This window comes from Kiloniellales bacterium (genome assembly GCA_030064845.1).
Classification (GTDB): Bacteria; Pseudomonadota; Alphaproteobacteria; order Kiloniellales; family JAKSDN01; genus JASJEC01.
The window spans coordinates 1-56,267 of record JASJEC010000011.1 but is presented as its reverse complement, the minus strand read 5'-3'; the positions used below and the strand labels follow the sequence as shown (position 1 = coordinate 56,267).

Sequence of the window (56,267 nt, the reverse complement as noted above, 5' to 3'; positions counted from 1 at the left end):
CGCTCCTAACCGAAAGTCTTGATAGCTCGTCATACGACACACCTGACCCTGATAGTGGGTACTAGTAACGGAACAGCTTCCAGCTCAAGAGCTTTGAGCCGGCGAGGATGATCTTGACGATGACGTAGTAGATGACGCCCGCGATCAGGAAGAACTCGAAGATGCGGAAGGTGCGCGAGGCCTGGAACTGGGTCTCGCCGGTCAGCTCGCGGAAGCCGACCAGCATGCCGAGCGAGCTCATCAGCACCGCCCATACCATCTGGTTGGTCATGGGGTGATAGACGATGCGGAAGACCTGCGGGATGATGATCCTGAGATAGGCCTGCGTCGCGGTCATGCCGAGCGAGCGGGCGGCCTTGAGCTGGGTCTCCGGGATCGCGTTGAAGCCGCCGCGGAAGTTTTCCGCCAGGTAGCCGGCGTTGTTGAACGACAGGCCGCAGAGCACGATCAGGAAGGGGCTCAGGTGGATGCCGAAGGCGCCGAGCCCGAAGCCGAAGAAGAAGAGCTGCAGGAGCGCCGGCGTGTTGCGCGCGATCTCGATCCAGCCGACCGCGAACCAGGCGATGGACCGCTTCCCCGACATGCGGATCAGGGCCAGCGCGAGGCCGACCGCGATCCCGATCAGCATCGAGAGCACGGCGACCTCGAGGGTCACCAGCCCGGCTTCCAGGAGTTCCGGAAGCCTTCGGAAGACCGGCCGCCAGTGAAAGGTGTAGTCCACGCGTCAGCCCCCGGCAGCGGCGGCGAGCGATGCCGCCGCTGCCGGCCCGTGTGGGATCAGTACATGACGCCGGGAATGCGCAGTTCGGGCGCCTCGCCGCCGACGAACTGGCCCCAGAGCTCCTGGTAGCGGCCGGAGCGCACCTGGTGGGTGATGAAGAGGTTGAGGTAGTTCAGCCAGCCGAAGTCCTTCCGCGGCCCGACCACAGAGGTGTAGTCCGTGGTCCAGGGCATGCGGGGACCGGCGATCACGCTGTCGTACTTCTCGGCGATCGGCTTGACCGCGGTGTTGGTCGTGATCCCGGCGTCGGCCTTGCCCTGGGCGACCGCGAGAAAGACCTCGTTCTCGCTCTGATAGCCCTGGTAGAGATTCTCCGTGCCCCACTTCTCGGCGTACTTCAGGAACTCCTGCTCGGGCACGGTGCCGACCGCCGCGGCGACCCGCTTGCCCTTCATGTCCTCGAAGGTCTCGATTCCCGAGTCCTTGCCGACCACCGCCTGGGCGTAATAGATCGCGTAGGGGATCGAGAAGCCGACGGTCTTGGCCCGCTCGAGCGAGTCCGACGTGCCGCCGAACACCACGTCGGCCCGGTTGGTGACGATCGAGGGCAGCCGCTCGGCCCAGGTCACCGGCAGGATCTCGTGGTCGACTTCGAGCGCTTTCGCGAGGTCCTTGCAGTACTCGACGTCGAAGCCGGCGGGCTCGTTGTTCGCGTCGCGGAATCCGATCGGCGGGAAGTCGAGCACCACGGCGCAGCGCAAGGTGCCGTTGTTGATCACGTCGTCCAGCTTATCGGCTCGCGCGTCGCCTGCGTTCGTGAAGGCAAAAGCGCCCAAGAGGGCGGCCGCCAGGACCGCCGTTTCGATTCTCATTGTCCTATCTCCCTGCTTCGAGTGCGCTTTATCGTGACTCCGTTTGACGTTTCGCCCCGCGGAGTTGGCGAAAAAACCTTATCCAACATGCAATCCGCCGACAACGGGCGAGTGCGGGAACGAGGCTCTGCGCCGAGCCTTAAAGGCCGCTAATCCGACTTCGCGTGATCGGTCAGCAGGCGGTCGTGGACGGCCTGGCACGCGTCCCGCCAGGGCTCGAAGGCCTCGGCGTCGATCAGGCGGTCGAGGCCGTGCTTGGTGATGCTGCCCTCGGTCGCCAGGCCGGCGATGATCTCGGCCAGGGGCTCCTCTGGCCGGGCCAGCGCCATGGCCGCGGCGCCCTTGACGGTCTGGGCGACGAGGTCGCGGGCCAGCGCCGGGTCGAGGCCCGCCTCGGCGGCCCAGCCGGCCGAGCTCTCGACCAGGGCGAAGACCCAGCCGTAGTAGGCGCCGAACACGCTGGCCGTGGTGAAGCGCGCCTCGTCCGGCACGGCGAGCACCCTGCCGAGCCCCTCGAAGAGCTGCCGCGTCACCCCGTCCTCCGGGTACATGACGGTCGGGCTCTCGCCGATGGCGCAACAGGTGATCGGCATGGTGCGGACCAGCCTGGCCGGCGCGACGGCCGGGGCCAGGTCGGCGGTCTCGAGCCCGGCGACCACCGAGACGACGGTCTGGCCGGCGCGCCACGGCAGGCCCGTCGCCGCGGGGACCGCGTGGGCCGGGCGGGTGGCGAGCACCAGGATGTCGCTCCTCGCGACCAGTGTCTCGTTGTCCGGGGCCACGGCGCAATCCTGTTCGGCCGCCAGCTTCGCCGCCATCGCGGCGCCCCGCGGCGAGAGCAGGATCTCGTGGGGGATGCCGGCCCGGCGCCAGCCCAGCACCAGATACTCCGCCAGATGACCCACGCCCAGAATGCCCAACACGCTCATCGTCCGTCCCCCACTCTCGCCAGTTTCAAGAGCCGCGGCAGCAGGTCCTCGACCCGGCGGCATACCGCGGCGCCGGCCTGCGCCAGCTCCGCGTCGACCTCGACCGGCAGGCTGCTGTTCGAACTGTCCGGGATCTGGTTCAGACGGCCGCCGATCAGGACCGGGATCTCGAGGCCATGCTCTCTCATGGCGTCCTCGAGCGCCCGATAGAAGGAGAGCGCGACGCCGTTGTAGGTGCTGAGCGCGATCAGGTCCGCGCCGCCGTCCCGCGCCGCGCGCGCCAGGTCTTCGGGATCGGTCGAGACCCCGCCCTCGATCGGGGCGACGCCGAGGCCGCGCAGCACACGCTCGACCAGCAGCTTGCCGTGCTCGTGCACGTCGGTCGTCGCGACCACGGCCTTCAGTCCGGCGCCGGCCACGGCCGCCCTCTCGGCGGGCTCCATGGCGTCCAGGCAGTCGGTCGCCGCCCGGTCCAGCTCGGCGATGTAAGTGGCCTCGACCACGGCCCGCCGGCCATGCGGCGCGTCCGGTTCCTCCCGGCCCGGCCCGAACAGCGCCTCGAGGCGCCGCGGGCCGATGCGGCGCAGCGCCAGGAGCAGCTCGGCGGGATCCTGCGTATCGAAGCCGGCCTCGGCGAGGCCTGAGAGCACCGCGTCGCGAAACCGCCCGCCGGCCGCAAGCAATCGCTCGGCGCAGGCGTCGACCGCCGTCAGTTCGAGCAGGGCTTCGTGCGCCGCCGCCTGCTCGATCAGGCGGGCGGCGAAGACCTGGGCCTCGACGATCTCCGTGATGTCGGGAATGCGGCGGTTCTCGCTGACCGGCACGGCGTTGACGGCGTGGCCGCTCGGCAGCCGGCGCTGGGCGGCGATATCGACCTGGAGATAGCCGGCGAGGCTGGCGAAGTTGGCGGCCGGCGAACCGCGATAGCTCACGGTGTTGCCGTAGACCATGGTGCCCGGCGTCGGGTTGGCCCGAGCGAGCGCCCTCTGGAAGGCGAGGCGCGTGACCGGGTCGGAGAAGTGGTGGCCGAAGCAGTGACTCACCTTGGCGCCGATCAGGTCCTCGACGATGTGCCGCTCGATCAGCGTCGCCCCCAGGCAGCAGGCGAGGTCGGTGAAGATCGCCGCGAAGCCGTCGTCAAGGTTGGAGTGAACCAGGACCTCGACGGGCTGCGCCGCGATCAGGCCGAGGGCCGTGACCGTGGCCTCGGTCGTGGCCACCTCGTCGTCCCAGTGCGGCAGTCGGAAGGTGAAGTACTGGCCCAGGTTGCCGATGGCCGTGGACCCAGCGGCCAGCGCGGCCTGGGTGTTCTCCAGCGCCGCCGGAAAGCCGAGGACGAAGTCGCCGAAGTGGGGCGCGACCGGCGCCATGGCCGTCAGCGCCGCGAAGTCCTCCGGGCCCTCGAGGATCATGCCGGTCCCCTTGGGACGGCCCTCCCGCTCGCCACGCGGATAGCCCATGGACCAGTCGAGGCAGAGGCCGTAGCGGTCGAGGCGCGCGCCCTCGCGGCGGCACGCCTCGTAGATGCGCGCGTAGGCCTCCCGGCTCTTCGCCGGGTCGCGAAAGCCGACCTGGGCATGCTGCATGACCCGGCCCCGAGCCATCTCGGCGCGCTTGTGTTCGGCCTCGCAGGGGACGCGGAACTCGGCGAGAAAGGCGCAGGGACCCACGGTCCAGTCGCGCGCCAGGGCCCGTCCCGCTTCAACCAGCTCGCGGCCGGGCCTGCTGGCCCTGCCCGACAGAACGTCGGCCCGTTCGAGGCGGTCGGCAGCAGTCATGACGAAGTGTCGCGGAAGGAGTGTCTTCTCCGCAAGCCGGCGCTCCTGCAAGCACTCTGGCCTCAAGGATCGCCCGGCACGCCGTAGCTGGGGGCGGCGGTGGGATCGAGGGCGCGGGTGACGTAGTCGTCGACCTGGGGGCGGAAGACCTCCCAGGCCTGGCGCAGGGCCGGGATCACGTCCTCGTCGCGCCAGTCCTGGCGCAGCTCGACCAGGGGCCAGTCCAGCGCGTGGACCACCAGCAGGCCGGCAGACTTGACCGGCCCCTCCTCGCCCCCGGCGGCGAGGCCCGCTTCCAGGCCGCGCAGCAGGCGCTCCGCCAGAGATTCGCCGGCGCAGGCCTCAAAGGCGGCCACCATGGCGGCCGGCACGCCGGTGTCGGCCAGCAGGTTTCCGGCGGCGACGCAGTCGCGCCCCTCGGCGACCGCGTGGGTGCCCAAGGTGTTCTCGCCGGAGTGATGGGCCGTGCGGCCCTGGCGGTCGATCAACGCGAGCTGGCGGTAGGCCAGGTGCGGCGCCGTGTCGCGGATCTGGCGCAGCGCGGCGGCCGCGTCCAGGCCGTCTTCCATCAGCGCCAGGCCCCGCGCGCCCAGGCTCGGATCGGTGATGTTCTGGGTCGCCACCGCGCCGACGCCCGCCTTGGCCCAGGCGCAGCGGCTGGCCACCGAGGGGCTGGAGCTGGTGACCGAGAGGCCGAACATCCCTGTCTCTGCGCAGCGCCCCGTGATCGAAAAAGTCATGGCCGCGTCCTTCGCCAACAAAAAAGGATTCACCACAGAGGCACAGAGAACACAGAGGAAAAACACCTGATTGGTACGCGCGCTTCGCGCGCATAAAACAGACTTCTGTTTCTCTGTGACCTCTGTGTCTCTGTGGTGATTCTTCGGTTAGTTCACGCCGGCCTGGCCCTGGACGCCGAAGAAGGAGTCGTCCTCGTAGCGCGGCGGCAGCTCGATCGTGCCGGCCTTGAGCCGCGCGAAGCGGGCCGGCTCGCCGCGGATCACCCGGCCGCTGTAGATCGAGGGCACCATGGGTGGCGTGATCCAGAAGGCGTCGGCCGCCGTGTAGTCGCAGATCAAGAGGCGCCGCGGCCAATCGGTCAGGTTGGGCGAGGAGCCGTGCATGACCCAGGTGTGGATCAAGCAGACGTCCCCCGCCCTGCCCTCGACCGGCACCGAGCGGCGCTGGAAGTCCTCGGCTTCCCGGTCCGAGACCTTGCCGACGAAACGGCCGTCGCGATAGAGGCTGACAGGCTCCTTGTGGCTGCCCGGCACGACGCGGATGCAGCCGTTGGCCTCGCTCGTGTCGTCGAGCATGACCAGGGCGGCCAGCATGTCGTCGTTGGTATGGGGGTCGTAGGGGTGGTCCTGGTGCCAGTCGACCCGGGTCGCCATGCCCGGCAGCTTGATGTTGAGCTTGCAGTGATGGAACTTGACGTCGGGCCCGATCAGTTGCGCGACGACGTCGGCGACCTTGCCGTCCATGAGAAAGCGGCGATAGGTCTCGGAGATGTCGGCGGGATTGGCGACCCGGCGCAGCTTGGGCCGCTCGGCCGTGTGGCCGGCCTCGAGGTCGAAACGCGCCTTGCCGTCGGGCGTCTCGCCGTAGTTTACCCGGTGCGCCCGGCTCTCCTCGATCCAGCCGTCCAGCTCGCGGCGCAGCGCCTCGAGCTCCTCGGCCGAGGCGAGGCCGGACACGAAGAGATAGCCGTTCTCCTCGAAGAAGGCCCGGTCGGCGCCCGGCGTCACGGTTGCTTCTCCTCGGGGATCACCGCGATCACGTCGATCTCCATGACCCACTCGGGGCGCGCGAGGCTGTCGATCACGAGGCCGGTGGACACGGGAAAGACTCCTTTGAGCCAGCGGCCGATCACGCCATAGACCGCCTCGCGATACCGAATATCAGTAAGATAGATCGTGATCTTGCAGATATGGCTGAGCTCTGCGCCGGCCTCCTGCAGCAGCATGGCGACGTTCTTCATGGCCTGCTCGGTCTGGGCGGCGGCGTCGCCGATGCCGACCGACTCCCGGGTGTCCAGGTCCTGACCGACCTGGCCGCGCAGGAAAACCATGTTGCCGGCCCGCACCGCCTGGCACAGGTCGTTGTCCAGGTTCTGCTCCGGATAGGTGTCGCGCGTGTTGAACGTCCGGATGCGGGTATGGATCATGGTCTTGCCCCCCTCGCTTGTCCTCGCTTGTCAGCCTTTCCCCTGCTCGCCCATGACCCGATCCGACAGGCCGGCGGAGTTGCGCACGAAGTCGAGCGGTCCGGAGAAGTCGAAGTTGTTGTAGACCGCGTTGAGGTGCGCGAAGGGCGGCGACTGGGCGAAGAGCTCGAAGGTCAGCCGGTGACCGGCGTAGTCGGAGTTGAGCAGGTCGCGCGCGAAGGCCAGCAGCTTGCGCCGGTCGTCGGCGACCCAGTCCTCGTTGACCGAGTAGTACTTCTGCAGGAAGGGCTTGGTCTCGGGCGACTCGAAGGCGGCGTGGTCCGGCGTCACGCAGATCTGCCCGCCGCAGAGCTCGCGGGTCAGATGCATCATCTCGGGCAGCTTGGTGCAGGCGTGCACCCGGCCGGTGTAGAGCAGCGAAGGATTGGGCATCAAGAGGCCGGCCGGGCTCTCTTCGGCCATGGCGATCGCCGCGGTCAGGTGGGCGTGGATCGTCTCCCGGTAGCAGGCCAGCTGCGCCAGCTTCTCGCGCACCGCCTGCTGCTTGTCGAGCCCGGTCTGGCGCACGTTGAACAGCGCGGCGCCGATCAGCATGTCGGCGATGTAGAGGATGCGCTGCACGAAGGGGAAGGCCGAGTAGCGGTGCAGGGTCGAGCGGATGAAGGTCGCCGCGTTGGTGTGGCGGTAGAACAGCACGTTCTCCCAGGGCACCAGGACGTCGTCGAAGATGATCAGGGTGTCGACCTCGTCGAAGCGGTTCGCCAGGGGATAGTCATCCATCGGCTTCTTGCCGGCGAAGCCGGTGCGGCAGATGTGCTTCATGCCCGGCGCGCCCATGTCGGCGATGAAGCCGAGCGCGTAGTCGGAGAGCTTCTGGTCGCCCCAGTTGGCGATGGTCGGCTTGACGAAGGCCTGGTTCGAGTAGGCCGCAGCGGTCTCGTACTTGGCGCCGCGCACCACGATGCCCTTGTCGGTCTCCTTGACCAGATGGAGCAGCATGTCCGGGTCCTGGTCCTGGGGCCGCTTCGAGCGATCGCCCTTGGGATCGGTATTGGCCGAGACGTGGAAGGTGTCGGACTGCAGCGCGCGCAGTACGTGGTTCTCGACGTTTGCGCTCCACTGGGAATCGATCTCGTTCAGGACTTCCTTGCCGTCCCAGAGCGACCAGACCTCGCCGATGGTCTCATCGCCGACCCGGACGACCACGCCGCCGATGTCCCTCAGGACCGTGTCGACGAAGCGCCGCTTGTCCTCCCAGTCCTCCCGGGTCTTCGGCGGCTTGTAGGCAATGTTGTTGGCCTCGTTGGTGCCCTCGTCCTGATAGGACATGACCTCGCGGGTCTCGTCCTCGTGCGCCATGTCGTAGATCCGGGCCCGGATATCGACGATCGGCTTGAAGGCGGGATGGGTGGTGACGTCCTCGACCTTCTCCCCGCCGATCCACACCTGGCGGCCGTCGCGCAGCGACTCGCGGTAGTCCTCACCGGTTCTCAACATGGCTGGCTCCCTGTTTCACGCTCTTTGCCCCGAGGCTAAGTCACCCTTGCGCGCTTGGCAAAAGCTGATTGCCGGCAGAGGAGGCCGCGCCGCGAAGTTAGCGAAGAGCGTCCGCCCGGCCCGGCCCCTGAACGTCTTCCGGCGCATCGGGATCGGAAGCGGCGGGCTGGTTGAGCCAGGCAATGAAGAGCGTATAGCCCAGCGTCAGGATCACGGCGCCGGTGAAGAGCCCGATGATGCCCGAGGTGATGAAGCCGCCGATGGCGCCGAGAAAGATGACCAGCATCGGCACCCGCGCCCCGCGGCCAAGCAGGACCGGCTTCAGCACGCTGTCGGACAGGGTGACCAGAACCGCCCAAACCGCGAAGAGCAGACCCACGCCGGTGCCCGAGGCGTAGAACACATAGATCGCGGCGGGGATCATGACGGGGGCGACACCGATCTGGACGGTCGCCAGGATCAGGCAGACGAGCGCCAGCAAACCGGCGGCGGGCACGCCCACGACCAGCATGCCCAAACCGGCCAACAGGGCCTGGATCACCGCGACACCGAGAATGCCGCGAGTCACGTTGCGGATCGTCTCTTCAGCCAGGTCGGCGAACTCGGGCCCGCGCGGCCCTGCCAGGCGCCGGGCGATCGTGTCGGCGGTCTGCCCGCCTCTGTCCGCGTGCACCATCAGGATCGGCGCGATGATAATGGCGACGATGAACTGCAGCATCGCCAGGCCAAAGTTCGCGGCGCCGGCCACCAGGACACTGCCAAAAGCCTTCAGCTGAGGCGTGAAGCGTTCGAGCACAACGTCGAGATTGCTCGAGGCCTGCTCCCAGGTGGCGTAGAGGGGCCCGCCAATGAAAGACCATTCCTTGATGCTCTCCGGCGGTGGCGGCAGGCTGACCGGTCCGCTTTCCAGCACCTCGGCGAGCGCGAGGCCGCCGCTCGCCAGTGTGTCGCCGAGCAGGACCACCGGCAGGATGATCACCAGCAGGCCGAGCAGCGCGACGACGCTTGCCGTCAGGCGGCGCCGGCCACCGAACAGACCGCGTAGGCGCAGATAGCCGGGATAGGCAGCGACGGCGATGATAATCCCCCAGATCGCCGGCAGGATGAAGGGGCGCACGGTGTAGAAGCACCAGCCGATCAGCAGCATGACCAGACCGAGGCGGATGGTCAGCTCGACGGCCCGGTCCAGAAACGCGGTCTGCCCCTTTGGATCAGCTGTCATCCGCTGAACTCCCGGCCGTTGTGGGTGCGCCGAATGTGACCGGTTTGGCTTTACTGCACAAGAAAACGGAAACAGGGCCGGTCCGGGCACCAGCCTCCGGCGCCCGGACATTCACACTCAACCGCCGCGAAGAATTACGACAATGATCGACGCGTCTTGGCTAGCTGCGGTCCCGACCATGACCCAGCATTCTCGATCATGACCAGGGAAGCGGCTGCGAGCGAGCGTTCGGCGCGCAACGGGGCGCAGACATGACCGTCGCCGAGGCGCCGCGCTCGACGGCCGGGCGGGGCATCCTCTTCATGGTGGCGAGCATGGCCTTCCTGACCATGACCGACGTCATGACCAAGTGGCTGGTCGCCTCGCTGCCAGTCGGCGAGATCATCGCCCTGCGCGCCGTGATCGGACTTCTCGGCCTCATTCTTCTCACCCTGGTCTGGCACCGGCGGGTTCCCCTTGTTCGCCATAACCTGCCGGGCCAGCTGCTCTGCGCGGCGCTCGTCGTGGCGACGCTCTTTCTCTTCACCACCTCGCTGCGCTACCTGCCCCTGGCCGAGGCGATCGTGATCGTCTACGCGGCCCCTCTCTTCGTGACGGCCCTCGCGCCGAGCCTGCTGGGCGAGAGCGTCGGATGGCGGCGCTGGGCCGCCGTCCTGGTCGGGTTCCTCGGCGTCGCCGTGGTCATGCGGCCGACCGCCGGCGCTCTGAACTTGGCCGTTCTCTTGCCCTTCGTCGGCGCCTTCACCCTGGCCTTGCGGGATATCACGACGCGGCGCCTGACGGCTTCCGTCCCGACCCTCTCGATCCTGACCGTGACGTTCCTGCTCTGCATCCTGGGCGGCGGCGCGGCGGCCCTGCCCAACTGGGTCGCACCGGACGGCGGCCAATTGCTGCTGCTGACGGCCTCCGCCCTGTTCTTCTCGCTCGGGCAGATCTCCATGATCGAGGCCTTCCGCCACGCCGAAGCGGCCTTGGTCGCGCCCTACAAGTACACCGCGATCTTCTGGGCCGTCCTCGCCGGCCTGATCGTCTGGGGCGAGCAACCGGACCGCTGGGATCTCCTGGGCAGCGCGCTGATCATTGGCAGCGGCCTCTTCATCCTCTACCGGGAACGCATTCGAAGGGACGAGCAGCCATCGTGACCGAGACCCTCTCCCAGGAAGCGATCGACAGGCTCGACCAGTCGAGGCTGGCCCGGGTCCAGGCCGGGCTCGCGGCGGCCGACTGCGCCGCGGCGCTCCTGTTCGATCCGATCAACATCCGCTACGCGACGGGGACCAGCCGCAGCAGCCTTTGGAACTTCCACGGAGCCACCCGCTATGTCTTCGTGCCGGCCGAGGGCCACGCCATCCTGTTCGACAACCCCGGCGCCCACCACCACTTTCGCGGCAAGACGGCCCTGGCCGAGTGCCGGCCCGCGGCCACCACCTGCTACTGGCTCGCCGGCCCCAGGGTCGATGCCGTCGCCAGAAAAAGCGCGGTCGAGATTGCCGATCTCCTGCAAGCGTCAGGCGGCGCGGGAGGCCGGCTTGCGGTCGACCGTTTCGACCCGGCCCTGGCGGCCGCCCTAGGCGCCGAAGGCTGCAGGCTCGTGCCCGCCGGCGAAATCATGGAGCGCGCCCGGGCGATCAAGCTGCCGGAAGAGATCGCCTTGATGCGCCGCTCCATGGCGGTCTGCGATCGGGCCCTGGCCAAGATCCGCGAGGACCTGGCACCGGGCATGACCGAACAGGCGCTCTGGTCGCGCCTCCAGGCGGTCAACGCGGCCGAGGGCGGCGAGTGGATCGAGACCCGCCTGCTCAGCTCGGGCCCGCGCACCAACCCTTGGTTCCAGGAGGCCGGTACGCGGGTGATCGAGGACGGCGACCTGGTCGCCGTCGATACCGACATGGTCGGCCCCTTCGGCTACCTCTCCGACATATCGCGCACCCAGCTCTGCGGCAACGGCCGGCCCAAGGGCGAACAGCGCGATCTCTTCGGCCTGGCCTACGAGCAGCTGCAGCACAACCTGGCGCTGATGGCGCCGGGCCGGTCCTTCCGGGACGTCACGGAGCAGAGCTGGCGGCTGCCCCAGCGTTTCATGAAGCACCGCTATCTCTGCGTCGCCCACGGCGCCGGAATGTGCAACGAATACCCCAACATCGTCTACCCGGAAGACTTCGAGACCGGCGGCTACGACGGCGTGATCGAGGAAAACATGGTGCTTTGCATCGAGAGCTATCTGGGCGCCGAGGACGGCCGGGAGGGCGTCAAGCTCGAGGAGCAGGTGCTGGTCACCGCCACGGGCGTCGAGAGCTTGTCGACGGCGCCCTTCGACGAGCGCCTGCTGTGACGGGGCGGGAACGACGTCTGGGCCGGGTCGGGGAAGGCGAAACCTTTCTCTTCCATTTCGACGGCAGAGAGATTCCGGCCAGGCCCGGCGAAACCGTCGGGGCCGCCCTGCTCGCCGCCGACATCCGCTTCCTGCGCCGCGCCGAAGACGGCGGTCCGCGCGGTCTGTTCTGCGGCATCGGCGTCTGCTGGGAGTGCCGCTGCGTCATCGACGGCCGACCCAATACCCGGGCCTGCATGATCGAGGCGAAGCCGGGCATGACCGTGCGGCGTCAGGAAGGCCTCTCCTAGTGCGCCGGCCGGCACCATGACCCGGGAGCGGGCCCATGCCTGGATCGTCGTCGTCGGCGCGGGACCGGCAGGCATGGCGGCGGCGCGCGCGGCCCTTCTGGCCGGCTGCCGGGTGACCCTGGTCGACGAAGCGCCGCGGCCCGGCGGCCAGATCTATCGCCAGGCGCCGTCGGCGCTCGGCCAAGAAACCTCAAGCAACGCTCGAGAAGAGGTGCGCAAGCAGCAGTTCTTACAGGATTTCAGTGAGATCCTGGGGCGGATCGAGTACCGGGCCGAGACGACCGCGCACAGCCTCTTCCCGGGGCCGGAACTTCACGTCTCTGACGGCAAAGCAACGGAGATCCTGCATCCCGACGCGGTCATCCTGGCGACGGGACTCTGCGAGCAGGCCATCCCCTTTCCCGGCTGGACCCTGCCGGGGGTGCTCCTGGCCGGCGGCGCCCAGGCCATGATGAAGAGCAACCTGGTGCGTCCGGGCGACCGGGCCGTCGTCGCCGGCACCGGCCCCCTGCCCCTGGTGGCCGCCGACCAGCTGGCCGCCGCCGGCGCCGAGGTTCGTGCCGTTGCTCTGTTTCATCCCCTCTCGCGCGTGGCCGGCGACCCGCTCGGCTGCTGGGCGGGACGCGGCCTGCTCGCCGAGGGGATCCGGGCGTATCGGCGCTTGCGCCGCGTCGGCACGGCGCTGCTGCAGGGCTGGATGCCGTTCAGGGCCGAGGGGGGCGAGCAGGTGGAAAACGTCACTCTGGCGCGGCACGACGGCCAGGGCCGTCCGGACAAAGGGCGGACCCGTCAGTTCGACCTGGACCTCCTGGTGCTCAGCTTCGGCTTCACCGCCAACAGCGAGCTCGCCCGAATGGCCGGGGTCACGAGCCGCTTCCTGGGGCCGCGCGGCGGCTGGCCGGCAAGGGGCGACGAAGACGGCAGGACCGAGGCCGCCGGTGTCTACCTGGCCGGCGATTGCGCCGGCCTGCGCGGAGCCTACGTCGCGGCCGCGGAGGGCGAGATCGTCGGCTCCGTAGCCGCGGCAGCGGCTCTGGGCAAACCGGCCGCGCCTTGCCGCGAAGCCCGCCGCCGGCGCGCGCAGCATCTGCGTTTCCAGCGGGCCCTCGCGCCGCTGTTCGATCTGCCGCCGGCGGTCTGGGACTGGGCCGGGGAGGAGACCACGGTCTGCCGCTGCGAGGGCGTGACCAGGGCCCGGCTCCGCGAGGCCCTGGAGGCCGGCCACCGGACGCTGGACGGGATCAAGCGGAACACCCGCGCCGGCATGGGCTGGTGCGGCGGGCGCGGCTGTCTGCACGCCGTGGCGGGCCTCGCGCAAAGCGCCGGCGGCGCGGCCGACATCGAGGCGATGCGGGCACGCCCCCTGGCCAGACCCGTTCCCCTGGGCGCTCTGGCGCCCAAGGCCGGCGGGCGGCCATGACGACCGAGACCGTCGACGTTCTGATCATAGGCGCCGGCGCCTACGGCCTCTCGGCCGCCTGGTCCATGGCCGAGCGGCAGAGCGGCGCGCGGATCCTGGTGGTCGATGCGCTCGACTTCGCCGGCGGCGGCACGGGACGCAACGGCGCCGGCTTCCGCATGCAGTGGGGCTTGGAGTGCAACATCCGGCTCTGCCGCGAGAGCATCGCCTTCTTCGAGGAGGCGGCCGGGCGCCTGGACTATCCCCGCGGCATCGACATGCGCCAGGAAGGCTACCTGATCCTGTCGCACGACAGCGCAGGGCTGCGGCGCTTCGAGGACCACATGGCGCTGCAGCACAGCTTCGGCGTTCCCAGCGAGCTGATCACGCCCGAGGACTGCCGGCGCCTGGTGCCGGGTCTGGACATCGACGGCCTGGCCGGGGGCGCGTTCTGTCCCAAGGACGGCTCGGCTTCTCCCTTTCTCTGGCTCGATGCGCTGCTGACCGCCGGCCGTCGCCTCGGCGTCGAGGTGCGGTTCCACACTCGGGTCCTGCGGCTGGAAAGCACAGGCCCGTCTTTCCGGGCCGAGACCGAGACGGGCGCGATCGAAGCCGCCAAGGTGCTGGTCTGCACCGACTGGGCCGTGCCCGAGCTACTGGCGCCCATGGGAGTCGAGCTGCCGGTCACCGGCGTGCCCAAGGAGGTCGTGGTGACCGAGGCCTGCGCGCCGACCTTCGGCACGGTCGTCGTCAGCCTTGGCAGCGACATGACCCTGCGCCAGGTCGCGCGCGGCAACTTCGTGATCACCCGCACCCTGCCCCGGCCCGAGGGCAGCGACATCGCCTCGACGCCCGAGGCCGTGGGCGCCCACGCCGAGGCGGCGCTCGCGCTCCTGCCCGGCCTGGCGGATCTCCATGTGCTGCGCAGCTGGGCCGGGGTCTACAGCAAGACCCCGGATATGCAGGCCGTGCTCGGCGAGACCGAGATCGACGGGCTGTTCATTGCCGTTTCCGCTTACAAGGGCTTCATGACCTCGCCCGCGGTCGGCCGCATCATGGGTGATCTGGTGATCGACGGCGGCTCCCAGGACCCGGCGCTGAAGATGCTCCAGCCGCGCCGCTTCGCGGAGGGCGACCTGTTGCCGGACCCCTTGACCGTTTGACTCGAGAGCAAATCCCTACCTGTACGAGCTGAAGACCTCGGCTTCGCCGTCGTTCCTCAGCATGAGAACGTCGTAAGGATCGTGCTGCCCGTTCTCCATGCCCGGAGAGCCGGAAGGCATGCCCGGCACGAAGAGCCCCGTCGCGTCGGGCCGCTCCGTGAGCAGGCGAATGACGTCCGCCGCGGGGACGTGGCCTTCGATGGTGTAGCTCCCCACCCGCGCCGTGTGGCAGGACTGAAGCTCTTCCGGAACCGATGCCATGCGCTTCACCATGGCGAGGTCTTCCGTGTCCTGGACCTCGACCTCGAATCCGGCGGCCCTCATGTGCTGTACCCAATGGCCGCAGCATCCGCACCAGGGGGTCTTCCAAACCGTCATCTTCGGAAGGTCATCGGCAAGCGCAAAGGCGGGCATCCCCAGCGAGAGAAGCACGGCCAACACGAACGGCAGTTTCTTCATCGTCCTCTTCACCACACAGTCCAGCGCCCCGGTCAGGCGATCGCCCATGATATCGGCCTTGGCCTGAAACGCCACTTTCCTTCGCGCTTCTCAAGGCGGATCAGGCGCCCGGCGAATAGATCCCGGGCGTTTGGTTCAGTCCAGCCCGCGCCCCATGGCATAGAATTCGTCGTTGGGCCGCATTGAGGTGAAGTTCGCCATGCGGTTGCTGAGGCCGAAGAAGGCGGTAATGCCGGCGATGTCCCAGATGTCGTCGTCGCTGAAACCGTGAGTGCGCAGGGTTTCGAAATCCTCGTCGCAGATCGATTTGCTGTCGTTCGATACCTTCATGGCGAAATCAAGCATGGCCATCTGTCTCGGCGTGATGTCCGCCTTGCGGTAGTTCACCGCCACCTGGTCGGCGATCAGGGAGTTCTTTGCCCGGATGCGCAGGATGGCACCGTGGGCCACCACGCAATACTGGCAGCTGTTGTCGTTGGAGGTGGCGACGACGATCATCTCCCTATCGGCCTTGGTGAGGCCGCTTTCCTTTTCCATCAGCGTGTCGTGATAGGCGAAGAAAGCGCGAAGCTCGTCGGGGCGATGGGCCAGGACGAGGAAGACGTTGGGCACGAAGCCCGCCTTCTCCTGGACCGCCAGGACCTTTTCCTTGATGTCCTCGGGCAGATCCTCGATGTCCCGCACCGGGTAACGGCTGATGTTCGCGGCACTCATTCCACTGTTCCACTTCCCGGCTCTTCGGTATCGTCTGAACGTGGAGCTGCTCTCTTCTCGGCACGCTTATGATAGGCCTTTACGGCGCTATTGAGAGTCGGGAACGTATACTCTCGCTCGGCCTGTTCTCGCTCTTGGTTCCAAGCCTGTTTGAAAAACCTGCCCAGGTTGGGCTTGGGGTAGGTGATTGCCAGGAAGATGCCCTGCCCAGCGAGTTCCTCACGGAATTCATCAAACTTCTCAACGGATGTTGCGTCCATGACGTTGATGCTGCTTTCGTCGACCACTACCCACTCGACTGGCGTCTCTGAGGCAGCGATGAGCGCACGGATACGGTTTCGGAAGATATCCGCATTGTAGAAAACGAGATTGGCGTCAAAGCGGTATAGGAGGAGCCCCGGTGTGGTCTCAGCCTCAGGGTAGAGGTCGACCTCGTGAAAGCCTCTCATTCCCGGCACGCGTCCCAAAACCGCATCATGCGGGTCGGAATCGACAGCGATCAGCCAGAGCAGTGACAGCCCGATGGCCAGCATTACTCCCGGGATTACGCCGAGAATCAGGACACCCAAGGTCGTTGTTATCGAGATGGCAAGTTCCCGGTTGCTGGTCTTGTAGAGATCGCGAACGGTGGCAAAGTCGAAGAGACCGATGCACGCCACTATGATCACAGCGGCGAGCACGGTTTCGGGCACGAAGGTCAGAGGTGCAGCAAGGAGAACCACGATCGCAAGCATCGCGACGGCGGCAACCACGCCGACCAACTGGGTCCTGCCACCCATGGCGTCGTTGACGGCGGTTCGGGAGCCTGTTCCCGCTACCGGGAAGCCTTGGACAAGCCCGGCGGCCAGATTACAGGCTCCGATGGCATAGAGTTCCTGGTTGGGTCTGATCTCGTAGCCGTTCCGCCGCGCGAAGCTCTCGGCCTTGATTAAGCCGCTGGCGAACGCGATGAGCGCGATACTCGCGGCATCGACGAGCAGCATCCCGAATTCTCCGTGACTCATGGCTGGAAACCGGAACGCCGGTAGCCCCGCAGAGAGTTCCCCGATGACCGCTACGCCCCTCTCTTCGAGGCTCAGCGCCATGACGGCGACGATACCGGCGACGACCACGATTAAGGCGCCGGGCAATAAGGGGAGCGTGCGACGAAGAAGGAGCAAGACTGCCAACGCGACAACCCCCAGCACGAGCGTTGGCACATGGCTCTCGCCTACCGTCTGAGTGAACTCCAGTAATCTCGGGAAGAAGCCGCCCACCTCGCTCTTGTAGCCCAACAACTTCGAGAGCTGGCCAGCCACAGTGTAGAGGGCGATACCGTTCAGGAAGCCGACGAGAATCGGTTTGGACAGAAAGTTGGCGATGAACCCCAACCGCGCGATGCCCGCGAGCACCAATAAAACGCCCGTGAAGAGGGTGAGCAGAGCCATGAGCGCGATGTATCGCTCTGGGTCGCCGCCTGCCAGCGGTCCCAGGGCCGCCGCCACCATGATGCAGGTGGCAGACTCGGGTCCGGTGATCAACTGACGCGAGGAACCGAAAAGCGCGTAAGCCAGGAGCGGGAAGACCGCTGAGTACACGCCGACAATAGCCGGCACATCGACGAGTTCCGAGTAGGCGACCCCCACGGGAAGGGCAACACCTGCAACCGACAGCCCTGCCGTGAGGTCGCTGCGAAGCCAGGAACGATCGTAGCGGGTCAGGGTGTCGAGGCCAGGCGCGACGCGACGGGCGACGCGCCAAATTGACCGCTCTTTGTCTTGACGAATGCTCATCAGGCGATAGCGACAGATGGATCAACCGTAGCCAGAGACTTGAGCAGAAGTTGCCCTTAGCCCGGCTACTTGTCTAGCCGGCGTGCGAGGCCGATCATCTTGCATGTCCACCGCTCTGATGTCCCGAGCTTCTGGCGTATGTGGATGACGGCCTGACGAAGCTGCGACGTCTACAGGCCCTGGGTTATAGGTGATTCAGGCTTTCCTTCAGAATCAGCTAGGGCCTGTTGACATTCACGGCGCGCTCCTGGCGGGAGCGCATTTGCGCCGGGGCCAGGAGCGGGAGGCGCCGTGGGGTAGGGCCCCACAAGGCCTTCCGCGACGCCGCCCCGGCGCAAATGCGCCCCGTCCCGAAGGGATCCGGCGAAATCGGCCCGCTGCCGCGTTGCTTGTCGTCGAATATGCTCGGCATGTCCTTCCTCCTCGCGCCCAACAGCGGGCCGATTTCACTCGGACCAGGAGCGCGCCCTGAATTTCAACAGGCCCTAGTCCAGCTCCAATTCAGCTACGATCTTCTTCAGCCGGGCATTCTCTTTCCCAAGATTGCGAAACTTCGAGAGCTTCGACCTGCCCGAGCGGTTAGCCGAGCGCGAGCAACACCATGATGATCAGGAAGGAGTTGTTGCTCCGGTACAGCATGAAGTGGCCGATTATGCCGAATCGCCTTATCAGCGAGCTTCACCGACAGCGACGCCGCGACTGACGAACGCCATCCCTTCGGGCCCCGTCATCACCGTCTCAATAATCGGGTGGTGCAAGGGGCCATCGGCCGACCACTCCACGATGAAGTAGGCGCCGACACCGCCGCTCTGATCCTGCTCAGCTATCGCGAAAGTGACCGTCTGCCGTGGCTCCAACGTAACCGGCGTATCGACCAGTGTTCGGACCTCCGACCCATCGGTGCTGCCGTAAACGACTCTCTCCACGGTCATGGTGTTCACCGAATCGATATTGTGCACACCGAGCGTGGTCTGGAGCAGCACTCGCTCGCCACCGCGCGCAGTGATGAAGGAATAAGCTGGCACATAGGTGGTTCTACCGAGCTCAACGACCTCGGCCGGGACGACCTGGCCGCTCCAGACGGTCTCAAGGGGACCAGCCTTCCCTTCTTCCCTGAGGGCCTCATCCACTTGCGCGGCGAGGTATGCCGTGACGAGGATGGCGCCGAAAGTCGTCAACGGCCACAAAAGCGACAGCCCCCCAAGCCTGGACGCGCCGCGGGATCCATCCGTCTCGGAATTGCTCATACAGGGTCTCCTTGCTCTTTCTGATGCGAAGCATTGGCCCCGGCACGCAATACCGCCATCCCAGCCGATATGGTAGCACTCCTCAAGAACCCAACAAACAACTGGGATTGCCGGTCTGGCGATCGATCGGCACTCCCGGAAGGCGTCGTTCGATCCGACATCCGTCAAAGCTCGCCGTCCAGTCCGAAGAAAGCAGACTGCAGGGCCGCCTCGCGCCCGCGATCGTCCGTCGTGGCGGTGATCTCGGTGACAGTGGTGTCTTCGTTGGTCCGGTCCGCCAAGGCAAAGTCGGGTTTAAAGGCGGCTATCCACGTCGTGCCGCGCACGAACATAGCGAGCGCTACAACCGCCAACCCGACTTCACAGCGTGTGCCGGTTGTCTTTTGCCCTCGCTAGCCCTCTGTTTGTTTGGCTTCGGGCTTGTTCTTCTTCTTCTCCTTTCCTTCCTCCTCCTTCAGATCCTCTTCAGCCTCCGATGAGAGCGGTTCGGAGGCTTCTTTTTCGAGCGCCTCGGGATTAAAGGCATCGGGTGAACCGCGCGGTGGGTAGTCGAGCGTATCTTCAAGCCGCTCCTGGAGGGCCGGCGCCATCCTCGGAAATGGCAGCCGTCCCGCAGTTCGCCAGCCTTGCACCTCCTGCATCGCCTCGGCGCTGCGCGCCTCGTCCATGCCCGGGTCGCGGGTGACATAGAGAGTCTGCGACGGGCGCGCGAAGCCGGTTCCCGATTCCTCGACGATCTCGCCGATGCGCAGGAAGACATCCTCTTGGATCGCATAGAACTCGTTCCAATCGCGTGTCAGGGCGTAAATCCGGATCTGGATCTCCTGCGCGGACGCGCCGTAGCCGACGAAGCGGATCCGCAGCGAGTCTTTGTCGATCTTTGGATGCGCCAGGCACATCTCGCGCAGCTTCGCCAGAACATGGCGAGTTTGCTCCGGCTTGGTCTCATACCGCAGGCCGATGGTCCGCAGGATCAGCATCCGGTCGCACAGAGCCCAGTTGATCAGCTGCATGTTGGAGAATTCGGCGTTCGGCACGGTAATGACCGTCCGGTCCAGCGCGCGGATCCGGGTCGAGCGCATGCCGATCGCCTCGACCGTGCCCCGCTTTTCGCCGAAGGAACAGAAGTCGCCGACCCGTATTGGCTTGTCCGCGAACAGGATGAAGCCGCCGATGATGTTCTCGAGGGTCGGCCGGACGGCTAGGGCAATGGCGAGGCCGCCGATACCGAGGCCCGCGATCAGCGGCGCGACGGGAATCCCGAAAACCTCGGCCCCGATAACGGCTATGTAGATGACGACGACTACAGCCACAAGATTGGCCACGGTTCTGATCAACTGGGCGTTGAGCCGTTCCGGGAGCAATTGTCGAGTATTGATGATACCGCGGCCGATTCGCTTGATGATGAGGACGGCCAGCCAGGCACCCGCCGCATAGCGGGCCACGTCCAAGGCGAACCGGGACACAATCCATACATTGCCGGTCAGGTTGATCCCATCATCCATCACTTTCGACGCCATCATCATCGCAAGGATGACAAAGACGCCGGTCAGCGGTCTGCCGAGTTGAAGCCAGACACTGACATCGCGAAACCTCTCGTCCCACCACGTGCCCAACCGATAGACCAGAAGCGTGGCCGCGACGACGCCGGCCAAGAGCAGGAGCCAGGCGATCCACTGCCACAGGGTCTGCTGGACAACGACGTTATGGGTCCAGGCGGGCAAGGCGTCGACCCAGGCGGTGGAGAGAAGCGGGCCGGGTCCGTAAAGAAAATCCTCGTAGGCTCCGACAGTGGTGCCCGGCTTGTAAGGCAAGTGCTTGGAAAGCTCGTAAAACCTCTCCAGCGCTTGGACCGTCCGGCTGTTGAAAACAAACTCGCCGGCGCGCGGCCCCTCCGCGATCCGATCCAGGGTGAGCTCGGTGTCGGGTAGCCTCCAGGACGTCAGCCCGGTCTGCTCGACGGCGGCGAGATCGGGGATCTCTTCGAACGGCGGCAACGCGATGCGGTCGAGGATCTCCTTTAGCAGAAGGACCTTCTCGAAGCCCGTGCCTTCTCTCGTAGCGAGCGGGAACTTCCTGAGGTCGAGGCAGAGCATGGCCCGGCGAAACGAACGCCTGATCGCGGCAAGCGGTGCCTCTGCCTGTCGGCGCTCGATCGCTTGAGTGGCGTGCCTGAGGAAGCTTTCCAGGGTGGCCCGCGGGCTGTCCAGTCGCGGCGGCCGCAACGGATAGGGCGAGAATTCCGCCACACCGGCGACGGCGCTTGGCATTTGGTCCTGCGCCCCGCCTTCGATAGCGAACGTCTGACAAGCAAGAACAACCAGGATCACCCAAATGACTCTTGGGAAAACAAGCATCTTTATCTCTCCCACCTCCATTCCCCGGCGACCTGAACTGCCGCAGTCAGCCTTGCAGTCTGCACGCCAACGGCCTGTCTGGGAAATCAGCCAGCTGGCAAGCCCCTTCAACCCGTTCAAGCGGTGGCTAGGCATGGGGCCCCTCTGAATGGTTTGGAGTCAGGGTGGGAGGCAAGGCTTCCTTCGTCGCCATCGGGCCTGGCGCCGAAGGTCACCGGCGTCGGGCTCCTGCAATTTGACGCGCCGGGAACTCCACCGGAAACGAAATACTGACTCCGAAGGTCGGCGCTCGCCATGACCCATTGCTTGATGCGGAAGAGTATGCAATCTCGGCACGGCAACAGGTGGGGGGCCACTCGAGCCGGCCCCGATGCAGTTCGGAGAAGCCGTCGGCGGCGCGCCCGTCCAGCCGGTTGCGAAGGGGAAGGGACGCAGGGTGATGCCAACCGTGCCACCTATTGTATCGGCCTTTGCGGCGCTGCTCGTGGCCGCGGGCGCGATTGCGGGCTGCGCCCGGACCGTCGACCATCGTCCCCTCAGTGCGGCGGAATATGAGCAAGTCGATCCCTCCGGCCCGGCAATGGAACGCTGGTGGGGCGATGCGGCGCCGGCGAACCTCGAGCAGCTCATAAAGAAGGGAGCGCCCGTATTCAGGGCCCGATTTCCCGAAGCGGTCGACGCAACGCTCGAGACCGCGCCGATGCTCAGCACGCTCGTGATTTCCGGAGGCGGAGCGAACGGCGCCTTCGGCGCCGGTCTGCTCGCCGGCTGGACCGAGTCCGGCGAGCGGCCCCAGTTCGAATCTGTCACCGGCGTCAGCACGGGGGCGATGATCGCCCCCTTCGCATTTCTGGGCCCAGCCTATGACCCGGTTCTGCTCGAAACCTACGCCTCCGTGACCCGCGACGACGTGTATCGCTGGGACACCGTGGCCGGCTTCCTGTTCGGATCGGCGCTCGCCGATACCACGCCGCTGAAGAAGCAGGTCGAAACCTATATCACCGCCGAGCTCGTCGAGGCGCTGGCCGAGCAGCACCGGACCGGCCGCAGCCTCTTCATCATTACGACCCATTTCGACGCCCTGCGTCCGATGGTCTGGAACATCGGCACCATCGCCAATCGAGGAGACGACCGGGCGGTCGCGCTCATTCGTCAAATCATCCTCGCGTCGGCGGCGATCCCGGTCCTCTTCCCACCCGTCGCCATAGAATGGGAGGCCGAAGGCAAGCGCTTCACCGAACTGCATGTGGACGGCGCCCTCTCCAGCCAGGTGTTCGCCTATCCCGCTCAGATGGATCTGGGCCGCTTGAACGAAATCCTGGGCCTTACGTTTCGACGGCAAATCTTTGTGATCCTGAACGGCAATGCCCACAGCGTTTACCAACCGGCGCCTGTCACGGTGAAGCCCATCGCATCGCGTGCTCTGAAAGCTCTCCTTCGAAACAAGGCCAATCGGGACGTCGAGCGAATTTACAACTTGGCCCGTCGCGACAATTTCGGCTTCAACATGATATCGATCCCGGACTCTTTCCGGGCCAACCGGTCGACCGAGTTCGATCCTGACTATATGCGGGCGTTGATAGAGTTGGGCCGCGAAATCGGCCGCGAAGGCGACTTCTGGCGGGACCGTCCGCCCAATGGCTGACGAGACCCGCCCGGGCTCGGGCGGTCCCATCAGTCTGCCGGCAGCTTCCAGACTCGATCAGAAAACGGCCCTAGACGACCAAGCAGGGAACGGCCGCCAGGTTGCTCACCTTGCGCGACACGCTGCCCATCAACATGCCCTGGACCTGGCCCAGACCGCGGCTGCCCACCACGATCAGATCGACGCCGTTTCGGCTCGCATATCCGATGATGGCGTTCGCCGGATCCCCGGTCCCGATATCGCTCGCCACCGACTTGACTCCCTTGGTCTCGGCGACCCGCTTCGCCTGGTTGACCAGACGCTCGCCGACCGTGTTGAGCACATCCTGCCTGGTCCCTCGGACCGTCTCCAATTCCTTGGCATGTATGACCTCCGCGGGAAGCTGCATCTCTCGAACGACATGGATCAAATGCAGCTTGCCATCGAACCTCTTCGACACTTCGATGGCCGCTTCCAGGGCCTTTGTGGATGACTTGGATCCATCAATCGCGACGAGAATGTTGCTGAACATTCCAGTTCCTCCCTTCTGATGGGATCCTGACTTCGACCAAGCCCGCGTAGCGGTGCCGCATCCCTCCCCACAGAGGGAGAGGGATGCGCCCTAGTCCCGGGGGAACTTCCGGCGGTTTCAAGGCCGGAGTTCCCCATAGGCTGGCGGTCTCGGTCGGGCTCAGGTCAGCCAGACGTTCTCGTGGACCCGGAAGCCGTCGCCTTCGCCGACGGGGTGCGCCGACCAGCCCATGAGCTTCTCGGTGCGGGCGTCGAGCCAGCTGTTGAAGACCGGGATCACCGAACCGCCGGTGTTGTGGACGATCTCCTGGATGTCGCAGTAGACCTGTCCCCGCTCCGGCCCGTCGATCATGCCGCGCGCCTTGATGATCAGGCCGTCCAGCTCGGCGGTGCCGTTGTGGGACTCGTTCCACTTGGCATCCGAGAGGTGCACCAGGCTGAAACGCAGGTCCGCCGTGGGACGCGGCATCCAGTTCGACATGTGGAAGGGCCGCTTCATCCAGACCGAGCTCCAGTAGCCGTCGGCCGGCTCACGCTGCACCTGGATGTTGAAGCCCACCTTCTTGGCGCTCTCGGCCAGATGCAGGGCCAGGTCCGGGGCCGCCGAGCCGCCCGCCGCCGGCGAAGTGTGGAGCGTGACCGTCTGGCCTTCCATGCCCGCCTTCTTGAGGTGGAACTTGGCCTTGTCCGGATCGAACTCGCGCTGCGGGATGTCCTTGCAGAAGTACTTGTCCTTCGGGCCGATCGGCGTGTCGTTGCCGATGGTGCCGAAGCCCTTCAGCACGTTGTCGACCATACTCTGGCGCTCGGCCATGTGCTTGATCGCCAGACGCAGGTCGTTGTTATCGAAGGGCGGCGCGTCGGACATCATCGGGAAGGTGATGTGCCGCGAACCCGGGGCGCTCGCCATGGTGACGCCCGGCGCGTTGTTGATCAGCTCGACCAGCTTGGGGTCGACGCGGGTGACGAAGTGGACCTCGCCCGAGATCAGCGCGTTCATGCGGGCCGGGGTGTCGCCGATGCCGAAGCTCTCGACCTCGTCGACGTGGGCGATGTCGTCCCGGTAGTAGTTGCCGAAGCGCTCGGACAGCATGCCAACGCCCGGCTCGAAGGTCTTGATCTTGTAAGGACCCGTGCCGATGCAGTTGTTGAAGTCGGTGAAGCCGTCGGGAACGATGCAGGCGTGCATGTCGCCGAAGTAATAGGGCAGATCGCCGTTCGGCCCGCTCAGCTCGACCACCAGCACGTCGTTGCCGTCCTTGCGGATATCGGTGATCGGATCGAGCCAGGCCTTGATGATCGAGTCGCTGTCGTCGCCGCGGTGGCGGTTGAGCGAGTAGATCACGTCCTCGATGGTGAGCGTCTTGCCGTTGTGGAACTCCACGCCCTGGCGCAGCTTGAAGCGCCACACCTTGGCGTCGTCGCTGGATTCCCATTCGGTCGCCAGATCGGGCTGCACCGAGAGATCGTTGGCGTAGCGCACCAGGGTTCCCATGGTCTGATAGGCCCGCTGGAAGTCGAGCGAGGTGGTCAGACGGTTCGGGTTCAAGGTGTCCTTGGCGCTGTGGGCGTACCAGCCCAGGATCAGCCGCCCGCCCTTCTTCGGCGTGGCCGCCAGGGCCCGGTCGGCCGAGGCCAAGAGGCTGCCCGAAGCCGCCGCCGTCAGGCCGAGGACGCCGACCCGGCCAATGAACTCGCGCCTGGAAATCCGCCCCTTCAGGAACTCGGACTTCCAGTACTCACCCCTTTTGTCTTGCATCGGTCTCTCCCTGTTCCATTGCTGCTGTTACCGCAGGTTCAATTTGCCGGCCTGAGCCTAGTGTCCCGATTCCGAATCTCGAGCAATCGAGCTTCGGAATCGAAGGGACACTAACACTAAGGTGCTAGTGTGATTCAGCTTCCGAAAGATTCGGCATGTTCATCGTGCCGAATTTCAGAACCATCACACTAGTTTAACTTCCGATTTTGGGCAAACCGCGAAGTTGGCCGGCTTGGTTTCCGGGCGGATCGAGTAAAGCCCGGCCCGGCTGTTGATCTCGCTGCCGGGATCGTGCCTTACTGACGGCAACGGCCCGATACGAACAAACAATGGGGCAAGCGTGAGGAGCCGGAACAGGGGGAGTTCATGCTCGGGTCGCTGATCCTGCGCAGGATCGCGTTGGGCGTTGTGACTTTGTTCGTCGTCTCGCTGATCGTCTTCGCCGGGACCGAGATCCTGCCGGGCGACGTCGCCCAGGCCGTGCTTGGACAGGGTGCGACCCCGGAAACCCTGGCCGCCTACCGCGAGGCGATGAATCTCGACCGCCCGGCCTACGTGCGCTACGGCGAGTGGCTGCTCGGCTTGGTCACCGGCGATCTCGGCAACTCGCTGGCAACCCAACGCCCGGTCTCCGAGATCCTGGCGCCCCGGCTGCCCAAGACGCTTCTTCTGGGCGGGCTGGCCGCGCTCTTCGCCGTGCCGCTGGCGGTCGGGCTCGGCCTCTACGCCGCGATGCGCCCGGGCGGGTTCATGGACCGGACGCTCACCACGGGCTCGATTGCGATCATCTCGGCGCCCGAGTTCCTGATCGCGACCCTGCTGGTCCTGGCCTTCGCCGTGGAGCTGCGCTGGCTGCCGGCGATCGCGCGCGTTTCCGCGGACGCGAGCTGGGGCGAGACCCTATTGGCGCTGGCCATGCCGGTCGCGACCCTGACCGCGGCGGTGCTGGCGCCCATGATGCGCATGACCCGCTCGGCCATCCTCAACGTGCTCGGCCACCCCTCGATCGAGATGGCGATCCTCAAGGGCGTGCCGCGCCGGACCATCATCCTCAAGCACGCCCTGCCCAACGCGATCGCGCCGATCATCAACGTGATCGCGGTCAACCTGGCCTACATCATCGGCGGCGTGCTGGTGGTCGAGACGATCTTCTCCTACTCCGGGGTCGCCAAGCTGATGGTCGACGGGGTGGCCTCGCGCGATATCCCGGTGGTGCAGGCCTGCGCGATGTTCTTCTGCGCGATCTACATCTTCCTCAACCTCCTGGCCGACGTGGTCTCCATCGTGGCCAATCCGCGACTGAGGCACGCCAAATGAGCGCCACGCCCGCCGTCGCGGAGGAGCCCCGCTTCCACCTGCCCGAGCTCGGGTTCCTCGGCTGGATGTCGGTCGGGATCCTGGTGTTCTGGACCTTCGTCGCCCTGGCCGCGCCCTGGCTGGCGCCCTACGAGGAAAGCAAAATCCTGACCGACCAGTCCTTCGGCGCCGGCGACGGAGAGGCGCGGATGTTGCTCGGCTCGGATTACCTGGGACGCGACGTCTTCAGCCGGCTGATCTTCGGTGCCCGCATGACCCTGGGCCTGGCGCTGGCCGCCACGGTCTTCGCCTTCGTCGCCGGCGTCACCCTGGGTTTCGTCGCCGGCATCCTTGGCGGGCGGGTCGACGACGTGATGAGCCGGATCAACGACGCCTTCGTCTCCTTTCCTTCGATCATGCTGGCGCTGATCCTGGTCTCGGCCTTCGGATCCTCGCTCTGGCTGCTGGTGCTGACCATCGGCTTCATCGAGGCAACCCGGGTCTACCGAATCGCCCGCTCGCTGGCGCAGAACATTATGGTGATGGATTTCGTCGAGGTCAGCCGGGCGCGGGGCGAGTCGCTCTGGTGGATCCTTCGCCACGAGGTTATGCCCAACGCCTTCATCCCGCTCTCGACCGACTTCGGGTTGCGCTTCACCTATTCGATCCTGCTGCTCTCGTCGCTTTCCTTCCTCGGGCTCGGTGTGCAGCCGCCCTTCTCCGACTGGGGCTCCATGGTCAAGGAGAACATGGCGGCGATGAACTACGTGCTGTTCTACGGCATCCACGTCGCCTTGGCGCCGATCCTGCCGGCGGTCTGCATCTTCTCCGTGACCCTAGCCAACAACCTGCTGATCGACTGGAACCTGGGCCGCTCTCAGAAGGACATCTCCTCGGAGCTGATCAAGTGAGCGCGCTGCTCGAGATCAGGAACCTGCAGATCGAAGGCCGGCGCAACACGCGCAGTCCTTTCACGCCGATCGTGCGCGGCGTCTCGCTGGAAGTGAAGCGGGGCGAGGTGCTGGCGCTGATCGGCGAATCCGGCGCCGGGAAGTCGACCATCGCCTTGGCGTCCATGGGCTACGCTAAGCCCGGCTGCCGGTTTTGCGGCGGCGAGGTGATCTTCGACGACATCAGCGTGCTGGACCTCTCGCTGGAAGACAAGCGGGCGATCCGCGGTGCGCGGATCTCCTACGTGGCGCAGTCCGCCGCCGCCGCGTTCAACGCCTCGCTGCGCCTCGACGATCAGATCACCGAGGTCTCGATGGTGCACGGGGTCGGCACCCGGGACGAGGCCGAGGCCCGCATGATCGATCTGGCCCGGCGCATGCAGCTGCCGGACCCCGAGAACATCATCCGCAAATACCCTCACCAGGTCTCCGGCGGACAGCTTCAACGGCTGATGGCGGTCATGGCAATGAACGCCCACCCCGATCTCCTGGTGCTCGACGAGCCGACGACCGCGCTCGACGTGACCACCCAGGTCGAGGTCCTCGCCGCCTTCAAGGACACCATCCGGGACTCCGGCGCCGCCGCCATCTACGTCACGCACGACCTCGCGGTGGTCGCGCAGATCGCGGACCGGATCAAGGTGCTGTTCGGCGGCGAGACCGTCGAGGAGGGCACCACCGAGCAGATCCTGCACGACCCGCAGCAGGACTATACGCGCAAGCTGATGGCCGCGGTCCGGCCACCGCCGAAGCGGACCGGCGAAGGCGCCGCCGAGGGGGGCCATGGCGAGGGCCTCGTGATCGAAATCAAGGGTGTCGACGCGGGCTACGGCAAGCGGCTCGACGGCAGCCCGGCGGTGAAGATCCTGCATGACGTCACGGTCGACATTCCGCGCGGCTCGGCCGTGGGCGTGATCGGCGAGTCGGGCTGCGGCAAGTCCACCCTGGCGCGGGTGATCTCCGGCCTCCTGCCCGCCGCCCAGGGCGAGATCCTGCTCGACGGCAGCGCGCTGAAGAACGACGTCAAGGAGCGGACCCGCAAGCAGCTGCAGCGGGTGCAGATCGTCATGCAGATGCCCGACGTCGCCTTCAATCCCCTGAAGACGGTCGGCCAGGCGCTCGAGCGGCCGCTCGAATTCTATCTCGAGATGCCGGCGGGGGACCGGCGCCGCCGGGTCGCCGAGCTGCTGGAAATGGTGGAGCTGCCGGCCGAATTCGCCAACCGGCGGCCCCAGGCGCTCTCGGGCGGGCAGAAGCAGCGGGTTAACCTGGCCCGCGCACTGGCCGCCGAGCCCGAGGTGATTCTCTGCGACGAGGTGACCTCGGCGCTCGACACCGTGGTCGGCGCGCAGATCATCGACCTGCTGAAGCGCCTGCAGAACGACACGGGGGTCACCTTCGTCTTCATCAGCCACGACCTCTCCACGATCGCGAGCTTCGCCGACCGGGTGGTCGTGCTCTATGCCGGCCGGGTAGCCGAGCAGGGGCCGACGGCACAGGTGCTGTCTCCGCCCTACCACCCCTATACCTCGCTGCTGCTCCACTCCGTGCCGGAGATGCGCCAAGGCTGGCTGGAGGAGATCCGTGAAACCGAAACGGCCCAGCTGGCCGCCGCCTCCGTGGTCGAGATCGGCACCACCGGCTGTTCCTTTCACAAGCGCTGCCCCGTGGCCATCAAGGGCGTCTGCGACACGACCGAGCCGCCGGTCCGTCCCCTGCTCCACGGCCACCGCATCACCTGCCACCGGGAGGTCGCCGAGCTCGGATGAACCGGGCCTCAGCCATGGGCCTCTCGCATGATTTCCCGGGTGACCGGCTCGCTGCGCAAAGCCCTCCACGGCTCGCCGGGCGTGCGCTGCCAGGCGGTGCGCCGCCAGCCGCTGTCCTCCTCCCTGCTCCACCACCAGGTCGGTCCGCCCATGTCGCCCCGCCAGAAATAGATCAGCAGCGCCGGCTCGGAACCGGTATCCAGGGTATGCAGCCGGTGCGGGGGCGTTATGGAGTAGTCGCCGGGGACAAGCTCGAAGGGCGCGCCATCCAGTCCATGCTGGATCCGGAGCCGGCCCGAGAGGCAGTAGTAGATCTCCGCCGCCGCATGGGTGTGAGGCGGATAGTGAATTCCCGGCGCCAGCAGGAACTGCCCGGTCGCCACGCTCCGGCTGGCGAAGCAGCCGTAATTGCCGGCCGCCTGCGACGCGAGCATGCCCTCGGCGAGGCTCTCATCGATCCCGCCGCCGGCGTAGACCTGATGCCAGTCGAGGGCCCGGGCGGCCGCGAGCGCGGGGCCCAGCAGCCCCTCGCATCCGCTGGCGTTATCCAAGGCCCGCTCGAGATGCTTCACCGCCGGGTGCGCGAGCGCCTCGAAGGGCCCGCGCTGCACGCTGGCCGTCTCGACTTGGGAGAGATCCTTCACAAAGGGCACGAGGTTGGGATCGGTGGCGCCCCTCTCGGCAAGATCCCGGGTCAGCGCCGCCAGGAAGGCGCGCGCCGCCTCCGCCATGTCCTCCACGCGCCGCAAGCGATCAGCTTTCCGGCCGCCGCGCGAGGATAAGCTTACCGGGGCGCTCCAGTGCGTCCATGTAGTTGTGGTCCTCGATCCGCGTCACGACCCAGACCCCGTCGCGCTCCAAATCGGCGACGTGACGGGCGTAGTCCTGGTCGACATAGGGCTCGGCGTTCATGAAGATCACCACGGGCGCGCCAGGTCGGGCCAGTGAAACCAGGTTGGGGAAGGCTTCGGGGCCGAGATGGCCGAGTCCGAAGCTGCCGACGCTGATCACGGCATCGTAGACGCCCTGCTCCGGCGCGGGCGCTTTCTCGGCGTCCTGCCGGATCAGCTCTTGGTAGACGCCGGTCTTCGCCGCTTCGGCCAGCATGCCCTCCGAGATATCGACACCTTCGAGCCGCCCGTAGCCGAGCTTGGCCAGTTCGAGCCCCACGAGGCCAGTGCCGCAGCCGACGTCGATGATCCGCGCCGCCCCGTCGGGCAGCAGATCGGACAGAGCCTTCGCGGCGATGCGGTGGGCGCGGTAGCCGTATTCCTGGAGCAGGTCCCGGTCATAGCTGTCGGCCCAGGCATCGTAGTGCTCGGCTGGATCTATCGAGACGTCCTTGCCGCTGACATCGGCCAACTTTCCCCGTGGCGCCTTGGGCACGGCTTGATCTCCCTTGCTCGGCCGGGACGAGATAGGGGCAGTATGGCTTTTGGATTCCGCTCTAGGAAGTCGCGCCGTCACGACCGCCGCTGTTACGCGGCCTGGTCCCCGCCCGGCCCGGGAAAGTTCTCCTGAATGTATTCACCGAAACAGCGGCAGACGTCGACCGCCGTGAAGATTCCAGCGAGGCGGCCCTTACGCGTTACCAGGACCGAGCCGATGTGGCGTTCCGCCATGGTCAGCAGAACACTCTCGATCGGCTCGTTCAAATCCACCGTGTAGGCATCGGGCACGTAGACATCGGCAACGGTGAGGCCTGCGGCCTTCTCGCGGCCCAAGGGCAGGAACAGCACCGAGCGTAGATCCCGGTCCGAGAGGATACCGACCAGCTCGCGACCCTCGGTGACCGGCAGGTGGCGGACACCGTGCTGGTCCATCATCTGCCTGGCCTTGTCGACCGAGGCCGAGCGTTCGATGGCATAGGGAAAGGGCGTCATGGCCTGTGCGAGACTGGGGGGAGGTTTGATCATTCCGCCGATACGCCTTGTTGCTGGAGAGAGTCCGCTGCGGCGCAGCTCCGAACCCGGAAACTGGCATTCCAATCGGAAACAAAGTCCTAGCGCCTTCGCCGCGGCGCCACGTTGATGTTCGTCAAGTTCTCCTGACCGCGCGGATCTTATCCTTTGTGCAAAGGAAATGTGGGATTCATTGTTGCCGCTCGAACGCCGCCCGATCGCGAGCGGCCGGGCGCGGGGCTGGTTCCGCGTTTGCCATCAACCCTCCGGAGATGACTCGCATGCCTCCAAGTATCGGCAGGGTCCTTTCTCAAGAAGAGATCGAGTCGCTCGAGCGAGAATTCGTTAACGACGTCGAGGCCGGCCGGGAGCCGCCCGCGCTGAAGCGGCTGGAGCCGCTCCGGAAGGCCCAGCGTCACCAGGAGCTTGCGGCCATGGCGCTGCTTCGGATCATCGATTGCCAACACCTGTCGATCGAGGCGGCCGTCGAAGTCCTCTCGGAGATCGCGCACGCCCATCCAGAGGAGGTCGCGATCCTGCAGAAGGTGGCGGAATGCCTCGAGTCCGCGCGCGACATCGACGACCTTAACGCGCCGCCCCCGGCGGATGAGGTCTTCCCAAGCGTGATCGAGAAGCTCGCCGAGTTTGCCAAGCAGCGGAAGAGCGGCCCGGGTGAGGAAGACATCCTATCGGGATTGGGCACCGCCGCGCGCCTGATGGCGCGGCAGCACGACGCGCTTGCGGAGCGGTGCTATCGGCGCCTGACCGAGATCGACCCGCAGAGCTGCCGGCACCACTACAACCTGGGCCTCTTCTTCAAGACCCGCGGCCGTTTCGCGGAAGGCATGGCGGCGAACCAGACCGCGGCCGGGCTGGCGGACGAGCCCGTCGACAGCATCCAATGGAACCTGGGGATCTGCGCCACGGGCGCCGGCGAGGGCGCCATTGCCCTGGAAGTCTGGCAAGGCATGGGCCAGAAGATCGCGATGGGCCGCTTCGGCCTGCCGGAAGGCGGCTATCCCGAGTGCAAGGTGAGGCTCGCCGAGCGGCCGCTCGCCGAGCGGGACGCGGCGGCGGACGACCCGGGTTTGGAAGAAACGATCTGGATCGAACGCCTCAGTCCCTGTCACGGCATTGTCCGCAGCGTCCTCTATCGGAACCTGGGGGTCGATTACGGCGACGTCGTCCTGTTCGACGGGGCGCCCATCACCTCGCACACCTACGGGGACACGATTGTGGACGTGTTCCCTCACCTCGCAACGCTGGTCCGCCGGCACTACCAACTGTTCGATTTCGCCGGCACCCAGGAGGAGGCCCGCCAGCTGGCCGATGTCAGCCGCGACCTCGCTGACGACGCGGTCGTTTACGCGCACACGGAGAACGTCGAGTTCCTCTGCGCAAACTGCTGGCGCGATCCCGACCGCGATCATGAACATCGTGAGGTGATCGAGAAGCATGTCGTGACCGGAAGGATCGCGGCTCCCAACCACATGGACCCGCAGCACCTCCTCGACCAGCTCGACCAGGCTCTGGCGAAACGGCCGCAGTGCCAACTCTACGTTCCCGACCTCTGCGTGGCGGCTGAACTGGACAAGCGGGCCGGGGTGGAGAGCCGGAGGTTCACCCTGTTGACAAACAACTAGCCGCCGCGCCTTGCCGCGAAGCCCCAAGGCTCGAAGGTCCCGGCCTCGCTTTACAGCGCCGAGAAGTCCCGCCTAGACTCTCGCCGGTGATTGGACCGGCCGCACTGTGCCGAGCCGGCGACGCCCCGAGGCTTTCTGAATGAGCCCAGACCGCAGCGCGCGCGAGGAAGCGACATGACCGGCAAGATCGACCTGGAAACCTTGGACGGCCTGGTATCGGCCGGCGAGATCGACACGGTGGTGGTCGCCATGGTCGACATGCAGGGCCGGCTCATGGGCAAGCGCGTGACCGGGCACTTCTTCCTCTCCAACATCGTCGAGGAGACCCACGGCTGCGACTACCTGCTGACCATCGACATGGAGAACGAGCCGGTGCCCGGCTACGCGGCGGCCAATTGGGACCTCGGCTACGGCGACTTCGTGTTCAAGCCGGATCTGAACACGCTGAGGCGCATTCCCTGGCTCGAAGGGACGGCCCTGGTGCTCTGCGACCTGGTGGACCATCACAAGCACGAGCCGATCCCCCACGCGCCCCGGTCGATCCTGAAGAAGCAGCTGGCGCGCCTGGCCGACAAGGGCTGGATCGCGAAGATGGCCTCGGAGCTGGAGTTCTATCTCTTCGACGAGCCCTACGACCAGGCGCGGGAGAAGGGCTACCGCGAGCTCAAGCACGCCGGCTGGTACATCGAGGACTACCACATCTTCCAGACCACCAAGGAAGAGAGCCTGATCCGGGCGATCCGCAACGGCATGGACGGCGCCGGCATTCCTGTCGAGGTCTCCAAGGGCGAGTGGGGGCCGGGCCAGGAGGAGATCAACCTGGTCTACGCCGAGGCGCTGGAGATGGCCGACCGCCACGTCCTCTACAAGAACGGCGCCAAGGAGATCGCATTCCTCCACGGCAAGGCGATCACCTTCATGGCCAAGTTCGCCTACGAGCTCGCCGGCAACTCCTTCCACCTGCACTCGTCCCTGTGGGACGCCGAGAAAGACACCCCGCTCTTCGCCGACCAGGACGACGCCCACGGCCACTCCAAGCTGTTCAAGCACTACCTCGCCGGCCAGCTCGCCTGCGCCGAGGCCATGACCCTTTTCTTCGCCCCCTATATCAACTCCTACAAGCGCTTCCAGGCCGGCTCCTTCGCGCCGACCAAGTTGGCCTGGAGCCTGGATAACCGCACCGCGGGCTTCCGGGTGCTGGGTCCCGGTGCGGGCACCCGGGTCGAGTGCCGGATCCCGGGCGCCGACGCCAACCCCTACCTGGCCTACGCGGCGACCCTGGCGGCCGGACTGCACGGCATCGAGAACAAGCTGGAGCTGGAGCCGGCCTTCCGCGGGAACGTCTACGAGGCCGACGAGGTTCCCGACGTGCCCAAAACGCTGCGCGCCGCCCTCGAGGCGCTCGACGGCTCCAAGGTCTTGCGCCAGGCCTTGGGCGACAAGGTGATCGACCACTATCTGCACTGCGGACGCTGGGAACAGGCGGAATACGACCGCCGCGTGACCGACTGGGAAGTGGTCCGGAACTTCGAGCGGGCCTGAGGCCCTCGACCCGGATCCGCGGTCGATGCATCGACGCCATCGAAAAGATCCGGGCGTGATGGGCCGTATAGACGAGTTCACCACGGCGATCGCCTCGGCTGTCGAGGAGCAGAACGCCGCGACCAACGAGATCGCCCGCAACGCCCAGGAGGCCGCAGCGTCCCGGCTTTTGCTGGACGGGCGCGTGGGTTGTGCGCCATCGTTCCCTCGAACGATGAGAGGGGCCGGTCATGGCGATCTGGTTCGACGAGTTTCCCGTGGCGGACGCGCGCGAGCGGAGCCGCGACACCCTGGTCGATCACCTGGGCATTGAGCTGCTCGAGGCCGGCGACGACTATCTGAGCGCCCGCATGCCGGTCGACCGGCGCACCTGGCAGCCGGCCCGCGTGCTGCACGGCGGCGCCTCGGTCGTGCTGGCCGAGACTCTCGCTTCCTGGGCGGCCACCTTCTGCATCGACCGCAGCAAAAATCACTGCGTCGGGCTCGAGATCAACGCCAACCACGTCCGGCCGGTGGCCGAAGGGTCTGTGACCGGGACGGCGCGGCCGCTCCACCTCGGCCGCACGACCCAGATCTGGGATGTGCGCATCACGGACGACGCGAACGGCAAGCTGGTCTGCGTCTCGCGGGTCACCATGGCCGTGCTGAGCACGCCCAACCGCTACTGACCCCTCCCCGCTTCCCTCGCCGCCCACGGCAACGCTACAATCGGGCCCTGAGAGCGGGGGACAGCAGTTTATGAGCTTCAAGAACAAGACGGCCGTGGTCACCGGCGCGGGCGGCGGCATGGGCCTGAACATTGCCCGCGATCTGCTCGCCGCGGGTGCCAACGTGGCCTGCATCGACCTCAAGGACCGGCCCGACGGCCTGGACCGGGGTCCGGGCCGCGCTCTCTATCTCCAGGGCGACCTGACGAACGACGCCTTTGTCGGCGCCGCGATCGGCCGGGCCTTTGACGAGACGGGACGGCTCGACTACCTGGTCAACGGCGCCGGCGTGCTCTGGTTCGACCGGGACGTCTCCCTGGTCGACATCGATCTCGATGTCTGGGACCAGGTGTTGCAGATCGATCTGAAATCGATGGTCCACGCGACCCGTCACGCGGTGCCGCTGATGAAGAAGAGCGGCGGCGGCGCCATGGTGCACATCGCCTCGGTCCAGGCGCTGCGCGGCGACGACAAACCCCAGGACGCCTACCAGGCGGCCAAGGCGGCGATCGTCTCACTCTCCAAGTCGCTGGCCGTGCAGTTCGCCGGCGACGGGATCCGCTCCAACGCACTCTGCCCCGGCGGGACCGTCTCGCCCATGCAGGCGCGCTGGGAGGAGGACCCGGCCAAGAAGGCGGCCGCCGCCGGCGGCGTTCCTCTTGGCCGTCTCGGCACCACCCAGGACATGGCCGACGCCACGCTCTTCCTGCTGTCGGACAAGGCCTCGTTCATCACAGGGATCGAATTGGTCGTGGACGGCGGGCGATTGGCTCTGCCCTGAAACGGCGGTTTACTCGATCTCACCCATCTTGATCAGGAGCGCGCGGTGGGTTTCGCGCTCCTCGAGCCAGTAGTCCTTGAGTTGCTGCCCGGTCAGGAACCGGCCGCGCAGGCTCTTCTGGTTCATGTAGTCCTGCCAGTCCTTGGACTCGTAAACCTCGCGGAAGAGCTCGCGGTAGAAAGTCGCGACCTCGTCCGGCAGACCCGGTGGGCCGACGATGCTGCGCTGCATGAAGTAGACCATGTCCTGGCCTTTCTCGCGGAAGGTCGGGACGGTCTTGAACATATCCAGACGCGTCGGGGTGAAGGCGGCGAGCGGGCGCGACTTGCCGGACTCGAAGTAGCTCTCCTGCTCGGCCGGATTGTTCACCGTCGAGTCGGCGCGCTTCTCGATCAGTTCCCTGGCGACCCGGCCGCCCCCCTTGAAGGGACTGTACTTCATCGACAGCCCGTAGGCCGCGTTCAGGAAGTCGGTCAGCAGGTTGTCCTCGGAAGCCGTGCCCGTCCCGGCCATGATCCAGCGGTCACCCTTGCCCTTGGCGACGGAGAGAAAGTCTTCCAGCGTCTCGATCTCGCTGTCGTTGTTCACCCAAAGCAGGAAGGTGTCCTCGGCCATGCGGGCGATCGGCGTATAGCTCTCGATGTCGATGCCGAGACCGGGGTCGCGCAGCGGCGTGGTGTAGAAGCTGTTGAGCGTGACCAGGACGATGTGCGGGTTGCCGCTGTTCTCCTTCAGGTAGCCGAGAGCCTCGGCGCCGGATCCGCCGGGTTTGTTGACCGGCACGAAAGGCTGGGGCGACAGCTCCTCCCATTCGATGATCTCCTGGAAGAAGCGGGCCATCTTGTCTGCGCCGCCGCCCTTCCCGGCCATGATGACCAGCTCGACCGGCTGCTCCGGCTGCCAGGCCAAGGCCGGGCCGGCGGCCGCGGCGAAGAACCAGAACAGGGGCCCAAGCAGGGCACAGGCCGCCCACCCTCTCCGGCGCCGTCTCCCGTGCCTCCTGCCCGGCCGATCGGCGCCACTCAATTCCTTGAGCATGCTATTCCGGTTTCGTTTTCAGCCAGCGCAGGAAGACCCGAAAGAGCTCGCGGTCCCGCTCCGGCTCGGTGGCCACGCCGAGTTCGGCGGCCTCTGCGTCGAGGAAGGTGCCGACCGCGGAGCGCAGCTCGTCGTAGCTGAAGACGCGGTCGCTGGGGCCGAAGTCGTCCAGCCAATCCTGCGCGGCGCTGAAGCGGCTCCATTCCGGAATCTCGGCGTTCAGATTGACCTCGGCCCACTTGGTATGCCGCGGCGGCTTCTGGAATTCCTCGAAACGGTTGAAGAAAGCGGTAACGAAACGGGCGACGTTGGCATAGCGCTTGGTGTCGGGCTTCCAGTTGAACGCAATCATGACGGCGCCCACGGCGATGGTATCGACCTTGCCGTCGGCGCCGAGCAGATTTGGGTAGTCCTTGGCCACCAGGCTCGAAGGCAGGTAAGCGTCGAGCAGGCCCGGCGTGAAGGGGACCGACAGGAGACGAAGCGAGCCGTCCGCGGGGGCGCTCTGAACAAGCCCGGCCGGCTTGCCGGCGACAAAAGCCATGGCGTCGATCTCACCCGCCCGCAGCCTGTTCATTGCGACGCCGTGCTCCAGGGTCTGCGGCTCCACCACAATGCCGAGCTCCGAGAACATGTTCGAGGCGGTGACGTAGCTGCCGCTATCCTTCGGACCGAAGTTCACCTTCTTACCGGCAAGCTCTTGAATTTCCCGGACCGCGGAGCCGGCGAGCAGGTGGAGCTCCTCGTTGTAGAGACGCGTCACGTAGTGGATGCGCCGCTCGAGACCCTGATGGATCTTGTTATCCTTCGCGTAGGTCAGGGCATCGGCTTGAACGATCGCGATGTCGACTCCCTTGAGGTAGAGAATGTCGGTGATGTTCTGCAGCGACCCCTTGCCCAGGATCGGCAGGACCCGCAGGTCCGTTCCGTCGTCGAGCACCGATGCAAGATCGACCGCGGTTCGGTAAGCCGTGCCGCCGGTTCCGCCGGCCATGACCCGGACGACGTTGGCATTGATGTCGCGCCGCAGCGTCTCGGCAAGACCCTGCTGCGCGCCGGCGCCGCCAACCGGAAGCTGGCACGCCACGATCAGCGCAATGCAGAGAACGAATCTATGCGGCATCGAAAGCCCCCTCTGTTGCTCTTGTGATGCGCCGCATGCCCGGGACAGCGGGCGTCTTCTTGTGGCGAGACCGGACCCGCAGGACTCCGAGACTACTACAGATTGGCTCGACCTCAAATTCCAGGGCCCGGCAGCGGCCGCGCGCCGCGCCCTTCCAGGCCGGCTGTCGTCCGCCCTGAAGTGTTGTGCCGCCCGCACACCCCCCATAGACTCCGTCTTGTCAGGCCCGGGGGAAGCCGCAAGGCGCGGGCAGGTTGTCGCGCAAGTAGGGAGCAGGACATGACGCCCGATCCGCAGACCTTGAAGGGGACCTGGGGCTTTCCGACGCAGATCAGGTTCGGGCCCGGACGTATCGCCCAGTTGCCGCGGGCCTGCGGAAGCCTCGGCATGAAGTCTCCGCTCCTGGTGACCGACCCCGGCCTCGCCGACCTCGCCATGGTACGGGATGCGATGACGGGCCTGGCAGGCGCCGGTCTGGCGGCGGGACTGTTCAGCGACGTGAAGCCGAACCCGGTCGGCCGCAACGTCAGCGACGGGGTTGCGGCCTATCGCGACGGCGGCCACGACGGGGTGATCGCCTTCGGTGGCGGCAGCGCGCTCGACGCGGGCAAGGCGATCGCCTTCATGTCCGGCCAGAACAAGCCGATCTGGGACTTCGAGGACGTCGGCGACAACTGGAAGGCCGCCGATCCCGCCGGCATCGCGCCGATCATCGCGGTGCCGACGACCGCGGGCACCGGGTCGGAAGTGGGCCGCGCCTCGGTCATCCTGAACGAGGCGACCGAGACCAAGAACATCGTGTTCCATCCGAAGATGATGCCGGAGATCGTGATTGCCGATCCCGAGCTGACACTCGGCCTGCCGGCCAAGATCACCGCGGCGACCGGCATGGACGCCCTCGCCCATTGCCTCGAGGCCTACTGCGCTCCGGGATTCCACCCCATGGCCGAGGGAATCGCGGTCGAGGGCATACGCCTGGTGAAGGACTGGCTGCCGCGCGCGGTCGCCGACGGGTCGGACCTAGCGGCCCGGGCCCACATGCTGGTCGCGGCCTCCATGGGCGCGACCGCCTTCCAGAAGGGCCTCGGGGCGATCCACGCGCTGTCGCACCCGATCGGCGCGCTCTACGACACGCACCACGGCCTGACCAATGCCGTCGTCATGCCCTACGTGCTGCGTCACAACAGCGCCGCTATCGAGGAAAAGATGGTCCGCCTCGCCGCCTGGCTCGGCCTGCCCGGCGCGGGCTTTACGGCGGTTCTGGAGTGGGTACTGGCACTGCGCGCGGAAATCGGCATTCCCGAGACGCTCGGCGGCCTTGGGGTCGGCGACGAGCGGATCGACCAGCTCTCCGAGATGGCCGCGGTCGACCCGACGGCCGGCGGCAATCCCGTGCCGGTCGGCGCGCCCGAGCTCAAGGCCATGTTCCGGGATGCGCTCGACGGCCGGCTCTGACCACAAGAAGGCAATGCCGCTTGCCCAAGCTTGTCATGCTCGGGCTTGACCCGAGCATCCAGAGTTGCGCCCCACTGGATTGCCGGATCAAGTCCGGCAATGACAACGGGGTGATACCTAGAGGTAAGGTATTCAGCCTGCAGAGACTGGCGCGACGCGTCGCCGCCGTTTCCCTCTTTCTTGCACTCGCCGCCGCGTGCTCGCCGCAGCGCACCTACGAGGCCTGGGCCCTGCTCGACGACCTCAACGCCGGCCCGGGGCCGAGCGCGCTGAAGGATTCGACGCCGGCGCCGACACGGCGCCAGATCGCCTACGGCCCCACGCGCAGCGGCTTCTACGGCGATCTCTATGAGCCGCGCAGCGAGAAGGCCGGCGTGCCGCTGGTCCTGGTGCCCGGCGCCGCACCGGGCGGCAAGGACGACCCGCGCCTGATCGCCGTGGCCGAGACCTTCGCGCGCAGCGGTTTCACCGTCCTGGTGCCCGACATCGAGAACCTGCGGCGACTCAACGTCAGCGCCGACGACGCCCGGCACATCGCCGCGGCGGTGCAGCGGGTCGCCCGGGCCACAGGGCAGGAAGGCGAGCCGGCGGTCGGCATCATGGCGGTCTCCTATGCTGCGGGACCCGCGGTGATCGCCGCAAGCGAAACGCCGGCCAAGGATCGTGTCGCCTTCATCCTGTCGGTCGGTGGCTACTACGACATGGAAGCGGTCATCACCTTCTTCACCACCGGGAACTATCGCGACTCACCGGAGGACGCCTGGCGCTATCGCACGCCGAACGAGCACGGCAAGTGGGTCTTCCTGCGCAGCAACGCCGCGCGCATGCCCGAGTGGCGGGACCGCGTCCTGCTCGATGCGATCGCCGACCGGAAGATCTATGATCCGGCGGCCGATGTCGGTCAGCTGGTCGGCCGCCTGGGGCCCGACGGCCTTGCGGTCATGAACCTCTTGAGCAATCGCGACCCCGAGCGGGTCGGCGCGCTGATAAGAGCGCTTCCCGCGACCCTGCGCGATGAGATCTTCGCGCTCGACCTGAAGCGGCTCGACCTGTCCCAAGCCCATTTCGAGGTCATCCTGCTGCACGGCAGCAAGGACCCAATCATTCCCAGTACGGAAAGCCAGGCCCTCGCCCGGGCGCTGCCCGAGGAGAAGGCCCACCTCTATGTGCTCGAGGGGCTCGAGCACGTCGAGCTGCGGCCGAAGGGTTTCTCCGACCGCCTAATGTTCTTGCGCGCGGCCATGCGTCTGCTTGAGATCCGCGATTCCATCTCGGCAAAGTCCGAGTAGCCGCGCACTCCGAGCGGGGCAGAATATTTCGCCGTGCAGGCGCGGTGAGAACTTTGTTTTCGTCCATCGGCGGCAAAAATCAACTTTCTGTCGATTTACTTACCGTTAAGTCACCGAAGGTTGAATACTTCACTAGACCATTGATATCTATCACATAACGCGCCGCATACGACAGGCGCAATAATAAGCTCGCGAGGTTCACGTTCGACATGACGGTCTTCACGCACCCAGAATTCGACGGCCACGCCGAGGTGGCCTTCTGCCACGACGCCGACAGCGGCCTGAGGGCGATCATCGCGCTCCACAATCTGAATCGGGGCCCCGCGCTCGGCGGCTGCCGCATGTGGCGCTACGCCAACGAGGACGAGGCCCTGACCGACGCGCTGCGCCTCGCTCGGGGCATGACCTACAAGTCGGCGTTGGCCAACCTGCCCTACGGCGGCGGCAAGTCGGTGATCATCGGCGACTCGCGCAGCATGAAGAGCGAGGCGCTGTTCCGCGCCATGGGCCGCTTCGTCGACTCCCTGGGCGGCCGCTACATCGTTGCCGAGGACGTCGGCATCTCCGTCGACGACGTCGAGATCATGGGGCGCGAGACGAAGTTCGTCGCCGGCACGCGCCGCGGCGGCGTCGGCGACCCATCGCCCGGCACGGCCTACGGCGTGTTCATGGGCATTCGCGCTGCGGTGAAACACAAGCTCGGCAAGGACGACCTCAGCGGCGTTACCGTCGCAGTCCAGGGACTCGGCCACGTCGGCCGCCATCTCTGCCGCTACCTGGCGGGCGACGGCGCGAGACTGATCGTGACCGACATCGACGAGGCCGCCATGGCCGCCGTCGCCGCCGAGTTCGGCGGCCGCACCGTGTCGCCGGAGGCGATCTACGACGCCGAGGCCGAGGTCTACGCCCCCTGTGCGCTGGGCGCGACGATCAACGACGAGAGCATCGAGCGGCTGAAGACCCCGATCATCGCCGGTTCCGCCAACAACCAGCTCGCCGAAGCGCGGCACGGCGACCTGCTGCAGGCGCGCGGCATCCTCTACGCTCCCGACTACGTGATCAACGCCGGCGGCATCATCAACATCAGCCACGAAGGCCCGGGCTACGACAAGGTCGAGGCCTTCGCCCACATCGCCCTGATCCACGACACCCTGGAAGAGATCTTCAAGCGCGCCGAGGCGACGGGCGATTCCACCGCCGACGCCGCCGACCGCATCGCGGAAGAGCGCTTCAAGAAGGTCCACGGCGCGCATTCGGCGGCGGCCTGACCGCCAACCGGCCGGCTCAGCCCATGGGCGGGTTCCCGCCGTCTCAATCCGGGCAGCGGCCCTTCTTGCTTTCGGTTTGGAAGACCGTGGTCGTCCTGCTTCCGGTGGCCGTCCTCGCCTTGGCCATGCTCTCGATCCCGGCGCTCGCTCTCGCCGAGGCCCTGCGGGACGGCGACGCTACCGCTGCGACCTCGAGTCTTGGCGCGCCGATCCTGATGACTGTTCTTGGCCTCTACACGGCTTATGCCGCCTTGCTCCTGGGCCGAGCCTTGATTGCCGGCCGTCCGCTCGTCGAGATCGGTCCGGCGGGGATCGCGGGACCGGGCCTTTTCGGCTGGAAGAGTTTCAAATGGAGCGAGATCGAAGAGGTGGAGATTGACGGCGGTCTGCTGCACAAGTCGATGATCCTGATCCGTGGATTCGATCGCGGTCCCTGGGAGCGCGTGCTCCGCATTGCCACCCTTGGATTGGCCGGCAACCGGATCGGCGCGGTCTTCTTCTTTCTGCGGGATCCGGCCTCCGATGTCGTATCGGCCTTCAACCGCTATTGCCCAGGCCATCTCAGGCTCTGAGCCCCAGGAGAACGTAGCGCCGGGCGGCGCAGATTTTGTGTGAAGCTCGTCGCCAAATCGGTCACAGTGAACATCTGAAGACAGCGGAGAAACGCCGCCGATGGCGCTGATCGACCTCGACCACGTGAACATCCGGACCGCCAATCTGGCGGCGATGACGATGTTCTATCAAGAGGTGCTCGGCCTCGAGATCGGGCCACGGCCCGATTTCCGCTTCGACGGTGCCTGGCTCTATTGCGGCGAGAAGGCGGCCGTCCATCTCGTCGAGGTGCCGGAGACGCCCCAGGGCCGGGCTCCGCGGATCGAGCACTTCGCGTTCAAGGCCAACGGCCTGGAAGATTTTCTTTCGCACCTGAAGAAGCAGGGGATCGGCTACCGCATCTCGATCGTGCCCGGCCCGGAGATCCGCCAGGTCAACATCCACGACCCGGACGGCAACCACATCGAGGTCGCCTTCCCCGCCAGCGAGGAAGCCGACCTCTCCGACTATGCGAGCACGTAGAACAAGCGCTCAGCGTTCAACACTGACCCGTTGTCATCGCCGGACGTGATCCGGCAATCCAGACGTGGGTCGGGTTCATGCATGCTCGGGTCGAGCCCGAGCATGACACATCAGAGACGTTGCGGATCTACTGGTAGCCGAAGCGTTAGCGGCTGTAGAACTCGACCACGAGGTTCGGTTCCATCTGAACCGGATAGGGCACGTCGGCCAGCTTGGGGCCACGCACGTAACGTGCCTTCATGTCCTTGTAGTCGATCTCCAAGTAATCGGGCACCTCCCGCTCGGAGGATTCCAGCGCGTCGAGCACCAGCGGCAGCTCGCGGCTCTTCGCCTTGATCTGCACCTCGTCCTCGTCCTTGACCATGTAGGACGGGATGTTGACCCGCTTGCCGTTCACCAGGATGTGGCCGTGGTTGACGAACTGCCGCGCGGCGAAGACCGTCGGCACGAATTTGGCCCGATAGATCACGGCGTCGAGGCGCCGCTCCAGGATCTCGATAAGGTTCTCGCCGGTGTCGCCGCGGCGGCGCACGGCCTCCTGGTAGTAGCGGCGGAACTGCTTCTCGCCGATGTTGCCGTAATAACCCTTGAGCTTCTGCTTGGCGGCCAGCTGGACGCCGAAGTCGGACGGCTTGCGCCGGCGCTGGCCGTGCTGGCCGGGGCCGTACTCTCGCTTGTTGAAGGGGCTCTTGGGCCGGCCCCAGAGGTTGACCCCGAGGCGGCGGTTGATCTTGTACTTCGAACGAACGCGGTTAGACATGGCGTTCCAGGCTCCTTGTCTTAAGCTTGTTGTCCCGGTAGTCCCTGGCCTTCTAGCCGGGCGGGGCCGAACACCAGTTCCGACCCGCATTCCCAGGAATTCGCAGGCCGGGACTATAGGGCCACCTATGGGGATGTCAAACGCCGAAAGACCGGCGGGCCCTGGATTTCTTGGGGGTGAGATGGAGGATCGCGGTACACGGGCCAAAGGGCTCGCCATCGTCAGCCTGGGCGTCCTGTTGATCACCCCGGACACCCTGCTGGTCCGCCTGGCGGCCATGGAGCCCTGGAGTCTCCTGGTCTGGCGCAGCTTCCTGGTGGCGCTCGGCCTGTTTCTCCTGATCGCCCTGATATGGCGCCGCCGGGCGCCGGCGGCCATCCTGTCGATCGGCCGCACCGGCGGGGTGATCACGCTGTTCTACGCGGCGGTGAACGTACTCTTCGTCCTGGCCCTCGCCAACACCACTGTCGCCAACGTCCTGATCATCGTCTCCGCCGCCCCCTTCTTCGCCGCACTGACCAGCCGGATCTTCCTCGGCGAGGCGATCGCCGGCCATACCTGGATCGCCATCCTGGCTGCCTTGGGCGGCATCGCCATCCTGACCTCGGACAACCTCGGCAGCGGCGCGCTGCTGGGCGACCTTCTGGCTCTGGCCTGCGCCATCATGTTTGGCTGCAAGTTTACCCTGGTGCGCCATGCCCGTGAGATCAACATGATCCCCGCGGCGGCCTTGAGCGGTCTCGTCTCAGGCGGCATCGCCCTTGCGGCCGGGCCCGTCGTCGTTCTGCCCTCGCAGGATCAGCTCGCCGTCCTCGTGATCATGGCCCTGGTGCTGCTGCCGGTCGGCATCGCGCTCATGACCATTGGGCCACGCTACCTGCCGGCCCCCGAGGTCAGCCTGTTGATTCTCCTGGAAGCCGTGCTGGGTCCGATCTGGGTCTGGCTGGTGATCGGCGAGGAACCGAGCCGGGCCGCGCTGCTGGGCGGCGCCATCGTCGTATCAACCCTGGCCGTGCATTCCCTGCTGGTCCTGAAACGGGAGTCCGGGACCCTGACGCAAACGGCAAAGGAAAAGGCATGATCGGCGCGCCTCTCCCTGGCTCCTGTTATGGCGTCCCCTCGTCGAGGCTGCGGGCGATTTCACGAGCCCGGTCGATCGCCAGATCCGCCTTCTTGAGCTTGCGCGTCAGCACGACATGGCCGAGCACAAGGGCGGCGAGCGAGACCGCCGCCAGAGCGGCCCCTGCCCACCAGAGCCAATGCCAGGCGGGTTCGTAGCTGACCACGGCCCAGATCACGGCGAAGCCGAGCGACCAGCGGAGCCCCCAGAAGGTAACCCGCCGGTTCAGGAATCCCTGGGTCTCGGCCCGCAGCGCTTCGACCTGCCCGCGTTCGGTCTCGAGGAGTTCCTCGGTCTCGGCCCGCAGCGCGTCGAGCTGCCCGCGTCCAATCTCGAGGATGTCTTCGCCCTTCGAACCGTCGCTCATGTCGCGCCATCCTCGGCTGTTTCCCTGCGGACCAGGATGAAGAGGCGTGGCTAACGCGAGGTAAAGAAGGCGCGCCGCCCAGCGCTCAGCCTTTGCCGCGCGGACCCGCCCTGAGCGCCGAGACGATGCCGTGGAGGGTTCTCAGGTCCTGGTCCGTGGCGGCCAGGCGCTGGAAGAGGTTGCGCAGGTTACGCACCATGACCGGCCGCTTTTCGGGCGGGGTCAGGAAGCCCGCCGCGTCCAGCTCCGTCTCCAGGCGCTCGAAGAAGGTGATCAGGTCGGCCTTCTCCGCCGGCAGGCCGCGGCCTGTCTCCAGGCGGCTCTCCGGCGTGGCGTCGCCCAGCTTGAACCACTCGTAGCCGACCAGCAGCACGGCCTGGGCGAGGTTCAGCGAAGCGAAGGCGGGGTTGAGCGGCACCACGATCAGGCTGTCGGCCAGAGCCAGATCGTCGTTGACCAGGCCGGACCGCTCGGGACCGAACAGGACGCCCGTCTTGAGAGCCCCGTCGGAGCGCCGCATCTCCTCGGCCGCCCGGGCCGGGGTCACGACGGTCTTGACCATGTCGCGCGGCCGGGCCGTGGTTGCGTAGACCCGGCGCAGATCGGCCACCGCCTCGGCCGTAGTGTCGAACAGCCGGGCGCTCTCCAGAACGTTGTCGGCGCCGGAGGCAGCGGCCTGGGCCTGCTCGCTCGGCCAACCGTCCCGCGGCCTGACCAGCCGGAGCTCTTCGAGGCCGCAGTTCAGCATGGCCCGCGCCACCATGCCGATATTCTCGCCGAGCTGCGGGGCGACCAGGACGATGGCCGGCCCACCGGCGACCGGCGCCCGGCTTCGGTCGGTTCCGGCCATAGTGGTTCAGCGTCTCTCGGCGGTCTTCACTGGACCGACTGTTCGGCGCTCTGCCGGGTGCTCTCCTCGACCAGACGGCCGGCGCGCTCGAGCGTCTCCGGGATGGCCAGGCCGGCCTCCAGGTCGGGGTGATACATCAGAGAGAAGACCGAGCGGCCCAAGGGTGTCAGACGGGGAGCGATCGCGAAGGGATCGACCAGGCCCTGCATCTCGTCACCGAGGGTGACGCCGCCCAGTGCCCAGACCAGGGCGAGGACCAGTGTCGCCTCGATGGCTTCGCTGGGCTCGTCGCGGGCGACGAAGACCCGGCCGATCCACTTCTCCCGGCGCGGCAGGACGAAAGCGAAGGGCCAGCGGCCTTCCTGGAAGCGCGTGAGTACGGTCGGGTTCATGCCCACGCTGCCGGCGAACTGGGCCATCAGCGCCCGCTGCCCGAACAGGATCTCGAAGTTGGCGCCGACCGACTCGCGCGCCGCGTCCGCGCCCGCGACCGCAGCCAGGCGGCGGGTCGTGACGACCTCGATCGGGGAGCCCGTCGCTTCGGCGAACTCCTGGGCGGCGGCCTGGAGGAAGGAGGCGATCTCCTGGCGCTGGTCGCTGTAGACCGCGATACGGATCCCCTGCCCGGCCCGCCAGTTCGCGTCTCCCGGCAGGCCGAAGAAGACCCGATTGGCGCCCAGGTTCAAGAGCCGCGTCAGCGAGGCCATGACGGCCTCGGGCTCGACGCCTTCGCTGAGGCGATAGATCGGCGGCGGCTCTGGCTCCGGCTCCGGCAGCACGCCGAAGGGCAGCGGTGTGTCACCGGGCGTGAGCTGTCCCGGCTCCGCGTCCTCAGGCGCCACATCCAGCGGAGTCCCGACCCCGGCCTCCGGCGTCACCGGCAACGGCTGGGGGGCTTGCTGCGCGGCGGCGCCCTGCGCCAGCGCCGCAGCCAGCAGGGCGATGGGGACCAGCAGCCGGATCTTCATGTCGCGTCCTCCGGAGCCTCTGCGTTCTCCTGCAACAGCTTCCACGTGATGCCGTCGTTCAACGCATTGAAGGAAGCGTCGATGATATTCGCCGACACGCCGACCGTGGTCCAGCGCCGCCCATTGCCGTCGGCGCTCTCGATCATCACGCGGGTGACCGCGCCGGTCCCTGCCTGCGGGGTCAGGATACGGACCTTGTAGTCGACCAGCCTCATATCCTCGAGCTGCGGGTAGGTCGGCATCAGAGCCTTGCGCAGCGCGGTGTCCAGGGCGTTGACCGGGCCGTTGCCGTTGGCCACCTCGAAGCGCGACTCCTGCCCGACCCGGACGTTCACCGTGGCCTCGGATTCGGTCACCAGCTCGCCGCGTGCATTCCAGCGGCGGTCGTCCATGACCCGGAAACGCTCCAGCGCGAAGTAGGCCGGCACGGTGCCCAGGGCGCGGCGGGCCAGAAGCTCGAAGCTGGCTTCCGCGCCGTCGTAGGCGAAACCCTCGAACTCGCGTGCCTTGACCTGCTCGACCAGGCTGGCGACCTTGGGATTCCCCGCCTCGACCGCCAAGCCGATATCGCGAAAGCGCGCCAGGATGTTCGAGCGCCCGGACTGGTCCGACACCACGATATGCCGCCGGTTGCCGACCAGGTCCGGATCGACGTGCTCGTAGGTGCGCGGATCCTTCTCGACCGCCGAGACGTGCAGGCCGCCCTTGTGTGCGAAGGCGCTGTCGCCCACGTAGGGCGCGTTCTTGGCCGGCGCGCGATTCAGGCGTTCGTCCAGCATACGAGAAACCTTAGTCAACTCCCTGAGGGATTCCTGGTCGATTCCCGTGACGAAGTCCGTCTTCAACGCCAGGCTTGGAATCAGGGATATCAGATTCGCGTTACCGCAGCGTTCACCCAATCCGTTTATCGTGCCCTGAACCTGACGCGCCCCCGCCTTGACCGCGGCGAGTGAATTCGCCACCGCATTCTCGGTATCATTGTGGGCGTGGATTCCGACGCGGTCCCCGGGAATCAGGTCCACCACCGCGCCGACGATCCGCTCGACCTCGTCCGGCAGCGTCCCGCCGTTGGTGTCGCAGAGGACGATCCAACGCGCGCCGGCTTCATGCGCCGCCTTCACGCAGTCCAGCGCGTAGCCCGGATTGGCCTTGTAGCCGTCGAAGAAATGCTCCGCGTCGAACATGACCTCGGACTTGCGCCCGCGCGCGTGCTCGACCGACTCGGCGATCATGGCGATGTTCTCCGACCGCTCGATCCCCAGCGCCACGTCGACGTGAAAGTCCCAGGCCTTCCCGACCATGCACACGGCCTCCGCCTTGGCCTGCAACAACGCCGTCAGGCCGGGATCGTTGGCCAGGCTCCGTCCCGGCCGGCGGGTCATGCCGAAGGCGACAAAGCGGGCCTGCCGGAAGCTCGGCGGGGACGTGAAGAAGCTGTCGTCGACCGGGTTGGCGCCGGGCCAACCGCCCTCGATGTAATCGATCCCGACTCCGTCGAGCGCGGTTGCAATGGCGACCTTGTCGGCCACCGAGAAGTCCACGCCTTGGGTCTGAGCTCCGTCGCGCAGGGTCGAGTCGAATAGGTATATCCGCCGGTCGTCGGCCATGGATCTCTTCTGGGCCTGACCGCCCCTCGCCTCGGATCACACCACCGTTCCGAGTTCGGGCGATTCCAGGCGCTTGCTCCTCTGTCCTCAGGCTTATTCTTGGTTCGAACGGACAGACGCGCGCGCCCCGCGCGGCCTGTCCGGGCGGCCGATACTCTCACCACAGGAGCCCTGCCGCGTCAATCTCCGGGGGGTTCCGGCTTCCCGGACCGCTCTCCCAACCAAGGGATTTCTCTCAAATGCACCTATTAGAAATGAGTTAGGTCATTATTGTTATTATCTCGCCTGGCCGTCCGGCGCGCGCCGTTCGTATCACTTGGGTTGAGGGAAATAGATGGCTCAAGCTCAGGAGGTCCCGACGGACGCGTCCGCGGGGCGGCTCAGCCAGGCCGATGTCACGCGCCTGACCGAGGACCCGTCAACCGAGGCGAGGGCCGAGATGGCCGCCAAGCTCGCCGCCGAGTTCGACGGGCAGCAGCTGGGAGCCACCGAGCGCCAGATCGCCGAGGACATCTTCCGCTCCCTGGTCAAGGACGCGGAGGTCCGCGTGCGCCAGGCGCTCTCCGAGCACCTGAAAGCCTCGCCTCAGATCCCGGAAGACGTCGCCCTCGCCCTGGCCAGCGACGTCGACAGCGTCGCCTTGCCGGTCCTGCAGTATTGCGAGGTTCTTACCGACGAGGACTTGATCGGCATCATCCAGGCCGGCAGCCCGGAAAAGCAAACCGCCGTCGCCCAGCGAAGCGCGGTCTCGGCGGGCGTCGCCGACGCTCTGATCGAAACCGGCAACGATGGCGCTGTCGCCGAACTGGTCGGCAACGACGGCGCCAACCTCGATCAAGGGCAGCTCCAAAGGGTCGTCAAGCAGTACACCGAGAGCGCGGCGGTCTCGCAGAACCTGGCAACGCGCGACAACCTTCCGCCGGTCGTCTCCGAACAGCTGGTCAGCGTTATCACACAGCAGATCCAGAGCTTTCTGATGAAGCGGCAGATCGCGCCCACGCCACTGGTCAAGAAGCTGGTCGATGACGCGCGCGGTCAGGCGACCCTCAGCCTGCTGCGCGACGGCTGCGCGACCAACAAGGAACTGGAAGCCCTGATCGACCAGCTCTACGCCAAGGGCCGCCTGACCCCGGAGGTCGCGATCGACGCCCTGTCGGAAGGCGACCTCGCCTTCTTCGAGTTCGCCATGGCGCGGCTCGCCGACATCGGGGTCGAGAATGCCCGCACCCTGATCAATGACCAGGGCCGGCTCGGCATCGAGAACCTGTTCAGAACGGTGCTCCACAAGCCCGAGGCGGCAGCCGAACGGGCGGAGCCCGAGGCCCCGCTCTCGGACCCGCTGTTCGACCTCTCCGCCGTCAAGGAGTCCTGAGGCACCCTCAGGTCCTGCGCCGCCAGGTGGTCCCCTCGGGGCCGTCCTCCAGGAGGATACCCTCGGCCGCCAGGGCGTCGCGGATGCGGTCGGCCTCGGCGAAATCCCGAGCCTTGCGGGCTTGGTTGCGCGCCTCGATCCGCGCCTCGATCGCGCCCGCGTCGGCCTCGGCCCCGCCCTGGAACCAGCGCTCCGGATCTTCCTGCAGCAGCCCGAGTAGGGCCCCGGCGGCGAGCAAGCGCCCCTTGAGGCGGATCCGCTCGTCCGCTTCGCCCGCCCGGTTCAGGGCCGCCGCGGTGTCGTGAAGGCCGGCCAGAGCGGCGGGCGTGTTGAGATCGTCCAGCAGGGCAGCGAGCACGGCCGGCGGCGGTTCCGCGGCCGGCGCCCCTTCGTCCTCCGCCGCGCGCAGGGCCCCGTAGAGCCGGTCGAGTTGCGCGTGGCACTCCTTCAACTTTTCGCGGGTGATGTCGAGCGGCTGGCGATAGTGCGCCGACAAGAGCGCCAGGCGAATCACCTCGCCGCGGAAGCCCTCCTCGAGCAGCTGGCGCACCGTGAAGAAGTTCCCCAGGGACTTCGACATCTTCTCGCCCTCGACCACGACATAGCCGTTGTGCAGCCAGTAGCGCACGAAGCCCTTGCCGTGGGCGCAGACCGATTGCGCCAGCTCGTTCTCATGGTGCGGAAAGATCAGGTCCTGGCCGCCGCCGTGAATGTCGAAGGTCTCGCCCAGGTGCTTGGCGCTCATGGCCGAGCACTCGATGTGCCAGCCGGGCCGGCCGCGGCCCCAGGGGCTGTCCCAGCCCGGCTGCTCCGGCGTCGAAGGCTTCCAAAGCACGAAATCGACCGGATCCCTCTTGTAGGGCGCGACCTCGACACGGGCCCCGGCGATCAGGGACTCCCGGTCGTGCCGCGACAGGCCGCCGTATCCCGGGAAGGAAGGGACGTTGAACAGAACGTGACCGTCGGCCGCGTAGGCGTGCCCCTTTTCGATCAGGGTTTCGATCATCGAGACCATGAGGTCGATCGACTGGGTCGCGCGCGGCTCCACGGTCGGTTCGAGGGCGCCGAGGGCCGCCATGTCCTCGTGGAAGGCCCGGGTGGTCCGCGCCGTGACCTCGGCGATGGTCTCGCCGTTTTCCTTCGCGGCGGTGATGATCTTGTCGTCCACGTCCGTGATGTTCCGGACGTAAGTGACATGCGCCGCGCCGTAGAGATGGCGGAGCAGCCGATAGAGAACGTCGAAGACGACAACGGGCCGCGCGTTGCCGACATGCGGCAGGTCGTAGACCGTGGGCCCGCAGACGTACATGCGCACGCGCTCGTGATCGATCGGGGCGAAGGCTTCCTTGCGCCGGGTCAGCGTGTTGGTGAGTTCGAGGGTCATTGGCTCGGTCCTGGCAGACGCGGTGGATCGGAGGGCCTCGCGAAGCGGGGCCCGCTCAGGTCGTTGTTCCCCTTAGCCGGGACATCGTTCGCGGTGCCAGGACATGGCTTCCTTCTAGGCCGCTTCGACGCAGGTCGTCAACCGCGGGCACGGCGGGAGGGCCGAAGAAGATCTTAAATAAATAATATATTCAGTGATTTAGACTGGGTCACGGCCTGATTAAGATTGAACGCGCCCCGCTTCAGGACGCCCCCGTGAAGGCGTTGGTGATCGGATAGCGCCGATCGCGGCCGAAGGCGCGCGCAGTGATCTTGACGCCGGGCGGGGCCTGGCGGCGCTTGTACTCGGCACGATCCAGCATGCGCCAGACCCGGTTGACCGTGGCGCGGTCATGTCCCCGGGCGACGATCTGCTCGACCGGCATCTCCCCCTCGATCAGGCATGTCAGCATGTCGTCCAGGTCCTCGTAGGGCGGCAGGGAGTCCTGGTCGGTCTGATCCGGCTTGAGCTCGGCCGACGGCGCCTTCGTGATGATCCGCTCCGGGATGACCCGGCCCGCGGGGCCGAGACCGCCGCGCGGAAAGGCCTGGTTGCGCCAGGCGGCAAGGCGATAGACCGTGGTCTTGTAAAGATCCTTGAGCACGTTGTATCCGCCGCACATGTCGCCGTAGAGCGTCGCGTAGCCGACCGACATCTCGGACTTGTTGCCGGTCGAGAGCACCATGTGGCCGAGCTTGTTGGAGATCGCCATGAGCGTCAGGCCGCGCGCCCGGGATTGGATGTTCTCTTCGGTCACGTCGGCTTCACGGCCCTCGAACTGGGGCGCCAGCATGTCGTCGAAGGCTTCCATCGCCGGTCCGATCGCGATCTCGTCCAGGCGCACGTCGAGCAGCCGGGCGGCCTCGGCGGCATCCTCAAGGCTCTCCTGGCTGGTATAGGGCGACGGCATCATTACGCAGCGCACGCGCGCCGGGCCCAGAGCGTCGACCGCGATCGCCGCCGAGATGGCGGAATCGATGCCACCGGAAAGACCAATGATCACACCGGGAAAGCCGTTCTTCTCGACATAGTCTCTGAGTCCCAGCGTCACCGCCCGGTAGATCGGCTCCATAGCGTTCTCCGGCGGCGTCAGCAGGGAATCGGCGCAGGCCCAGATGTCGTCGTCGCCGCGCCGCCATTCGGTCACCGTCAGGGACGGCTCGAAGGAGGGCAGCTGGGCGCGCAGGTTGCATCCGGCGTCGAGCACGAAGGAGGCACCGTCGAACACCAGCTCGTCCTGGCCGCCAACCTGGTTGACGAAAATCATCGGCAGGCCGGTCTCGGTCACCCGCTCGACCGCCAGGTTCATGCGGACTTCGGTCTTGTCGAGCTCGTATGGGCTGCCGTTGATCGAGATCAGGAGCTCCGCGCCGGACTCCTCCAGGCACTCGCAAACGTCGGGCGTCCAGATATCCTCGCAGATCGGCAGGCCCAGGCGGACGCCCCGGAAGTTCACCGGGCCCGGCATGGACCCCGGCTTGAACAGCCGCTTCTCGTCGAACACGCTGTAGTTCGGCAGATCGACCTTGGCGCGAAGCGCCTGGATCTTGCCCCCGTCCAGAACCGCGGCGGCGTTGTAGAGGTGCTTGCGCAGCGCCATGCCCGGCCGCCACCCCTCCTCGCGCCAGGGCACGCCGAGCAGAAGGCCCGGGCCGCCGTCGGCGGTTTCCGCCGCAAGGTCTTCCAGGGTGCGCCACGCGGCGTCCAGAAACTCGGGCTTGAGGACGAGGTCCTCCGGCGGATAGCCGATCAGGGACAACTCCGGCGTGATGACCAGATCGGCGCCGCGCCCGGCCGCCTCGGACCGCGCCGCGCGGATCAGGTCGGCGTTGGCCTCGATCGCTCCCATGGTCGGGTTGATCTGGGCCAGGGCGAGGGTCAGCCGGTCGGTCATAAGGCTTACTTAGCTTCCGGTGTGACCTCCGACAAGGCTGCAATCCCGGGCGCCAAGGGCTGGGTCTCCCCTTCGCTCGGCCAACCGCGCTGCCGCGCCAGGGCGGCCAGCGCCTCGATCCGCTCCCGGCTGAGCGGGTGGGTGCTCAGCAGCTCCGGCGGCTCGCCGCCGCTGCGCCGCGCCTCTTCCTGGAAGACCTTGAAGATCCGCGCGGACTCGCCGACGTGACCGTAGACCGCCGCCATGGCCTCGAGCGCCGCGCTGTCGGCACGGCGCTCCGCCTCACGGCTGAAGCCCATCATCATCAGGGCGTTGGGGCCGGTCACCAGCGATGCCAGGGTATCCGGTGCGGCGCTGAAGAAGACCGCCGACAGCAGCTGGACCACGACCGCCCCGGTCAGCGAGGCGGCCGCGTCGCGGTGGACAACGTGTCCGATCTCGTGCGCCATCACCATGGTCAGGGCGTTCTCGTTGGGCATGCGCTCCAAGAGGCCCCGGAACATGAAAACATGCCCGCCCAGGGAGGCGAAGGCGTTGACCATCTCGTCGTCGACATAGTGGACCTTGACCGTCAGGCCCTCCGGCAGATCCATGTGCCGGCCGACTCGGTCCGCGATCGCCTGAAGCTCGGCGCGCACCGCTGCAGCCTCCGGATCGGCGTCCGCCGCCTCGGCCGAACCGCCGGACACGTCGGCGAAGATCGCGTTGCCGATCGCGACCTCCCAGCTGACCGGGGCGTGGCGGGCGATCACCCCGGCGAACAGAAAGAGCGCCAGACCGAGGCCCGCGACGACGGTGACCAGACCGCCGCTAAGGATCAGAAGATCGGCCAGCGGGCTGTGCCGGCTGACGTTGATCCCCTCGGGGACCGGGACGTTCCTGATCCTCATGGGAGGCTGGGCCTAGGGAACCAGTGCCGTGCCGTAAGCCAGGACCTCGACCGCGCCGATCGACTGCTTCTGGCCCTTGGAGATCGAGCTGGTCTCGAAACGGGTGTTGAAGATGACCCGGCCGCCGATCTCCCGGGCCTGGGCCTGCATGCGCAGCAGCGCTTCGCGGCGGGCGCGGTCGAGCAGGCTCTCGTAGGTGTGGACGCGGCCCCCGAAGATCATGCGCAGGTTGGCGACGAAACGCTTGAAGTAGTCGACCGAAATCACCGCGCTGCCCATCACGAGCTGGGACTTAGAGATCCTGACGTCGTCGGGCACCGTCTTGCCGGCGATGATCACGAGATCACCCATCTCCCGCTCCCGCGCGATGATCGAGCGGTAGTGTCGCCGCTCGGCCCAGCGGCCGGCACCGTAGCCGAGCACCAGCAGCGTCAGGAAGATGACGATTTCAATGTAATTGGCGAGGAACTGCATGGCTCAGGCAACGACGACGGCGCTGCCGTAGGCCAGAATCTCCGAGGCGCCCTGAGCCACGGAGGACGTCGTGAAGCGGACGTTGAGCACGGCGTTGGCGCCCTTGGCCTCGGCTTGCTCGCACATCCGCTCGAAGGCCTCCTTGCGCGCCTCGCTCAGAAGGTCGCTGTAGCCCTTCAGCTCGCCGCCCACGATGTTCTTGAACCCAGCCATCAGGTCCCTGCCGATATGCTTGGCGCGGACCGTGCTGCCCTGGACGATCCCCAGGTGGTCGGTGACCTCCCGGCCGGGGACGCATTCCAAAGTCGAGGTAATCATGACCTGTTCTCCCTGGTGCCGACGCGATGCCGGAATCGATCCGGACGGATCTTGACCCAGGGAGGGAAAAGACTGGTTAACCGGGCTGGCCGGTCTCGAACCTGAGCAGGCTGCAGGCCAGACCGTCGTAGAGCCCGCTCATGGCGTTCAGCCAGGGGTGCAGGCTGTCGTCCGGCGCCAGGAGCGGCGTCGGGCTGCTGCAGCGGGCCCACTGGAAGGCGCTGAACACGATGTAGTCGCCGTAGGCCGGCGCCGCGCCGCTGACGAAGGCCTGGTCCTCCAGGTGCTGGCGCAGCGGCATCAGGACCTTGGCGAGGTTGGCTTCGAAGCTCGGCCGCTCGGCGTCGAACTGCTCGATCGTTCGGCCCAGCCGCTTCTCCCGGGTCTGCTGGAAATAGTCCTGATCCCGCGGGTCGATGTTTGCGTGCAGGTCCTTGATCACCAGGGGAAAGACCGCGGCATTGAGCACGCCGTCGGCCCAGCGGTTGACGAAGCCGGCCAGGGCCCGGCCCTGGGGGCCGCCGAACAGGCTCGGCCGGTCCGGATAGGCGTCCTCGAGGTAACGGGCGATCGTCCAGGAATCCGACACCACCTGGTCCCCGTCGACCAGCACCGGAACGAAGCCCTGGCCGCTGAACGCGATGATATCCTTGTCGGTGAAGAGCACCGGCACGTTCTCGTCGGGTTTCAGACCCTTGTGCGCCAGGGCGAACTTGATGCGCCAGGAAAACGGACTGGGCCGGTGGTCGTCCTGCTTGCCGACCCGTTCGTAAAGCTTGAACGCCATGGTCACCCCTTCCTGTCCTGCAAGAGCCACAGGCAAACAGAGGCCGCGGTCTTTCTCAAGACCCAGATGGCCCGCATTCAATGGCTCACGAGAATTTCAGGGGCTCGACTACTTCCGGAGCAGGAACTCGCGGCCGACCTTCACCCGCGCCTCGCCGTTGTACTCGATAATGTCGGCCGTGGCATAGGTCTCCGACCAGCGATCCGGCAGGTAGGAGCCGGTGCCGACAACGTCGATCGGCGCGTTGGCCTCGGCCATGAGCTTGCATTTGGCGGGATTAAAGCCCGAGGAGGCGACGATCTTGACCTGATCGAAGCCCTCCCGGTCGAGCGCTTCGCGCATATGCCAGATCGCCGCGGCCGATACGCCCGGCCCGACCAGATAGCGCAGTTCTGATTCGTTTCGGTAGCCGCGGACGGCGTGCGGCACGTGGCGCTCCAGCACCGCATAGGAAGCTGCGGGGTCGAGGCCCTCGAGGAAGCGGCCGCCCGGCGTGTCGATGCGCACCGAGAGCTGGCCGCGGGTCGCGCGCCCGGGAAAGCGGCGGCAGACCGTGAGCGCGTCGGTCACTTCGCGGGCGAAGTAGTCGACCAGCACCGTCATGGGCTCGTCGGGAAAGCTCTGGTCGAACATCTCGGCGGCCCGCAGGGTAGAGCCGGCATAGCCGACGAAGGCGTGCGGCATGGTCCCCTTGCCGCCCTCGGCGCCGAAGAAATGCGCCGTGGCGTCGGTCGCGTTGCCGACGAAACCGACCGCGCCCACCTTGCG

Annotated in this window: 54 protein-coding genes; 20 read left to right on the top strand and 34 right to left on the bottom strand. The window is 66.6% G+C overall.

Annotation, left to right across the window (positions count from 1 at the left end; translation table 11 throughout):
* Positions 1-61: 61 nt before the first annotated feature.
* From QNJ67_06405 to QNJ67_06365, 9 genes are all read right to left on the bottom strand, one after another.
* Entirely contained in the window at positions 62-721 is a 660-nt protein-coding gene (locus QNJ67_06405) for an amino acid ABC transporter permease (GenBank protein ID MDJ0608592.1), read from the bottom strand.
* 56 nt (positions 722-777) lie between these two features.
* The gene (locus tag QNJ67_06400) at positions 778-1,593 is read right to left on the bottom strand and encodes a transporter substrate-binding domain-containing protein (protein MDJ0608591.1); all 816 of its coding nucleotides are present in this window, start codon (positions 1,591-1,593) and stop codon (positions 778-780) included.
* A 149-nt stretch (positions 1,594-1,742) separates the two neighbouring features.
* Positions 1,743-2,522 (bottom strand): NAD(P)-binding domain-containing protein, encoded by a 780-nt coding sequence (locus tag QNJ67_06395; GenBank protein MDJ0608590.1) that lies wholly within the window; start codon positions 2,520-2,522, stop codon positions 1,743-1,745.
* A complete protein-coding gene (locus QNJ67_06390; protein ID MDJ0608589.1) occupies positions 2,519-4,300 on the bottom strand; it encodes a cobalamin-dependent protein in 1,782 nt (593 codons plus the stop codon). The genes QNJ67_06395 and QNJ67_06390 overlap by 4 nt, the downstream gene beginning before the upstream one ends.
* A gap of 62 nt (positions 4,301-4,362) precedes the next feature.
* Positions 4,363-5,040, bottom strand: coding sequence for a DUF1028 domain-containing protein (locus tag QNJ67_06385; protein ID MDJ0608588.1), 678 nt, complete (start codon positions 5,038-5,040; stop codon positions 4,363-4,365).
* A gap of 147 nt (positions 5,041-5,187) precedes the next feature.
* Positions 5,188-6,048: a phytanoyl-CoA dioxygenase family protein gene (locus QNJ67_06380; GenBank protein MDJ0608587.1), complete on the bottom strand. Its 861-nt coding sequence runs from the start codon at positions 6,046-6,048 to the stop codon at positions 5,188-5,190.
* Positions 6,045-6,467: a RidA family protein gene (locus QNJ67_06375; protein ID MDJ0608586.1), complete on the bottom strand. Its 423-nt coding sequence runs from the start codon at positions 6,465-6,467 to the stop codon at positions 6,045-6,047. The genes QNJ67_06380 and QNJ67_06375 overlap by 4 nt, the downstream gene beginning before the upstream one ends.
* Before the next feature lie 30 nt (positions 6,468-6,497).
* Positions 6,498-7,964, bottom strand: coding sequence for a 4-hydroxyphenylacetate 3-hydroxylase family protein (locus tag QNJ67_06370; protein ID MDJ0608585.1), 1,467 nt, complete (start codon positions 7,962-7,964; stop codon positions 6,498-6,500).
* A gap of 97 nt (positions 7,965-8,061) precedes the next feature.
* Positions 8,062-9,186, bottom strand: a complete 1,125-nt coding sequence (locus QNJ67_06365) for an AI-2E family transporter (protein ID MDJ0608584.1) — start codon at positions 9,184-9,186, stop codon at positions 8,062-8,064.
* 251 nt (positions 9,187-9,437) lie between these two features.
* Here QNJ67_06365 and QNJ67_06360 point away from each other — a divergent pair, with 251 nt between their 5' ends.
* Genes QNJ67_06360 through QNJ67_06340 form a run of 5 tightly spaced genes read left to right on the top strand, consistent with a single transcriptional unit; the run spans position 9,438 to position 14,370 of the window.
* The gene (locus QNJ67_06360) at positions 9,438-10,328 is read left to right on the top strand and encodes a DMT family transporter (protein ID MDJ0608583.1); all 891 of its coding nucleotides are present in this window, start codon (positions 9,438-9,440) and stop codon (positions 10,326-10,328) included.
* A complete protein-coding gene (locus QNJ67_06355) occupies positions 10,325-11,518 on the top strand; it encodes a Xaa-Pro peptidase family protein (GenBank protein ID MDJ0608582.1) in 1,194 nt (397 codons plus the stop codon). Before QNJ67_06360 ends, QNJ67_06355 begins: the two co-directional genes overlap by 4 nt.
* The gene (locus tag QNJ67_06350) at positions 11,515-11,808 is read left to right on the top strand and encodes a (2Fe-2S)-binding protein (GenBank protein ID MDJ0608581.1); all 294 of its coding nucleotides are present in this window, start codon (positions 11,515-11,517) and stop codon (positions 11,806-11,808) included. The genes QNJ67_06355 and QNJ67_06350 overlap by 4 nt, the downstream gene beginning before the upstream one ends.
* A gap of 16 nt (positions 11,809-11,824) precedes the next feature.
* A complete protein-coding gene (locus QNJ67_06345; protein MDJ0608580.1) occupies positions 11,825-13,228 on the top strand; it encodes an NAD(P)/FAD-dependent oxidoreductase in 1,404 nt (467 codons plus the stop codon).
* Positions 13,225-14,370, top strand: a complete 1,146-nt coding sequence (locus tag QNJ67_06340) for an FAD-binding oxidoreductase (protein MDJ0608579.1) — start codon at positions 13,225-13,227, stop codon at positions 14,368-14,370. The genes QNJ67_06345 and QNJ67_06340 overlap by 4 nt, the downstream gene beginning before the upstream one ends.
* Positions 14,371-14,385: 15 nt before the next feature.
* Here QNJ67_06340 and QNJ67_06335 read toward each other — a convergent pair whose 3' ends face one another.
* The 6 genes from QNJ67_06335 to QNJ67_06310 all read right to left on the bottom strand — a co-directional run bounded on the left by QNJ67_06335 (position 14,386) and on the right by QNJ67_06310 (position 20,919).
* On the bottom strand, positions 14,386-14,694 hold the full coding sequence (locus QNJ67_06335) for a DUF411 domain-containing protein (protein MDJ0608578.1): 309 nt from the start codon (positions 14,692-14,694) through the stop codon (positions 14,386-14,388).
* Between the two features lie 270 nt (positions 14,695-14,964).
* Positions 14,965-15,543, bottom strand: a complete 579-nt coding sequence (locus tag QNJ67_06330) for a peroxidase-related enzyme (protein ID MDJ0608577.1) — start codon at positions 15,541-15,543, stop codon at positions 14,965-14,967.
* The gene (locus tag QNJ67_06325) at positions 15,540-17,315 is read right to left on the bottom strand and encodes a SulP family inorganic anion transporter (GenBank protein MDJ0608576.1); all 1,776 of its coding nucleotides are present in this window, start codon (positions 17,313-17,315) and stop codon (positions 15,540-15,542) included. Before QNJ67_06325 ends, QNJ67_06330 begins: the two co-directional genes overlap by 4 nt.
* 668 nt (positions 17,316-17,983) lie before the next feature.
* Positions 17,984-18,562 carry a DUF3124 domain-containing protein gene (locus QNJ67_06320; GenBank protein ID MDJ0608575.1) on the bottom strand — a complete coding sequence of 193 codons (579 nt, stop codon included), beginning with the start codon at positions 18,560-18,562 and terminating at the stop codon, positions 17,984-17,986.
* Positions 18,563-18,726: 164 nt separating this feature from the next.
* Complete coding sequence (locus QNJ67_06315) at positions 18,727-18,894, bottom strand: hypothetical protein (protein MDJ0608574.1); 168 nt, start codon at positions 18,892-18,894, stop codon at positions 18,727-18,729.
* A 60-nt stretch (positions 18,895-18,954) separates the two neighbouring features.
* On the bottom strand, positions 18,955-20,919 hold the full coding sequence (locus QNJ67_06310) for a mechanosensitive ion channel family protein (GenBank protein ID MDJ0608573.1): 1,965 nt from the start codon (positions 20,917-20,919) through the stop codon (positions 18,955-18,957).
* A gap of 370 nt (positions 20,920-21,289) precedes the next feature.
* On the opposite strand from QNJ67_06310, the gene QNJ67_06305 reads away from it, so the two are divergent.
* Positions 21,290-22,564, top strand: coding sequence for a patatin-like phospholipase family protein (locus QNJ67_06305; GenBank protein MDJ0608572.1), 1,275 nt, complete (start codon positions 21,290-21,292; stop codon positions 22,562-22,564).
* Positions 22,565-22,634: 70 nt separating this feature from the next.
* Here the strand turns inward: QNJ67_06305 and QNJ67_06300 are convergent, their stop codons facing one another.
* Complete coding sequence (locus QNJ67_06300) at positions 22,635-23,075, bottom strand: universal stress protein (GenBank protein MDJ0608571.1); 441 nt, start codon at positions 23,073-23,075, stop codon at positions 22,635-22,637.
* Positions 23,076-23,234: 159 nt separating this feature from the next.
* The gene (locus tag QNJ67_06295; protein ID MDJ0608570.1) at positions 23,235-24,833 is read right to left on the bottom strand and encodes an ABC transporter substrate-binding protein; all 1,599 of its coding nucleotides are present in this window, start codon (positions 24,831-24,833) and stop codon (positions 23,235-23,237) included.
* 366 nt (positions 24,834-25,199) lie between these two features.
* On the opposite strand from QNJ67_06295, the gene QNJ67_06290 reads away from it, so the two are divergent.
* Genes QNJ67_06290 through QNJ67_06280 form a run of 3 tightly spaced genes read left to right on the top strand, consistent with a single transcriptional unit; the run spans position 25,200 to position 28,848 of the window.
* Positions 25,200-26,150 carry an ABC transporter permease gene (locus QNJ67_06290; GenBank protein ID MDJ0608569.1) on the top strand — a complete coding sequence of 317 codons (951 nt, stop codon included), beginning with the start codon at positions 25,200-25,202 and terminating at the stop codon, positions 26,148-26,150.
* Positions 26,147-27,040, top strand: a complete 894-nt coding sequence (locus QNJ67_06285; protein ID MDJ0608568.1) for an ABC transporter permease — start codon at positions 26,147-26,149, stop codon at positions 27,038-27,040. Before QNJ67_06290 ends, QNJ67_06285 begins: the two co-directional genes overlap by 4 nt.
* The gene (locus QNJ67_06280; GenBank protein ID MDJ0608567.1) at positions 27,037-28,848 is read left to right on the top strand and encodes an ABC transporter ATP-binding protein; all 1,812 of its coding nucleotides are present in this window, start codon (positions 27,037-27,039) and stop codon (positions 28,846-28,848) included. The genes QNJ67_06285 and QNJ67_06280 overlap by 4 nt, the downstream gene beginning before the upstream one ends.
* Positions 28,849-28,856: 8 nt before the next feature.
* Here the strand turns inward: QNJ67_06280 and QNJ67_06275 are convergent, their stop codons facing one another.
* The 3 genes from QNJ67_06275 to QNJ67_06265 form a co-directional block, all read right to left on the bottom strand.
* A complete protein-coding gene (locus tag QNJ67_06275) occupies positions 28,857-29,579 on the bottom strand; it encodes a dimethylsulfonioproprionate lyase family protein (protein MDJ0608566.1) in 723 nt (240 codons plus the stop codon).
* 22 nt (positions 29,580-29,601) lie between these two features.
* Positions 29,602-30,234, bottom strand: a complete 633-nt coding sequence (locus QNJ67_06270) for a methyltransferase domain-containing protein (protein ID MDJ0608565.1) — start codon at positions 30,232-30,234, stop codon at positions 29,602-29,604.
* A gap of 92 nt (positions 30,235-30,326) precedes the next feature.
* Positions 30,327-30,764, bottom strand: coding sequence for a CBS domain-containing protein (locus QNJ67_06265; protein MDJ0608564.1), 438 nt, complete (start codon positions 30,762-30,764; stop codon positions 30,327-30,329).
* A 266-nt stretch (positions 30,765-31,030) separates the two neighbouring features.
* Between QNJ67_06265 and QNJ67_06260 the strand changes: the two genes are divergently transcribed.
* From QNJ67_06260 to QNJ67_06245, 4 genes are all read left to right on the top strand, one after another.
* Positions 31,031-32,392, top strand: a complete 1,362-nt coding sequence (locus tag QNJ67_06260; protein MDJ0608563.1) for a hypothetical protein — start codon at positions 31,031-31,033, stop codon at positions 32,390-32,392.
* 174 nt (positions 32,393-32,566) lie between these two features.
* On the top strand, positions 32,567-33,934 hold the full coding sequence (locus QNJ67_06255; protein MDJ0608562.1) for a glutamine synthetase family protein: 1,368 nt from the start codon (positions 32,567-32,569) through the stop codon (positions 33,932-33,934).
* A 230-nt stretch (positions 33,935-34,164) separates the two neighbouring features.
* A complete protein-coding gene (locus QNJ67_06250) occupies positions 34,165-34,602 on the top strand; it encodes a hotdog fold thioesterase (GenBank protein ID MDJ0608561.1) in 438 nt (145 codons plus the stop codon).
* A 70-nt stretch (positions 34,603-34,672) separates the two neighbouring features.
* The gene (locus QNJ67_06245) at positions 34,673-35,422 is read left to right on the top strand and encodes an SDR family oxidoreductase (GenBank protein MDJ0608560.1); all 750 of its coding nucleotides are present in this window, start codon (positions 34,673-34,675) and stop codon (positions 35,420-35,422) included.
* A gap of 9 nt (positions 35,423-35,431) precedes the next feature.
* On the opposite strand, the gene QNJ67_06240 is transcribed toward QNJ67_06245, so the two are convergent.
* Positions 35,432-36,460, bottom strand: a complete 1,029-nt coding sequence (locus QNJ67_06240; GenBank protein ID MDJ0608559.1) for a tripartite tricarboxylate transporter substrate-binding protein — start codon at positions 36,458-36,460, stop codon at positions 35,432-35,434.
* A gap of 1 nt (position 36,461) precedes the next feature.
* On the bottom strand, positions 36,462-37,583 hold the full coding sequence (locus QNJ67_06235) for a TAXI family TRAP transporter solute-binding subunit (GenBank protein ID MDJ0608558.1): 1,122 nt from the start codon (positions 37,581-37,583) through the stop codon (positions 36,462-36,464).
* Positions 37,584-37,862: 279 nt separating this feature from the next.
* Between QNJ67_06235 and QNJ67_06230 the strand changes: the two genes are divergently transcribed.
* From QNJ67_06230 to QNJ67_06210, 5 genes are all read left to right on the top strand, one after another.
* Positions 37,863-39,038: an iron-containing alcohol dehydrogenase gene (locus QNJ67_06230; protein MDJ0608557.1), complete on the top strand. Its 1,176-nt coding sequence runs from the start codon at positions 37,863-37,865 to the stop codon at positions 39,036-39,038.
* A 20-nt stretch (positions 39,039-39,058) separates the two neighbouring features.
* Positions 39,059-40,327: a hypothetical protein gene (locus QNJ67_06225; protein ID MDJ0608556.1), complete on the top strand. Its 1,269-nt coding sequence runs from the start codon at positions 39,059-39,061 to the stop codon at positions 40,325-40,327.
* A 209-nt stretch (positions 40,328-40,536) separates the two neighbouring features.
* Positions 40,537-41,595: a Glu/Leu/Phe/Val dehydrogenase dimerization domain-containing protein gene (locus QNJ67_06220; GenBank protein MDJ0608555.1), complete on the top strand. Its 1,059-nt coding sequence runs from the start codon at positions 40,537-40,539 to the stop codon at positions 41,593-41,595.
* Between the two features lie 65 nt (positions 41,596-41,660).
* Positions 41,661-42,167: a hypothetical protein gene (locus tag QNJ67_06215; protein ID MDJ0608554.1), complete on the top strand. Its 507-nt coding sequence runs from the start codon at positions 41,661-41,663 to the stop codon at positions 42,165-42,167.
* Between the two features lie 100 nt (positions 42,168-42,267).
* Complete coding sequence (locus tag QNJ67_06210; protein MDJ0608553.1) at positions 42,268-42,669, top strand: VOC family protein; 402 nt, start codon at positions 42,268-42,270, stop codon at positions 42,667-42,669.
* A gap of 145 nt (positions 42,670-42,814) precedes the next feature.
* On the opposite strand, the gene rpsD is transcribed toward QNJ67_06210, so the two are convergent.
* The gene (gene rpsD, locus QNJ67_06205) at positions 42,815-43,429 is read right to left on the bottom strand and encodes a 30S ribosomal protein S4 (GenBank protein MDJ0608552.1); all 615 of its coding nucleotides are present in this window, start codon (positions 43,427-43,429) and stop codon (positions 42,815-42,817) included.
* A 181-nt stretch (positions 43,430-43,610) separates the two neighbouring features.
* Here rpsD and QNJ67_06200 point away from each other — a divergent pair, with 181 nt between their 5' ends.
* Positions 43,611-44,510, top strand: coding sequence for a DMT family transporter (locus QNJ67_06200; GenBank protein ID MDJ0608551.1), 900 nt, complete (start codon positions 43,611-43,613; stop codon positions 44,508-44,510).
* Between the two features lie 25 nt (positions 44,511-44,535).
* On the opposite strand, the gene QNJ67_06195 is transcribed toward QNJ67_06200, so the two are convergent.
* The 4 genes from QNJ67_06195 to cimA all read right to left on the bottom strand — a co-directional run bounded on the left by QNJ67_06195 (position 44,536) and on the right by cimA (position 48,341).
* Complete coding sequence (locus QNJ67_06195) at positions 44,536-44,916, bottom strand: hypothetical protein (protein ID MDJ0608550.1); 381 nt, start codon at positions 44,914-44,916, stop codon at positions 44,536-44,538.
* An 85-nt stretch (positions 44,917-45,001) separates the two neighbouring features.
* Complete coding sequence (locus QNJ67_06190; GenBank protein ID MDJ0608549.1) at positions 45,002-45,766, bottom strand: RNA methyltransferase; 765 nt, start codon at positions 45,764-45,766, stop codon at positions 45,002-45,004.
* Positions 45,767-45,792: 26 nt separating this feature from the next.
* A complete protein-coding gene (locus QNJ67_06185) occupies positions 45,793-46,734 on the bottom strand; it encodes a hypothetical protein (protein MDJ0608548.1) in 942 nt (313 codons plus the stop codon).
* On the bottom strand, positions 46,731-48,341 hold the full coding sequence (gene cimA / locus QNJ67_06180; protein MDJ0608547.1) for a citramalate synthase: 1,611 nt from the start codon (positions 48,339-48,341) through the stop codon (positions 46,731-46,733). The genes QNJ67_06185 and cimA overlap by 4 nt, the downstream gene beginning before the upstream one ends.
* Positions 48,342-48,675: 334 nt before the next feature.
* Between cimA and QNJ67_06175 the strand changes: the two genes are divergently transcribed.
* Positions 48,676-49,713, top strand: coding sequence for a DUF2336 domain-containing protein (locus tag QNJ67_06175; protein ID MDJ0608546.1), 1,038 nt, complete (start codon positions 48,676-48,678; stop codon positions 49,711-49,713).
* Between the two features lie 7 nt (positions 49,714-49,720).
* Here the strand turns inward: QNJ67_06175 and cysS are convergent, their stop codons facing one another.
* The 7 genes from cysS to QNJ67_06140 form a co-directional block, all read right to left on the bottom strand.
* On the bottom strand, positions 49,721-51,097 hold the full coding sequence (cysS, locus tag QNJ67_06170) for a cysteine--tRNA ligase (protein MDJ0608545.1): 1,377 nt from the start codon (positions 51,095-51,097) through the stop codon (positions 49,721-49,723).
* A 241-nt stretch (positions 51,098-51,338) separates the two neighbouring features.
* Positions 51,339-53,030 carry an NAD+ synthase gene (locus QNJ67_06165; protein MDJ0608544.1) on the bottom strand — a complete coding sequence of 564 codons (1,692 nt, stop codon included), beginning with the start codon at positions 53,028-53,030 and terminating at the stop codon, positions 51,339-51,341.
* A 5-nt stretch (positions 53,031-53,035) separates the two neighbouring features.
* Positions 53,036-53,920, bottom strand: coding sequence for a M48 family metallopeptidase (locus QNJ67_06160; GenBank protein ID MDJ0608543.1), 885 nt, complete (start codon positions 53,918-53,920; stop codon positions 53,036-53,038).
* 12 nt (positions 53,921-53,932) lie between these two features.
* Positions 53,933-54,394 carry a heavy metal-binding domain-containing protein gene (locus tag QNJ67_06155; protein ID MDJ0608542.1) on the bottom strand — a complete coding sequence of 154 codons (462 nt, stop codon included), beginning with the start codon at positions 54,392-54,394 and terminating at the stop codon, positions 53,933-53,935.
* Positions 54,395-54,397: 3 nt separating this feature from the next.
* Positions 54,398-54,712 (bottom strand): YbjQ family protein, encoded by a 315-nt coding sequence (locus tag QNJ67_06150; protein MDJ0608541.1) that lies wholly within the window; start codon positions 54,710-54,712, stop codon positions 54,398-54,400.
* Positions 54,713-54,788: 76 nt separating this feature from the next.
* On the bottom strand, positions 54,789-55,499 hold the full coding sequence (locus tag QNJ67_06145) for a glutathione S-transferase N-terminal domain-containing protein (GenBank protein MDJ0608540.1): 711 nt from the start codon (positions 55,497-55,499) through the stop codon (positions 54,789-54,791).
* A 108-nt stretch (positions 55,500-55,607) separates the two neighbouring features.
* Positions 55,608-56,267 (bottom strand): nicotinate phosphoribosyltransferase (locus QNJ67_06140; GenBank protein MDJ0608539.1); only part of this gene is annotated, 660 nt, incomplete at its 5' end.

Bases quoted from the DNA above. Each gene is read 5' to 3' on its own strand.
- QNJ67_06255 (MDJ0608562.1), top strand. From the start codon at position 32,567: ATGACCGGCAAGATCGACCTGGAAACCTTGGACGGCCTGGTATCGGCC.
- QNJ67_06395 (MDJ0608590.1), bottom strand. From the start codon at position 2,522: ATGAGCGTGTTGGGCATTCTGGGCGTGGGTCATCTGGCGGAGTATCTG.
- QNJ67_06370 (MDJ0608585.1), bottom strand. From the start codon at position 7,964: ATGTTGAGAACCGGTGAGGACTACCGCGAGTCGCTGCGCGACGGCCGC.
- QNJ67_06200 (MDJ0608551.1), top strand. From the start codon at position 43,611: ATGGAGGATCGCGGTACACGGGCCAAAGGGCTCGCCATCGTCAGCCTG.
- QNJ67_06235 (MDJ0608558.1), bottom strand. From the start codon at position 37,583: ATGCCGCATAGATTCGTTCTCTGCATTGCGCTGATCGTGGCGTGCCAG.
- QNJ67_06310 (MDJ0608573.1), bottom strand. From the start codon at position 20,919: ATGCTTGTTTTCCCAAGAGTCATTTGGGTGATCCTGGTTGTTCTTGCT.
- QNJ67_06185 (MDJ0608548.1), bottom strand. From the start codon at position 46,734: ATGAAGATCCGGCTGCTGGTCCCCATCGCCCTGCTGGCTGCGGCGCTG.
- QNJ67_06375 (MDJ0608586.1), bottom strand. From the start codon at position 6,467: ATGATCCATACCCGCATCCGGACGTTCAACACGCGCGACACCTATCCG.
- QNJ67_06365 (MDJ0608584.1), bottom strand. From the start codon at position 9,186: ATGACAGCTGATCCAAAGGGGCAGACCGCGTTTCTGGACCGGGCCGTC.
- QNJ67_06175 (MDJ0608546.1), top strand. From the start codon at position 48,676: ATGGCTCAAGCTCAGGAGGTCCCGACGGACGCGTCCGCGGGGCGGCTC.
- QNJ67_06340 (MDJ0608579.1), top strand. From the start codon at position 13,225: ATGACGACCGAGACCGTCGACGTTCTGATCATAGGCGCCGGCGCCTAC.
- QNJ67_06345 (MDJ0608580.1), top strand. From the start codon at position 11,825: ATGACCCGGGAGCGGGCCCATGCCTGGATCGTCGTCGTCGGCGCGGGA.
- QNJ67_06145 (MDJ0608540.1), bottom strand. From the start codon at position 55,499: ATGGCGTTCAAGCTTTACGAACGGGTCGGCAAGCAGGACGACCACCGG.
- QNJ67_06285 (MDJ0608568.1), top strand. From the start codon at position 26,147: ATGAGCGCCACGCCCGCCGTCGCGGAGGAGCCCCGCTTCCACCTGCCC.
- QNJ67_06330 (MDJ0608577.1), bottom strand. From the start codon at position 15,543: ATGAGTGCCGCGAACATCAGCCGTTACCCGGTGCGGGACATCGAGGAT.
- QNJ67_06400 (MDJ0608591.1), bottom strand. From the start codon at position 1,593: ATGAGAATCGAAACGGCGGTCCTGGCGGCCGCCCTCTTGGGCGCTTTT.
- QNJ67_06190 (MDJ0608549.1), bottom strand. From the start codon at position 45,766: ATGGCCGGAACCGACCGAAGCCGGGCGCCGGTCGCCGGTGGGCCGGCC.
- QNJ67_06320 (MDJ0608575.1), bottom strand. From the start codon at position 18,562: ATGAGCAATTCCGAGACGGATGGATCCCGCGGCGCGTCCAGGCTTGGG.
- QNJ67_06300 (MDJ0608571.1), bottom strand. From the start codon at position 23,075: ATGTTCAGCAACATTCTCGTCGCGATTGATGGATCCAAGTCATCCACA.
- QNJ67_06260 (MDJ0608563.1), top strand. From the start codon at position 31,031: ATGCCTCCAAGTATCGGCAGGGTCCTTTCTCAAGAAGAGATCGAGTCG.
- QNJ67_06335 (MDJ0608578.1), bottom strand. From the start codon at position 14,694: ATGAGGGCCGCCGGATTCGAGGTCGAGGTCCAGGACACGGAAGACCTC.
- QNJ67_06160 (MDJ0608543.1), bottom strand. From the start codon at position 53,920: ATGAGGATCAGGAACGTCCCGGTCCCCGAGGGGATCAACGTCAGCCGG.
- QNJ67_06360 (MDJ0608583.1), top strand. From the start codon at position 9,438: ATGACCGTCGCCGAGGCGCCGCGCTCGACGGCCGGGCGGGGCATCCTC.
- QNJ67_06385 (MDJ0608588.1), bottom strand. From the start codon at position 5,040: ATGACTTTTTCGATCACGGGGCGCTGCGCAGAGACAGGGATGTTCGGC.
- QNJ67_06210 (MDJ0608553.1), top strand. From the start codon at position 42,268: ATGGCGCTGATCGACCTCGACCACGTGAACATCCGGACCGCCAATCTG.
- QNJ67_06150 (MDJ0608541.1), bottom strand. From the start codon at position 54,712: ATGATTACCTCGACTTTGGAATGCGTCCCCGGCCGGGAGGTCACCGAC.
- QNJ67_06240 (MDJ0608559.1), bottom strand. From the start codon at position 36,460: ATGCTCAAGGAATTGAGTGGCGCCGATCGGCCGGGCAGGAGGCACGGG.
- rpsD (MDJ0608552.1), bottom strand. From the start codon at position 43,429: ATGTCTAACCGCGTTCGTTCGAAGTACAAGATCAACCGCCGCCTCGGG.
- QNJ67_06250 (MDJ0608561.1), top strand. From the start codon at position 34,165: ATGGCGATCTGGTTCGACGAGTTTCCCGTGGCGGACGCGCGCGAGCGG.
- cysS (MDJ0608545.1), bottom strand. From the start codon at position 51,097: ATGACCCTCGAACTCACCAACACGCTGACCCGGCGCAAGGAAGCCTTC.
- QNJ67_06275 (MDJ0608566.1), bottom strand. From the start codon at position 29,579: ATGGCGGAGGCGGCGCGCGCCTTCCTGGCGGCGCTGACCCGGGATCTT.
- QNJ67_06245 (MDJ0608560.1), top strand. From the start codon at position 34,673: ATGAGCTTCAAGAACAAGACGGCCGTGGTCACCGGCGCGGGCGGCGGC.
- QNJ67_06265 (MDJ0608564.1), bottom strand. From the start codon at position 30,764: ATGATCAAACCTCCCCCCAGTCTCGCACAGGCCATGACGCCCTTTCCC.
- QNJ67_06290 (MDJ0608569.1), top strand. From the start codon at position 25,200: ATGCTCGGGTCGCTGATCCTGCGCAGGATCGCGTTGGGCGTTGTGACT.
- QNJ67_06195 (MDJ0608550.1), bottom strand. From the start codon at position 44,916: ATGAGCGACGGTTCGAAGGGCGAAGACATCCTCGAGATTGGACGCGGG.
- QNJ67_06165 (MDJ0608544.1), bottom strand. From the start codon at position 53,030: ATGACCGACCGGCTGACCCTCGCCCTGGCCCAGATCAACCCGACCATG.
- QNJ67_06305 (MDJ0608572.1), top strand. From the start codon at position 21,290: ATGCAGTTCGGAGAAGCCGTCGGCGGCGCGCCCGTCCAGCCGGTTGCG.
- QNJ67_06315 (MDJ0608574.1), bottom strand. From the start codon at position 18,894: ATGTTCGTGCGCGGCACGACGTGGATAGCCGCCTTTAAACCCGACTTT.
- QNJ67_06325 (MDJ0608576.1), bottom strand. From the start codon at position 17,315: ATGAGCATTCGTCAAGACAAAGAGCGGTCAATTTGGCGCGTCGCCCGT.
- QNJ67_06230 (MDJ0608557.1), top strand. From the start codon at position 37,863: ATGACGCCCGATCCGCAGACCTTGAAGGGGACCTGGGGCTTTCCGACG.
- QNJ67_06295 (MDJ0608570.1), bottom strand. From the start codon at position 24,833: ATGCAAGACAAAAGGGGTGAGTACTGGAAGTCCGAGTTCCTGAAGGGG.
- QNJ67_06220 (MDJ0608555.1), top strand. From the start codon at position 40,537: ATGACGGTCTTCACGCACCCAGAATTCGACGGCCACGCCGAGGTGGCC.
- cimA (MDJ0608547.1), bottom strand. From the start codon at position 48,341: ATGGCCGACGACCGGCGGATATACCTATTCGACTCGACCCTGCGCGAC.
- QNJ67_06155 (MDJ0608542.1), bottom strand. From the start codon at position 54,394: ATGCAGTTCCTCGCCAATTACATTGAAATCGTCATCTTCCTGACGCTG.
- QNJ67_06390 (MDJ0608589.1), bottom strand. From the start codon at position 4,300: ATGACTGCTGCCGACCGCCTCGAACGGGCCGACGTTCTGTCGGGCAGG.